The organism is Geodermatophilus sp. TF02-6 (genome assembly GCF_003319115.1).
Lineage (GTDB): Bacteria > Actinomycetota > Actinomycetes > Mycobacteriales > Geodermatophilaceae > Geodermatophilus.
The window spans coordinates 1-52,834 of record NZ_QOHF01000029.1 but is presented as its reverse complement, the minus strand read 5'-3'; the positions used below and the strand labels follow the sequence as shown (position 1 = coordinate 52,834).

51 protein-coding genes and 1 pseudogene are annotated in these 52,834 nt (G+C 75.7%); 27 read left to right on the top strand and 25 right to left on the bottom strand.

Translation table 11 applies throughout. The features are described 5' to 3' along the window. Nucleotides 1-119 precede the first annotated feature (119 nt). The gene (locus tag DQ238_RS20290) at nt 120-1,040 is read right to left on the bottom strand and encodes an ABC transporter ATP-binding protein (RefSeq protein WP_113783060.1); all 921 of its coding nucleotides are present in this window, start codon (nt 1,038-1,040) and stop codon (nt 120-122) included. A gap of 91 nt (nt 1,041-1,131) precedes the next feature. Between DQ238_RS20290 and DQ238_RS20285 the strand changes: the two genes are divergently transcribed. Both DQ238_RS20285 and DQ238_RS20280 read left to right on the top strand, forming a co-directional pair. After that, on the top strand, nt 1,132-1,812 hold the full coding sequence (locus DQ238_RS20285) for a UdgX family uracil-DNA binding protein (RefSeq protein WP_113783059.1): 681 nt from the start codon (nt 1,132-1,134) through the stop codon (nt 1,810-1,812). An 86-nt stretch (nt 1,813-1,898) separates the two neighbouring features. Next, entirely contained in the window at nt 1,899-2,342 is a 444-nt protein-coding gene (locus DQ238_RS20280; protein WP_113783058.1) for an organic hydroperoxide resistance protein, read from the top strand. A 2-nt stretch (nt 2,343-2,344) separates the two neighbouring features. Here the strand turns inward: DQ238_RS20280 and DQ238_RS20275 are convergent, their stop codons facing one another. Beyond that, nucleotides 2,345-3,691, bottom strand: coding sequence for an MFS transporter (locus DQ238_RS20275; RefSeq protein WP_113783057.1), 1,347 nt, complete (start codon nt 3,689-3,691; stop codon nt 2,345-2,347). Between the two features lie 55 nt (nt 3,692-3,746). Beyond that, entirely contained in the window at nt 3,747-4,403 is a 657-nt protein-coding gene (gene pdxH, locus DQ238_RS20270; RefSeq protein ID WP_113783056.1) for a pyridoxamine 5'-phosphate oxidase, read from the bottom strand. Nucleotides 4,404-4,586: 183 nt separating this feature from the next. On the opposite strand from pdxH, the gene DQ238_RS20265 reads away from it, so the two are divergent. The 5 genes from DQ238_RS20265 (at nt 4,587) to DQ238_RS20245 (ending at nt 10,337) form a co-directional block, all read left to right on the top strand. Then, the gene (locus tag DQ238_RS20265; RefSeq protein ID WP_113783055.1) at nt 4,587-5,714 is read left to right on the top strand and encodes a citrate synthase 2; all 1,128 of its coding nucleotides are present in this window, start codon (nt 4,587-4,589) and stop codon (nt 5,712-5,714) included. 122 nt (nt 5,715-5,836) lie between these two features. Then, nucleotides 5,837-6,949, top strand: coding sequence for a phosphoserine transaminase (serC, locus tag DQ238_RS20260; RefSeq protein WP_113783054.1), 1,113 nt, complete (start codon nt 5,837-5,839; stop codon nt 6,947-6,949). A 250-nt stretch (nt 6,950-7,199) separates the two neighbouring features. Beyond that, nucleotides 7,200-8,651, top strand: coding sequence for a family 14 glycosylhydrolase (locus tag DQ238_RS20255; protein ID WP_113783053.1), 1,452 nt, complete (start codon nt 7,200-7,202; stop codon nt 8,649-8,651). A 190-nt stretch (nt 8,652-8,841) separates the two neighbouring features. Then, nucleotides 8,842-9,807, top strand: a complete 966-nt coding sequence (sepH, locus tag DQ238_RS20250) for a septation protein SepH (protein ID WP_113783052.1) — start codon at nt 8,842-8,844, stop codon at nt 9,805-9,807. Between the two features lie 56 nt (nt 9,808-9,863). Next, nucleotides 9,864-10,337 carry a general stress protein gene (locus tag DQ238_RS20245; RefSeq protein ID WP_113783051.1) on the top strand — a complete coding sequence of 158 codons (474 nt, stop codon included), beginning with the start codon at nt 9,864-9,866 and terminating at the stop codon, nt 10,335-10,337. 56 nt (nt 10,338-10,393) lie between these two features. Here DQ238_RS20245 and DQ238_RS20240 read toward each other — a convergent pair whose 3' ends face one another. After that, nucleotides 10,394-11,203, bottom strand: a complete 810-nt coding sequence (locus tag DQ238_RS20240) for an RNA methyltransferase (protein ID WP_233496135.1) — start codon at nt 11,201-11,203, stop codon at nt 10,394-10,396. 144 nt (nt 11,204-11,347) lie between these two features. Between DQ238_RS20240 and DQ238_RS20235 the strand changes: the two genes are divergently transcribed. Further along, nucleotides 11,348-12,745 carry an MFS transporter gene (locus DQ238_RS20235; protein ID WP_113783049.1) on the top strand — a complete coding sequence of 466 codons (1,398 nt, stop codon included), beginning with the start codon at nt 11,348-11,350 and terminating at the stop codon, nt 12,743-12,745. A 91-nt stretch (nt 12,746-12,836) separates the two neighbouring features. On the opposite strand, the gene DQ238_RS20230 is transcribed toward DQ238_RS20235, so the two are convergent. Further along, nucleotides 12,837-13,655, bottom strand: coding sequence for a thioesterase family protein (locus DQ238_RS20230; RefSeq protein WP_113783048.1), 819 nt, complete (start codon nt 13,653-13,655; stop codon nt 12,837-12,839). 28 nt (nt 13,656-13,683) lie between these two features. On the opposite strand from DQ238_RS20230, the gene DQ238_RS20225 reads away from it, so the two are divergent. Further along, nucleotides 13,684-14,646: an aldo/keto reductase gene (locus tag DQ238_RS20225; protein ID WP_113783047.1), complete on the top strand. Its 963-nt coding sequence runs from the start codon at nt 13,684-13,686 to the stop codon at nt 14,644-14,646. A 15-nt stretch (nt 14,647-14,661) separates the two neighbouring features. Here the strand turns inward: DQ238_RS20225 and thpR are convergent, their stop codons facing one another. From thpR to DQ238_RS20200, 5 genes are all read right to left on the bottom strand, one after another. Further along, nucleotides 14,662-15,252, bottom strand: a complete 591-nt coding sequence (gene thpR / locus DQ238_RS20220; protein WP_305037579.1) for an RNA 2',3'-cyclic phosphodiesterase — start codon at nt 15,250-15,252, stop codon at nt 14,662-14,664. A gap of 20 nt (nt 15,253-15,272) precedes the next feature. After that, nucleotides 15,273-15,674, bottom strand: coding sequence for a hypothetical protein (locus DQ238_RS20215; protein WP_113783045.1), 402 nt, complete (start codon nt 15,672-15,674; stop codon nt 15,273-15,275). Nucleotides 15,675-15,772: 98 nt separating this feature from the next. Continuing rightward, nucleotides 15,773-17,122: an MFS transporter gene (locus DQ238_RS20210; protein ID WP_233496133.1), complete on the bottom strand. Its 1,350-nt coding sequence runs from the start codon at nt 17,120-17,122 to the stop codon at nt 15,773-15,775. Next, on the bottom strand, nt 17,119-17,553 hold the full coding sequence (locus DQ238_RS20205; RefSeq protein WP_113783044.1) for a MarR family winged helix-turn-helix transcriptional regulator: 435 nt from the start codon (nt 17,551-17,553) through the stop codon (nt 17,119-17,121). Before DQ238_RS20205 ends, DQ238_RS20210 begins: the two co-directional genes overlap by 4 nt. Before the next feature lie 35 nt (nt 17,554-17,588). After that, nucleotides 17,589-19,112: an NCS2 family permease gene (locus tag DQ238_RS20200; RefSeq protein WP_113783043.1), complete on the bottom strand. Its 1,524-nt coding sequence runs from the start codon at nt 19,110-19,112 to the stop codon at nt 17,589-17,591. A gap of 151 nt (nt 19,113-19,263) precedes the next feature. On the opposite strand from DQ238_RS20200, the gene DQ238_RS20195 reads away from it, so the two are divergent. Next, the gene (locus DQ238_RS20195) at nt 19,264-19,488 is read left to right on the top strand and encodes a DUF2530 domain-containing protein (protein WP_113783042.1); all 225 of its coding nucleotides are present in this window, start codon (nt 19,264-19,266) and stop codon (nt 19,486-19,488) included. A 253-nt stretch (nt 19,489-19,741) separates the two neighbouring features. Here DQ238_RS20195 and DQ238_RS20190 read toward each other — a convergent pair whose 3' ends face one another. Next, nucleotides 19,742-20,524 carry a DUF3027 domain-containing protein gene (locus DQ238_RS20190; RefSeq protein WP_113783041.1) on the bottom strand — a complete coding sequence of 261 codons (783 nt, stop codon included), beginning with the start codon at nt 20,522-20,524 and terminating at the stop codon, nt 19,742-19,744. 107 nt (nt 20,525-20,631) lie between these two features. Here DQ238_RS20190 and DQ238_RS20185 point away from each other — a divergent pair, with 107 nt between their 5' ends. Together DQ238_RS20185 and DQ238_RS20180 are read left to right on the top strand one after the other, a co-directional pair. After that, complete coding sequence (locus tag DQ238_RS20185; protein ID WP_113783040.1) at nt 20,632-22,170, top strand: MFS transporter; 1,539 nt, start codon at nt 20,632-20,634, stop codon at nt 22,168-22,170. Further along, nucleotides 22,167-22,652: a DUF2771 family protein gene (locus DQ238_RS20180; RefSeq protein ID WP_113783039.1), complete on the top strand. Its 486-nt coding sequence runs from the start codon at nt 22,167-22,169 to the stop codon at nt 22,650-22,652. The genes DQ238_RS20185 and DQ238_RS20180 overlap by 4 nt, the downstream gene beginning before the upstream one ends. Before the next feature lie 315 nt (nt 22,653-22,967). Here the strand turns inward: DQ238_RS20180 and DQ238_RS23960 are convergent. After that, a pseudogene (locus DQ238_RS23960) lies at nt 22,968-23,153 on the bottom strand (cold-shock protein); the annotation flags it as partial. Nucleotides 23,154-23,303: 150 nt separating this feature from the next. Here DQ238_RS23960 and DQ238_RS20170 point away from each other — a divergent pair. Continuing rightward, nucleotides 23,304-23,663 (top strand): YidH family protein, encoded by a 360-nt coding sequence (locus DQ238_RS20170; protein WP_113783037.1) that lies wholly within the window; start codon nt 23,304-23,306, stop codon nt 23,661-23,663. Continuing rightward, complete coding sequence (locus tag DQ238_RS20165) at nt 23,660-24,013, top strand: DUF202 domain-containing protein (RefSeq protein WP_113783036.1); 354 nt, start codon at nt 23,660-23,662, stop codon at nt 24,011-24,013. The genes DQ238_RS20170 and DQ238_RS20165 overlap by 4 nt, the downstream gene beginning before the upstream one ends. Here the strand turns inward: DQ238_RS20165 and DQ238_RS20160 are convergent. After that, a complete protein-coding gene (locus tag DQ238_RS20160; RefSeq protein WP_113783035.1) occupies nt 24,003-24,569 on the bottom strand; it encodes a hypothetical protein in 567 nt (188 codons plus the stop codon). The genes DQ238_RS20165 and DQ238_RS20160 overlap by 11 nt on opposite strands. Before the next feature lie 76 nt (nt 24,570-24,645). On the opposite strand from DQ238_RS20160, the gene DQ238_RS20155 reads away from it, so the two are divergent. After that, nucleotides 24,646-25,413, top strand: a complete 768-nt coding sequence (locus DQ238_RS20155; RefSeq protein WP_113783034.1) for an endonuclease/exonuclease/phosphatase family protein — start codon at nt 24,646-24,648, stop codon at nt 25,411-25,413. A 102-nt stretch (nt 25,414-25,515) separates the two neighbouring features. On the opposite strand, the gene DQ238_RS20150 is transcribed toward DQ238_RS20155, so the two are convergent. The 3 genes from DQ238_RS20150 to DQ238_RS20140 form a co-directional block, all read right to left on the bottom strand. Then, nucleotides 25,516-27,171 carry an AMP-binding protein gene (locus tag DQ238_RS20150; protein WP_113783033.1) on the bottom strand — a complete coding sequence of 552 codons (1,656 nt, stop codon included), beginning with the start codon at nt 27,169-27,171 and terminating at the stop codon, nt 25,516-25,518. Between the two features lie 2 nt (nt 27,172-27,173). Then, entirely contained in the window at nt 27,174-27,389 is a 216-nt protein-coding gene (locus tag DQ238_RS20145) for a hypothetical protein (RefSeq protein ID WP_113783032.1), read from the bottom strand. 113 nt (nt 27,390-27,502) lie between these two features. After that, nucleotides 27,503-28,030: a hypothetical protein gene (locus DQ238_RS20140; RefSeq protein WP_113783064.1), complete on the bottom strand. Its 528-nt coding sequence runs from the start codon at nt 28,028-28,030 to the stop codon at nt 27,503-27,505. Nucleotides 28,031-28,155: 125 nt separating this feature from the next. On the opposite strand from DQ238_RS20140, the gene DQ238_RS20135 reads away from it, so the two are divergent. From DQ238_RS20135 to DQ238_RS20115, 5 genes are all read left to right on the top strand, one after another. Then, a complete protein-coding gene (locus DQ238_RS20135) occupies nt 28,156-30,474 on the top strand; it encodes a helicase C-terminal domain-containing protein (protein WP_113783031.1) in 2,319 nt (772 codons plus the stop codon). A gap of 80 nt (nt 30,475-30,554) precedes the next feature. Then, nucleotides 30,555-31,838: a cyclopropane-fatty-acyl-phospholipid synthase family protein gene (locus tag DQ238_RS20130; protein WP_113783030.1), complete on the top strand. Its 1,284-nt coding sequence runs from the start codon at nt 30,555-30,557 to the stop codon at nt 31,836-31,838. A gap of 103 nt (nt 31,839-31,941) precedes the next feature. Further along, nucleotides 31,942-33,624, top strand: coding sequence for a DNA repair helicase XPB (locus DQ238_RS20125; RefSeq protein WP_113783029.1), 1,683 nt, complete (start codon nt 31,942-31,944; stop codon nt 33,622-33,624). Nucleotides 33,625-33,719: 95 nt separating this feature from the next. Continuing rightward, nucleotides 33,720-33,995: a type II toxin-antitoxin system Phd/YefM family antitoxin gene (locus DQ238_RS20120; protein ID WP_113783063.1), complete on the top strand. Its 276-nt coding sequence runs from the start codon at nt 33,720-33,722 to the stop codon at nt 33,993-33,995. After that, complete coding sequence (locus DQ238_RS20115; RefSeq protein ID WP_113783028.1) at nt 33,992-34,384, top strand: type II toxin-antitoxin system VapC family toxin; 393 nt, start codon at nt 33,992-33,994, stop codon at nt 34,382-34,384. The genes DQ238_RS20120 and DQ238_RS20115 overlap by 4 nt, the downstream gene beginning before the upstream one ends. Nucleotides 34,385-34,718: 334 nt before the next feature. On the opposite strand, the gene DQ238_RS20110 is transcribed toward DQ238_RS20115, so the two are convergent. The 3 genes from DQ238_RS20110 to DQ238_RS20100 form a co-directional block, all read right to left on the bottom strand. Further along, nucleotides 34,719-35,363 carry a response regulator transcription factor gene (locus DQ238_RS20110; protein WP_113783061.1) on the bottom strand — a complete coding sequence of 215 codons (645 nt, stop codon included), beginning with the start codon at nt 35,361-35,363 and terminating at the stop codon, nt 34,719-34,721. A gap of 14 nt (nt 35,364-35,377) precedes the next feature. Then, nucleotides 35,378-36,694 carry a sensor histidine kinase gene (locus tag DQ238_RS20105; RefSeq protein WP_233496131.1) on the bottom strand — a complete coding sequence of 439 codons (1,317 nt, stop codon included), beginning with the start codon at nt 36,692-36,694 and terminating at the stop codon, nt 35,378-35,380. Nucleotides 36,695-36,880: 186 nt separating this feature from the next. Then, nucleotides 36,881-37,564, bottom strand: coding sequence for a VC0807 family protein (locus tag DQ238_RS20100; RefSeq protein WP_147263164.1), 684 nt, complete (start codon nt 37,562-37,564; stop codon nt 36,881-36,883). A gap of 130 nt (nt 37,565-37,694) precedes the next feature. Between DQ238_RS20100 and DQ238_RS20095 the strand changes: the two genes are divergently transcribed. From DQ238_RS20095 to DQ238_RS20085, 3 genes are all read left to right on the top strand, one after another. Beyond that, nucleotides 37,695-38,876 (top strand): sensor histidine kinase, encoded by a 1,182-nt coding sequence (locus DQ238_RS20095; RefSeq protein ID WP_113783026.1) that lies wholly within the window; start codon nt 37,695-37,697, stop codon nt 38,874-38,876. Continuing rightward, nucleotides 38,873-39,547: a response regulator transcription factor gene (locus DQ238_RS20090; RefSeq protein WP_233496130.1), complete on the top strand. Its 675-nt coding sequence runs from the start codon at nt 38,873-38,875 to the stop codon at nt 39,545-39,547. The genes DQ238_RS20095 and DQ238_RS20090 overlap by 4 nt, the downstream gene beginning before the upstream one ends. A 180-nt stretch (nt 39,548-39,727) precedes the next feature. Beyond that, nucleotides 39,728-41,521, top strand: coding sequence for a DEAD/DEAH box helicase (locus tag DQ238_RS20085; RefSeq protein WP_113783024.1), 1,794 nt, complete (start codon nt 39,728-39,730; stop codon nt 41,519-41,521). A 113-nt stretch (nt 41,522-41,634) separates the two neighbouring features. Here DQ238_RS20085 and DQ238_RS20080 read toward each other — a convergent pair whose 3' ends face one another. The 3 genes from DQ238_RS20080 to DQ238_RS20075 all read right to left on the bottom strand — a co-directional run bounded on the left by DQ238_RS20080 (nt 41,635) and on the right by DQ238_RS20075 (nt 45,955). Continuing rightward, nucleotides 41,635-44,628: a LuxR family transcriptional regulator gene (locus tag DQ238_RS20080; RefSeq protein WP_113783023.1), complete on the bottom strand. Its 2,994-nt coding sequence runs from the start codon at nt 44,626-44,628 to the stop codon at nt 41,635-41,637. Nucleotides 44,629-44,765: 137 nt separating this feature from the next. Continuing rightward, nucleotides 44,766-44,897 (bottom strand): hypothetical protein, encoded by a 132-nt coding sequence (locus DQ238_RS24175; RefSeq protein WP_255418084.1) that lies wholly within the window; start codon nt 44,895-44,897, stop codon nt 44,766-44,768. Nucleotides 44,898-45,208: 311 nt separating this feature from the next. After that, nucleotides 45,209-45,955: a phospholipid scramblase-related protein gene (locus DQ238_RS20075; protein WP_199506480.1), complete on the bottom strand. Its 747-nt coding sequence runs from the start codon at nt 45,953-45,955 to the stop codon at nt 45,209-45,211. 130 nt (nt 45,956-46,085) lie between these two features. On the opposite strand from DQ238_RS20075, the gene DQ238_RS20070 reads away from it, so the two are divergent. Next, nucleotides 46,086-46,721 carry a metal-dependent phosphohydrolase gene (locus DQ238_RS20070; protein ID WP_113783021.1) on the top strand — a complete coding sequence of 212 codons (636 nt, stop codon included), beginning with the start codon at nt 46,086-46,088 and terminating at the stop codon, nt 46,719-46,721. On the opposite strand, the gene DQ238_RS20065 is transcribed toward DQ238_RS20070, so the two are convergent. Then, the gene (locus tag DQ238_RS20065; RefSeq protein ID WP_113783020.1) at nt 46,684-46,971 is read right to left on the bottom strand and encodes a DUF4031 domain-containing protein; all 288 of its coding nucleotides are present in this window, start codon (nt 46,969-46,971) and stop codon (nt 46,684-46,686) included. The genes DQ238_RS20070 and DQ238_RS20065 overlap by 38 nt on opposite strands. Before the next feature lie 17 nt (nt 46,972-46,988). Here DQ238_RS20065 and DQ238_RS20060 point away from each other — a divergent pair, with 17 nt between their 5' ends. Both DQ238_RS20060 and DQ238_RS20055 read left to right on the top strand, forming a co-directional pair. After that, on the top strand, nt 46,989-47,351 hold the full coding sequence (locus DQ238_RS20060) for a VOC family protein (RefSeq protein WP_113783019.1): 363 nt from the start codon (nt 46,989-46,991) through the stop codon (nt 47,349-47,351). Continuing rightward, nucleotides 47,348-48,349: a Gfo/Idh/MocA family protein gene (locus tag DQ238_RS20055; protein WP_113783018.1), complete on the top strand. Its 1,002-nt coding sequence runs from the start codon at nt 47,348-47,350 to the stop codon at nt 48,347-48,349. Before DQ238_RS20060 ends, DQ238_RS20055 begins: the two co-directional genes overlap by 4 nt. On the opposite strand, the gene DQ238_RS20050 is transcribed toward DQ238_RS20055, so the two are convergent. Then, entirely contained in the window at nt 48,346-49,131 is a 786-nt protein-coding gene (locus tag DQ238_RS20050) for a DUF72 domain-containing protein (RefSeq protein WP_113783017.1), read from the bottom strand. The two genes, DQ238_RS20055 and DQ238_RS20050, sit on opposite strands and share 4 nt — an antisense overlap. Before the next feature lie 111 nt (nt 49,132-49,242). On the opposite strand from DQ238_RS20050, the gene DQ238_RS20045 reads away from it, so the two are divergent. Further along, the gene (locus DQ238_RS20045) at nt 49,243-50,679 is read left to right on the top strand and encodes a glucose-6-phosphate dehydrogenase (NADP(+)) (protein WP_113783016.1); all 1,437 of its coding nucleotides are present in this window, start codon (nt 49,243-49,245) and stop codon (nt 50,677-50,679) included. Between the two features lie 188 nt (nt 50,680-50,867). Here the strand turns inward: DQ238_RS20045 and groL are convergent, their stop codons facing one another. Beyond that, the gene (gene groL / locus DQ238_RS20040; protein ID WP_113783015.1) at nt 50,868-52,499 is read right to left on the bottom strand and encodes a chaperonin GroEL; all 1,632 of its coding nucleotides are present in this window, start codon (nt 52,497-52,499) and stop codon (nt 50,868-50,870) included. Between the last annotated feature and the right edge of the window lie 335 nt (nt 52,500-52,834).

Genomic DNA, 52,834 nt, shown 5'->3' with positions numbered 1-52,834 from the left:
TGGCTCTACGTGATCTGGCACTGCTGGCAAGCCGGCGAAGCCTACGACCCCGCCCGACACAACGCCCTGCAACGCATCCTCAACCAAGATCAACGGCAGGCGGCTTGACACAGGGCTTCTCACGCGGCCACCTCCTCGGTCCCGGGATCCGGGTCGGCGACCGCCTCGCGGAACAGCTCGACGAGGGTCGGCTCGCGCCAGGCGAAGTGGGCGACCCGGCCGGTGCGCAGCGCGGCGGCGAGCACCGCCTGGTCGTCGGTGCCGGCGTCCAGCTCGAGCAGGGTGTCGCCGGCCCGCTGGGACACCACCCGCACGCCGGGCAGCGCGGCCGCCCACCCCGGCGGGGCGTCGGGGACGACCACCCGCAGCACCCGGCCGGCCTCGCGTCGGCGCAGCTCGGCGACGGGGCCGGCGGCCACCATGTGTCCGCGGGCGAGGATGCCGACCGAGTCGCACAGCCGCTCGACCAGGTCGAGCTGGTGGCTGGAGAACACCACCGGGACGCCGCCGCGCACCTGCTCCAGCAGCGCCTCGGCCAGCGTGTCGACGCCGACCGGATCCAGGCCGGAGAACGGCTCGTCGAGGATGAGCACCTCCGGCCGGCTGACCAGCGCGGCGGCCAGCTGGACCCGCTGCTGGTTGCCCAGCGACAGCTTCTCCACCCGGTCGCCCCGGCGGGCGGCCAGGCCCAGCCGGTCGGCCCAGTGCTCGGCCGCGTGGGCGGCCGCGGCGGCGTCCAGGCCGTGCAGCCGGGCGAAGTAGGTCAGCTGCTCGCCGACCCGCATCTTCGGGTAGAGGCCCCGCTCCTCGGGCATGTAGCCGACCCGGCGCCGCACGGCGGCGTCCAGCGGGCTGCCCCGCCAGCGGACCTCGCCGGCGTCGGCGCGGGCCAGCCCCATCGCGATGCGCATCGTCGTGGTCTTCCCGGCGCCGTTGGCCCCGCAGAAGCCGAACATCGAGCTGGGGGCGACGGCGAACGAGACGCCGTCGAGCACCCGGCGTTCCCCGTAGGTCTTGTAGAGCCCGTCGAACTCCAGCACCGCTGTCGGTCCTCCTCCGTCGGGCTTCGTCGGGCCGACCGTATCGGCTGCCCGTGTCGCGCCCGGGCCGGGACTGCGGTGTCATCAGCACATGAGCCAGGAGAACGTCCCGGCGCAGCCGCCGACCGGGGTGGGGCTGGACGGCCTGCGCGCGGCCGCCGCCGGGTGCCGGGCGTGCGAGCTGTGGGAGCCGGCCACCCAGACCGTCTTCGGCGAGGGCCCGGAGACCGCACGGATCGTCTTCGTCGGCGAGCAGCCCGGCGACCAGGAGGACCGCAAGGGCGAGCCGTTCGTCGGCCCGGCCGGGCGGCTGCTCGACCGGGCGCTGGCCGACGCCGGCATCGACCGCCGCGACGCCTACATCACCAACGCGGTCAAGCACTTCCGGTTCACGCCCACGCCCAAGCGGCGGCTGCACAAGACCCCGGGGCCGGAGCACCTGCGCGCCTGCCGGCCGTGGCTGGAGGCGGAGTTCGCCGTCCTGCAGCCGGAGGTGGTCGTCTGCCTGGGCGCGACCGCGGCCAAGGCGCTCATCTCGCCGTCCTTCCGGATCACCCAGGAGCGGGGTCGGCTGATGCCCTGGACCCCGCCGGGCACCGACGACCTGTTCGCCGCCGCGGCCGCCGACGACGACGAGGACGCCCCCCACCAGACGTGGGTGCTGGCCACCACCCACCCCTCGGCGATCCTGCGCACGCCGGACGACGCCCGCGAGGCGGCCTACGACGCGCTGGTGGCCGACCTGCGGGTGGTCGCGCACGCCCTGGCCTGAAAGCGGACCCCGGCCCCCCTGGCACGCTCGGGGACGCCGAGGAGAGGGCCTGGCGCACGCCGCTCCCGGGCGGTAGGACGGTCCCCATGGACCGCATCTACACCGCCGAGGCGACGGCGACCGGCGCCCGCACCGGGGAGGTGGCCTCCTCCGACGGGCGGCTGGCCGCACAGCTGTCCCGCCCGGCCGAGCTGGGCGGGGACGGCGGCCCCGGTACCAACCCCGAGCAGCTGTTCGCCGCCGGCTACGCGGCCTGCTTCCAGAGCGCCATGCGGTTCGCGCTCAAGGACCTGGGGCTGACCCCGAAGGCCCTGGAGGACTCCTCGGTCACCTGCCAGGTGCACTTCCTGCGCGGCGAGCCCGGCGACTTCGGGCTCGCCGTCGACCTGTCGGCCCGGCTGCCGCAGCTGGACGAGGAGACGGCCCGGAAGGTGCTGGAGAAGACGCACACCATCTGCCCGTACTCGCGGGCCACCGCGGGCAACGTCGAGGTCGGGCTGCACGTCGTCCCCCCGACGTCGGCGGACTGAGCTCAGCCGCGCGCGGACGGGTACGCGGTCCGCGAGGCGCGGAACGTCCGGAACGACGGCACGGCCAGCGCCACGACCGCCATCGCGGCGACGACGACCACTCCGCCGGAGACCATCGCGGCGGTCACCCCGGCCGCGCTGGCGATCGCCCCGGCCCGCAGGTCGCCCAGCCGCGGCCCACCGGCGACGACGACGAGGAAGACGCCCTGCATGCGGCCGCGCATCTGCTCCGGAGCGGCCAGCTGCAGCATCGAGGAGCGCAGGACGGCGCTGACCATGTCGCCGGCCCCGGCCACGGCCAGGCAGAGCACGGCCACCCACAGCGTCGGGGCGAACCCGAAGCCGATGATCGCCAGGCCCCACACCACGATCGCGGCGAGGACGACGGCGCCCTGCCGGTCCACCCGGGACACCCACCCCGAGGTCAGCCCCATGACCAGCGCGCCGATGGAGATGCCGGCGAACAGCCAGCCCAGGCTGTTGGGCGAGCCGGCGTAGCGCCCCTCCGCCAGCTCGGGGAAGACCGCCTGCGGCCAGGCGAACAGCATCGCGACGACGTCCACGACGAAGGTCATCAGCAGCACCGGCTGGGTGCGCAGGAAGGCGAACCCCTCCCCCACCCCGCGCACCGCGGCGCCCAGCCGCAGCGGCCCGGCCTCCCGGCCCGGCGGCAGTGCCGGCAGACCGCGCAGCAGCAGCACGGCCACCGCGAAGCCGAGGGCGTCGACGGCGTAGGTGAGGAACAGGTCGCCGAGGCCGATGAGGACGCCGGCCAGCAGGGGGCCGACGATGACCCCGACCTGGCGCACGGTCATGGCCAGGGCGTTCGCCGCCGGCACGCCCTCGGCCCCCACCAGGGCGGGGATGACCGCGCTGCGGGTCGGCTGGTTCACCGCGCTGAACGCGGACACGCAGGCGGTGAGCACCCACAGCACCGCCAGGTTCCCGCCGCCGGGCAGCAGCGCCTGGACCGCCAGCAGCGCGCTGGTCCCCGCCGACCCGGCCCCGGTGACCAGCAGCAGCCGCCGCCGGTCCATCGCGTCGGCGATCGCCCCGCCGAGCAGGCCGAACACGATCAGCGGCACCAGCGCCACGACCGACGTGACGCCGACCAGCAGAGAGGAGCCGGTGATCTCGTACACCTGGTACGGGACGGCGACCAGGGTCATCTGCTGGCCGAGCGTCGTGGCCGCGACGCCCCAGAACAGCCGTCGGTAGTGCGGGTTGCGCAGCGGGCCGGTGTCGATGGCCAGGTGTCGGGAGACCCGGGCGCGCCGGGCTCTCGGCGGCACCGGCACGGGCTCCTCGACCGGTCCGGCCCCCTCGACCGGGTCGACCGGCGCGCTCACCGGAGCATCCCCGGGGGGCCGAAGTGGCCACTTCGGCCCCTGACGGCGGGCGCGCTCACGGCGCCAGCCGCTGGACGACCCAGCCGCCGCCCTCCTCGTCGTCCCGGACGAACCGCAGCCGGTCGTGCAGCCGGTCGGCTCCGCCCTGCCAGAACTCCACCCGGTCGGGCACGACCCGGTACCCGCCCCAGGTCGGCGGCCGCGGCACCCCGCCGTCGGAGCTCTCGGTCTCCAGCCGGCGCAGCCGCTGCACCAGCTCCTCGCGCGAGTCGACCAGCGTCGACTGGATCGACGCGGCGGCGGCCAGCTGCGCGCCGCGGGGCCGCGGGTCCCACAGGTCGTCGCTGGCGGCGTCGCCGATGCGCTCCACCCGGCCGGCCACCCGCACCTGGCGCTGCAGCGCGTGCCAGGGGAAGACCAGCGCCGCCCGCGGGTTGACCGCCAGCTGGGCGCCCTTGGCCGAGGCGTAGCTGGTGCCGAAGACGAAGCCGAACTCGTCGTAGCCCTTGACCAGCACGACGCGGGCGTCGGGGGCGCCGTCGGCGTCGGCGGTGGCGACCACGACCGCGTTGGGCTCGGGCAGCTCGGCGGCGACGGCGTCGGCGAACCAGCGGTCGAACTGCTCGACCCAGGTGGGGGCCAGGTCGGGCTCCCGGAGTCCACGGGTCTGGTAGTCCCTGCGCATGCGGGAGAGGTCGGGCACGCACCCCATGCTGTCACCCTCCCGGCGCGCCGGACCTGCACCGAGCGGGTCCCGCGGGCGAGGGCGTCCGGGGGCGCCCGCGGCTCCGGACCCGCCCGTTCCCCGGCCCGTGCCCACGGCCTACTGTTCCGTCGCAGCCGTGCGCGGGGTCCCGGGCGCGCACGGGACAGCGCGCGCAGAGGAGCATGCGACATGGCCGACGACTTCGTCCCCGGTCTCGAGGGCGTCATCGCCTTCGAGACCGAGATCGCCGAACCGGACAAGGACGGCGGGGCGCTGCGCTACCGCGGGGTCGACATCGAGGACCTGGTCGGCAAGGTCACCTTCGGCAACGTGTGGGCGCTGCTGGTCGACGGCAGGTTCGGCCCGGGCCTGCCGCCGGCCGAGCCGTTCCCGATCCCGGTGCACACCGGGGACGTGCGCGTCGACGTGCAGGCCGCGCTGGCGATGCTCACCCCGATCTGGGGCTACCAGCCGCTGCTGGACATCGACGCCGTCGAGGCCCGCGACGAGTTGGCTCGCGCCGCGGTCATGGCGCTGTCCTACGTGGCGCAGTCCGCCCGCGGCATCGGGATCCCGGCGGTCCCGCAGCGGCGGGTCGACGAGGCCTCGACCATCGTCGAGCGGTTCATGGTGCGCTGGCGCGGCGAGCCCGACCCCCGCCACGTCGCCGCCGTCGACGCCTACTGGACGTCGGCCGCCGAGCACGGCATGAACGCCTCCACCTTCACCGCCCGCGTCATCGCCTCCACCGGCGCCGACGTCGCGGCCGCGCTCTCCGGGGCGATCGGCGCGATGTCCGGCCCGCTGCACGGCGGCGCCCCCTCCCGCGTGCTGCACATGCTCGACGGCGTGGAGGAGGCCGGCGACGCGGAGAAGTACGTCAAGGGCCTCCTCGACCGCCACGAGCGGCTGATGGGCTTCGGCCACCGCGTCTACCGCGCCGAGGACCCCCGCGCCCGGGTGCTGCGCCGCGCCGCGCAGGAGCTGGGCGCCCCGCGCTTCGAGGCGGCCCTCGCCCTGGAGCAGGCCGCGCTGAAGGAGCTGCGGGAGCGCCGTCCCGACCGGCCGATCGAGACCAACGTGGAGTTCTGGGCGGCGATCGTCCTGGACTTCGCCGAGGTGCCCAGCCACATGTTCACCTCGATGTTCACCTGCGCCCGCACCGCCGGCTGGTGCGCGCACATCCTGGAGCAGAAGAACACCGGCCGGCTGGTGCGCCCGTCGGCGCGCTACACCGGCCCCGGGCCGCGCCGGCCCGAGGAGGTCGAGGGCTTCGACACCATCAGGACCACGACCACCCTGTCCACGCCGGCCTGAAAGAGGACCCCACTGCCCCCGCCACCTGCGAGCTCGCGGCGGGACCCTGCAGGGGCCGGCGGGACGGGGCCGCCCTGGTCCTCTGCACCGGCCCGCCCCCGACCCCGAGAGGCAGTCCCCGGATGAGCATCACCCTCCCCGCCGACCTCCTGCCCGCCGACGGCCGCTTCGGGTGCGGCCCGTCGAAGGTGCGCCCCGAGGCGCTGGCCGCGCTGGCCGACAGCGGCGCCTCGCTGATGGGGACCTCCCACCGCCAGGCCCCGGTCAAGGGGCTGGTCCGGCACGTGCGCGAGGGGCTGACCCAGCTGTTCGACCTGCCCGACGGCTACCAGGTCGTCCTCGGCAACGGCGGGACGACGGCGTTCTGGGACGCCGCGACCTTCACCCTGATCCGGGAGCGCAGCGCGCACGGCAGCTACGGCGAGTTCTCCTCGAAGTTCGCCTCCGGGGTGGCCGAGGCCCCCTTCCTCGCCGACCCGGTGATCGCCCGGGCCGACCCGGGCTCGCTGGCGCTGCCGACCGCGACCGAGGGCGTGGACGCCTACGCCTGGGCGCACAACGAGACCTCCACCGGCGTCATGGCCCCCGTGCAGCGGCCGTCCGGCACCGACGACGCGCTGGTGCTCATCGACGCCACCAGCGCCGCGGGCGGGCTGCCGGTCGACGTCTCGCAGACCGACGTCTACTACTTCGCGCCGCAGAAGAACTTCGCCAGCGACGGCGGCCTGTGGATCGCGCTCATGTCCGGTGACGCCCTGGAGCGGGTGGCCGAGATCAAGGGTTCGGGCCGCTGGGTCCCCGGCTTCCTGGACCTGTCCATCGCCATCGACAACTCGGGCAAGGACCAGACGTACAACACCCCGGCGGTGGCGACGCTGTTCCTGCTGGCCGACCAGATCCGCTGGCTGCTCGACCTGGGCGGCCTGTCCGGCGCCGTGGCCCGCACCCGGGAGTCCTCGACCCGGCTGTACGGCTGGGCGGAGCAGTCGGAGTACGCGACACCGTTCGTCGCCGACCCCTCCCTGCGCTCCTACGTCGTCGGCACGGTCGACTTCGACGCCTCGGTGGACGCCGCCGAGGTGGCCCGGGTGCTGCGGGCCAACGGCGTGGTCGACGTCGAGCCCTACCGCAAGCTGGGCCGCAACCAGCTGCGGGTGGGCATGTTCCCCGCCGTGGACCCCGACGACGTCAGCGCGCTGACCGCCTGCATCGACTTCGTCGTCGGGAAGATCTAGGAGGGCCCCCCTGCCCCCCACCAGAGAAGGACCCCGCCCTCCCCACCCTTCGCAAGCTCAGGGTGGGACCCGAGACGGGGCCGGCGGCGGGACCCTGCAGGGGGGCCGTTCCCTCACGTCACCAGGCTCGGGGCCGGACCCGGGGTGGGGCCGCCGCTGACCGCGTGTCGGTCGGGACACACCGGGGTGGGCGCCCGGCGTCCGGTACCGGCCGTGACCCCGTGGCGACGAGCTGACAGCATCGGCGGGTGTGAAGCGCGCCACAGTCACCCTCGCCGTCCTCGGTCTCGTCCTCGCCGGCGCGGGCACCGCCCAGGCCGCGCCACCCGACGGTCCGGTGCCGCCGGGTCCGGTGGCGCTGGACGACCCGGAGTTCACCGCCAACGTGATGGCGCCGCTGCACGTGACCGACTGGGCCGACTTCGAGGCCGACCTGGACAGCGTGGCCGGCTACGGCGTGGACGCGGTGAGCGTCGACGTGTGGTGGGGCGACGTCGAGGGTCGGGCGGACAACCGGTTCGACTGGAGCTACTACGACCGCGTCTTCGACGTGATCACGTCGCACGGGCTGGACATCGTGCCGATCCTGTCCTTCCACCAGGCCGGCGGGAACGTCGGGGACGAGTACACCAGCCTGCTGCCGTCCTGGCTGTGGCAGAAGTACGCCGAGGTCACCTACCGCGGCGTCGAGCTCGGCCCGACCGGGCTGCAGCACCGCAGCGAGCAGGGCAACTACTCGGCCGAGAGCGTGCAGGGTTGGGCCGACGGCGTGGTGATGGACGAGTACCGGGACTTCACCCGGGCCTTCGCCCAGCAGTACGGCGACACCTACGCCGACGACGTCATCGAGGTCAACGTCTCCCTCGGCCCCTCCGGCGAGCTGCGCTACCCCTCCTACAACCAGCACGACCAGGGCACCGGCTACCCGACCCGCGGCGCGCTGCAGTCGTACTCCCCGCTGGCCGTCCGCGACCTCCAGCAGTGGGCGCTGCGCCGCTACGGCTCCCTCGAGGCGGTCAACGCGGCCTGGGGCACCGCCTACACGTCGGTGGACCAGATCTGCCCGCCCCAGGACGCCGACGCCTTCTTCGCCGGCCTGGACTACCTCGACACGCAGTACGGCCGCGACTTCGTCGACTGGTACAACGGCTCCCTCGTCGACCACGGCGAGCGGGTGCTGCGCACGGTCGTCCGCACCCTGGGCGAGGACTTCCCGGAGGCCGACATCGGCTACAAGGTGCCGGGCATCCACTGGTCGATGACCAACCCGGCCCACCCGCGGGCCGCCGAGGTCACCACCGGCCTGGTCCAGACCAGCGTCGACCTCGACTCGTGGGCGACCGGGCACGGCTACCAGCGGATCATCGAGCTGGCCGACCGGTTCGACGGCGGCCCGCGCGAGGTGGTCGTGCACTTCACCGCCCTGGAGATGGACGACCAGGATGCCCCGCCCGCGTACTCGCTGGCCCAGACGCTGGTCGGCTGGATCGGCGACTACGCCTTCCGGGCCGGCGTCGAGCTCAAGGGCGAGAACGCGCTGGCCGGCGGCGTGCGGTCCGACGAGGGCTGGGACGACATCGAGGAGGCCTTCGAGCAGTGGGGCTACCTCGGCCTGACGGTGCTCCGGATCGGCGACGTGTCCTCGGGCACCGGTGCCGACCGGTACGCACGGTTCATCAAGACGTACAGCCCCGACGTGTGACCGCACCGAGCGCGGCGTCGGGTGGTCGCGTCGTCACGCCCCGTGAGGACCTCGGCCGCGGTCGCGCCACGCCGGGCGAGCCTGCCGACCAGCTCCCGCGGGCACGGATAGCCTCGCCCCACGGGACTGTCTCGAACCGAGCCGGCCCGACCACCGTCGTCCCGCCACGAGCACCACCCGGAGGTCGCCCATGCGCACTCTGCGTCTCGTGGCGCTCTCCGAGGACGGGGAGAACCTGGTCCTCGTCCTGGACGGCGCCGAGGCCGGCGAGGAGCCCGAGCGCTTCCTGCTGCCCATCGACGAGCGGGTCCGCGCCGCCGCCCGCGGGGACGCCCGCCGCCTCGGCCAGATCGACGTCGAGATCGGCGTCACCATGCCGCCGCGGGTGATCCAGGCCCGCATCCGCGCCGGGGAGACCCCCGAGCAGGTCGCCGCGGCCTCCGGCATCCGGGTGGAGCGGATCATGCGGTTCGCCCACCCGGTCCTGCAGGAGCGCGAGCGGGTCGCCGAACAGGCCCGCGAGGCCCGGGTGCGGCTGTCCGAGGGGACGCCCGCGGTGCCCCTGCAGCAGTTCATGGCCGAGCGGCTGCGGCTGCTCGGCGCCGACCTCGACGCGGTCCGCTGGGACGCCGCCCGGTCCAGCGACGGCGTCTGGCAGGTCACCGCCGCGTGGCAGGCCGGGTCGAAGTCCGGCGTCACGCGCTGGGCCTACGACGTCCCGGCCCGGACGGTCACCCCGGTCGACGCCGCGACCACCGACTTCGCCGAGGGCACCCGCCTGGTCCGGGTCGTTCCGCACGTGCCGAACGAGCGGCCGGTGCCGGTGCACCGCAGCCGCCCGGTCTCGGTCGTCCCCGACGACGAGGTCGCCGCGCCGGCGTCGTCGGCCCGGCTGGCCGCCGACGAGGACGGCGGCGACCCCGGCCGGGACGGCGGCGACCCCGGCGAGGCCGACCACGTGCGCCCGGTACTGCCGGTCGACGGCACCCCGCGCGGCGAGCGCCGCACCGATCCCCTGCTCGACGACGACGTCGCCGAGCACGACACCGTCGTCCTCGGCCGACCCGGCGGGGAGGGCGAGGGCGAGGACGAGGACCCCCGCGCCCGCATCCCGGCCTGGGAGGACATCGTCTTCGGGGTCCGCCGCCACCGCTGACCCACGGTGGGGCCGCCCGGAGGTGTCCGGTGTCCGTGCGGGGGTAGGACCGACTCATGTCAGCCTCGGTGTCCATGCCCCTCGGCGGCGTGCAGGTCGGTTCCTACGACAGCTACGAGCAGGCCCAGGCCGCCGTCGACTACCTCTCGGACGAGAAGTTCCCGGTCGAGAACGTGACGATCATCGGGTCGGACCTCAGGCAAGTCGAACGGGTCACCGGTCGGCTCACCTGGGGCCGGGTGCTGGCCGCCGGTGCGGCCGGCGGGGCCTGGTGGGGACTGTTCGTCGGCCTGCTGCTCGGCATCTTCGCCGTCAGCGGCACCGCCTGGTTCGGCTCGATCCTGACCGGCCTGCTCATCGGTCTGGCGTTCGGTGCGCTCTTCGCCGCGATCGGCTACGCCGCCACCCGGGGACGGCGGGACTTCACCAGCGCCAGCGCGATCGTCGCCGCCCGCTACGACGTCATGTGCAACCCGGCCCGCGCCGAGGACGCCCGGGCCCTGCTGGCCCGCTTCTCCCTCCGCGGGTAAGGACCCCCTGCCCCCCACCACTCGCAGGCTCGCGGCGGGGCCCTGCAGGGGCCGCATCAGCGGAGGGTCGCGAAGGCAATCGCGGCGGCCGCGGCGACGCCCAATGAGTCCACCCCGGCGCGCATGGGGATGCGCGCCCTGATCCGCGCGGCCCGCTGCGCCTGCGGGGTCAGCCCCGGCCCCTCGGCGCCGAGCAGCACCGCGGTGCGCGGGTGGGCGCGCGGGTCCACCTCGACCAGGTCGACCGCGTCGGAGGCCGGGGTGAGCGCGACCGTCAGGTAGCCGGCGTCGTGCAGCCGCGCCAGCCCGGCCGGCCAGTCGGGCAGGACGGCGAACGGCAACGCCAGCACGTGCCCCATCGAGACCCGCACCGAGCGCCGGTAGAGCGGGTCGGCGCAGCGCGGGTCCAGCAGCAACCCGTGGACGCCGAGCGCGACCGCCGAGCGGGTGATCGACCCCAGGTTCTCCGCGTCGTTGAGCGCCTCGAGCACCGCCAGCCGCCGCGGCGCGGCCGGGTCCGGGCCGGCCAGCAGCGCGTCGAGGTCGGCCGGGCGACGGCGGTCGGCGGAGGCGAGCACGCCGCGGGTCAGCCGGAAGCCGATCACCTCCGAGAGCACCCACTTGTCCGCCTCGTAGGCCGGCACCCCCTCGGGCAGGTCCAGCGCCGCCACCCGCCCGGGCACGCCGAACACCGCCCGCACCCGGTACGGCGAGACCAGCAGCCGCTCGACCGCCGGCACGCCTTCGACGATCACCGGGCCGGTCCCCCGCTCGGTGCCGGGCCGCCGGTCGCCGGCCTTGAGGTCGCGGAAGTCGGCCACCCGCACGTCGTCCGGGTCGGTGATCGGCACAGGAGCCGTCGGCACGGCGCTGATCATGCCCGCCGCCGGACGGCCGGAGCGCGGGGTCGCGGTTCTGTTCGGAACGGAGCCGAATTGCTCGCGGCGCGGTGTGCCCATAGCCTCGTTCCCGGGTCAGTTCCGCCCGACACACTGACGACAGGAACGGCGATGGCGACCCCTGCGCAGGACACCCCCGCCCTCGACCGCAGCTCCCTGCGCCGGCTCATGGCCGCCGGGCTGATCGGGAGCTCGATCGAGTGGTACGACTTCTTCATCTACGCCACCGCGGCAGCGCTGGTGTTCGGGGACCTGTTCTTCCCCAACGCCTCTCCGCTCATCGGCACCCTGCTGGCCTTCAGCACCTTCTGGGCGGGCTTCATCGCGCGCCCCATCGGCGGTCTGATCTTCGGCCACTTCGGGGACAGGGTCGGTCGCAAGCCGGCCCTCGTCACCTGCCTGGTGCTGATGGGGTCGGCCACCTTCCTCATCGGCCTGCTGCCCACGGCCGGCACGATCGGCGTGCTCGCCCCGGTCGCGCTCGTCGTCCTGCGCTTCCTGCAGGGCATCGCGGTCGGCGGGCAGTGGGGCGGGGTCATCCTCCTGCTCACCGAGAACGCCGGGCGCGACCACCAGGGGCGCGCGGGCACCTTCGGGCAGATGGGCGTGCCCATCGGCGTCATCCTGGGCAACGTCGTCTTCCTGCTGGTGAGTGCCCTCGTGAGCCCCGACGCCTTCGTCTCCTGGGGCTGGCGCATCCCGTTCCTGTGCAGCGCCGTACTGCTGCCCGTCGTGCTGTTCATCCAGCTGCGCGTCGAGGACACGCCCGTCTTCCGGCAGCTGCAGGAACGCCATGCGCACAATCCCGAGGCCCAGGTGGCGCAGGCCCCGCTCACGGAGGTCCTGCGCAGGCACCGCCGGCCGGTCCTGCTCGGCGCGGGCCTGCTCTTCGGCACCAACGCGATCTTCTACATCAGCATCGCCGGAGTGCTCAACTACGCCACCCAGGAGCTCGGCATCGACCGCGACGCCCTGCTCAGCGTCACGCTCATCACCTCCTTCATCTCCATCTTCATCATCTACTTCAGCGGGTCGGTGTCGGACCGGATCGGCCGCCGGCCACCGATCCTGGTGGGCGCGGCGATCATCACGCTGTGGGCCTTCCCGTTCTTCTTGCTCATCGACACCGCGTCGCTGGCGCTGATCTTCGTCGCCCTCACCGTGGGACTGATCGGGTCCTCGCTCACCTACGGCCCCCTGGCGGCCTACCTGGCCGAGCTGTTCGAGCCGCGGATCCGCTACTCGGGCGCCTCGATGGCCTACCAGCTGGCCGCCATCCTGGTCAGCGGAGGCACCCCGTTCATCATGACCGCGCTGCTGGCCGCGACGGGCACCTCCATGTCGGTGGCGGCCTACCTCGTCCTCATGGGCGCGATCACGTTCGCTGCGGCGCTGGCCCTGCGCGAGACCCGTCCCAGGGGTGAGAGCCGCAGAGGTGGCCTTCGCGGCAGCACGGGGACGGACTCGACGACCGGGATCCGCACGACCGACCTGCAGCCCGGCCACTGACCGGAGCCGTTCCCGGCCGTCGCGAGGACGGCGGCCGTTGACCCCCGGGGGCAACTCATCGGGTACCGAGAGTCCCCTCCCACCGGAGAGGTCAGCGGGGCAGGCGGGCCAGCTGGCGGCTCTGCGCGACCAGCCGGCCGGTGGCGTCCCAGATCCGGTAGTCCTCGTCCAGCCAGCCGCCGGCGAGCTCGTTCGCCCGGGCCTCCACCAGGCACCAGCCCGGCGCCGGCAGGGCCCGGACCAGCACCTGCAGCTGCACCGTCGGCGCCCAGCCGAACCGGCCGATCGCCCAGCTGGTCGGCGGGAGGACGTCGGCGAACAGCAGCAGCGCCAGCGGGTCGGGCTCGCGGCCGTCGGCCAGCCGCACCCACCCGCGCACCACCGGCTCCTCCCCGGGTCGGCCCAGCGCCCAGCCCGCGGTCGCCGGGTCCAGCCGGGTGTGCACCCGCGTGCGCAGCCCCACCTCCGGTAGCGGGTGCGGCAGCGTGCCGTCGTCCACCGCGGGCAGGCAGCGCTCCACGGGGGTGACCTCCGGCGGCGGGGCCGCGGAGTACGCGGGCGGCTCGTCGGTCAGCGTCGCCGTCGTCACCTGGACCGCCAGGGACGGTCCGCCGGCGCCGGTGAGGACGACGGAGCTGTGCGCCAGCGTGCGCCCGGCCGGGCCGGGGGTGACCGCGAGCGTGACCGGCCCGGGTCCGGTGGCCCGCAGGAAGCTCGCCGACAGCGCCACCGGGTGCGGGTGCCGGCTCTCCGCCAGGGCCGCCCGGGCGACCACCGCGAGCAGGTAGCCGCCGTTGAGCACCCCCGGGCCGACGTCCCAGCCGGGGTCGAGGTCGGCGACCAGGCCGCCGCCCTCGGTGCGGGTCACGGCGGTGGCGGCGTCGAAGAGGGAGGCGTCGGTCTGCGGCACGGCCCCGAGCCTGCCAGGGTGGGGACCCGTGGAGTACACGCACCTGGGGCGCAGCGGCCTGTCGGTCTCCCGCCTGTGCCTGGGCACGATGAACTTCGGCTGGAAGACCGAGGAGGCCGACGCCCACGAGATCATGGACCGCGCCCTGGCCGAGGGCGTGAACTTGTTCGACACCGCCAACGTCTACGGCTTCGACGCCGGCAAGGGCCGCACCGAGGAGGTCCTCGGCTCCTGGTTCGCCCGGGGTGGCGAGCGCCGGGAGAAGACCGTGCTGGCCACCAAGGTGTACGGCTCGATGTCCGACTGGCCGAACGACACCTTCCTGTCCGCGCGGAACCTGGTGCGCTCCTGCGAGGCCTCGCTGCGCCGGATGCGCACCGATTGGGTCGACCTCTACCAGTTCCACCACGTCGACCCGTCCACGCCGTGGGACGAGATCTGGCAGGCCTGCGAGACGCTGGTCGCCCAGGGCAAGGTCCTCTACGTCGGCTCCTCCAACCACGCCGCCTGGCAGATCGCCGCCGCCAACGAGGCCGCCGCCCGCCGGCACTTCCTGGGCCTGGTCAGCGAGCAGTCGCACTACAACCTGCTCACCCGGCACGTGGAGCTGGAGGTGCTGCCCGCGGCGGCGCACTACGGGGTCGGCGTCATCCCGTGGAGCCCGCTGGCGCAGGGGCTGCTGGCCGGCGTCCTGGCGGGACAGGAGGGCAGTCGGCGCCACGCCTACGAGGAGCGGATCGAGCAGCACCGGCCCGCGCTGCAGGCCTACGAGGACGCCTGCCGGGAGTGGGGGCTGGCGCCGGCGGACGTCGGCCTGGCCTGGCTGCTGCACCAGCCGGCGGTGACCGCGCCCATCGTCGGCCCGCGCACCACGGCGCAGTTGGAGGGGTCGCTTCGGGCCCTCGACGTCCGGCTCGACGAGGCCCAGCTGGCCCGGCTCGACGAGATCTTCCCCGGCTACGAGCCGGCGCCGGTGGAGTACGCCTGGTGAAGGACCCCGTCCTCCTCACCCCTCGCAGGCTCGGGGCGAGCCTCGGGACGGGGCCGGGGCGGACGTCCCGAGGGGCCAGGCGGCGACGCGGTCGTAGCGGGGCGTGGGGCCGAGGTGGCTCTCCAGCAGCTCCACCTCGGTCACCGGCCAGCTCGGGCCGCAGTAGCCGGCCAGCCGGTCGGGCAGGTCGCCGTCACCGGGGCGCCCGGGCCGCCAGCGGCCGAGGGTGAGGTGCGCGCGGAACGGCCGGTCCTCCACCGGCAGGCCCCGCCGGCGGGCGGCGCGGGCCAGCCGACCGGCGAGCGCGCCGAGACCGTCGCCGTCCCCCGTAACGCCGGCCCAGAACACCTGCGGACGGCGGCGGGAGCCGAACCGCCCACCGCCGGCCAGGCGCAGCTGCAGCGGCGGGGTGGCCGCCACGGCCGGCCCGGCCGCCGCCACGAGCGGCGCGACCTGCGCCGCGGGCACGTCCCCGAGGAAGAGCAGGGTGAGGTGCCAGCGGCCGGAGGCGGTCCACCGGGGTGCGCCGGGCGCGTTCCGCAGCGGCGCCAGCGCGCGGTCGAGGTCGGCCAGCGCCTCCGGCGGCGGGGTCACCGCGAAGAACAGCCGGCGCGGCGTCGGCTCGCTCAGTCGTGCACCACCAGCCCGGCGTCGGCCAGCGCGGCCTGCAGCCGCAACCGCTCCACCTCGCGGGCCGTCCCGGGCGGCGTGCCGGTGAGCGTGTGCGGCACCTCCAGCAGCTCCGCCGCCTCGACGAGCACGTCGTCGTAGGCCGCCTGCAGCCCCCGACGTCGGGCCATCGGCACGCCGGCGGGCACCCGGGCGAGCTGCCGGGTCAGCCGGCGCAGGTCGGCGGCGACGACCTCCAGCGGACGGCGGGACGGCTGCGCCGGCTGGGCCGCGCGGCGGCGCACGGGGGCCGGCAGCCGCGCCGACCCGAAGACGAGGCGGGCCAGCCAGCCGAGGGCGCCGACCGACCCGACCACACCGGCGACGATCGCCCCGAGGGTCACCAGCGCAGGGGCCATGCCGCCTCCCCGGACGTCTCGCATGTCGCCTCCACGGACGACTCGACTGTGGTGGCGGTCACGGTACGTCCGCGAGCCGGCGTCCGGCACCGGTACGCTCACCCGCCCGCGGCCGGCCGGCCCGGCGCCGGCCCGGCCGCGGCCTCCGCGGCGGCTCGCACGCCCGCCGGCGGGTCCACGTGCAGCTGCAGCCGGAGCGGGGCCACGGAGGCCTCCAGCCGCACCCGCCGGCCCCGGGCCAGCACCGTGGCGGCGACCACGCCGGCCGCGACCGCGACCGCTCCGCCCAGGATGAGACCCCACGGGGCGCCGAGGGTCTCGCCGACCCAGCCGATCAGCGGCGCGCCCAGCGGCGTCCCACCCATGAAGCAGGTGAAGTACAGCGCCATGACCCGCCCGCGCACCTGCGGGTCGACGCCCAGCTGCACGAAGCTGTTGTTGGCGACGCTGAACACCAGGCCCGCCGCGCCGGTGGGCACGAGCAGTGCGGCGAACGCCCAGTAGCCGGGCACCAGCCCGCAGGTGATGGTGAGCACCCCGAAGACGACGGCCGAGCCCACGAGGAAGCGCTGCCGCGGCCGGGTGGCGCGCCGGGTCGACAGCAGGGCCCCCGACAGCGACCCGACCGCGAAGCAGGTCGAGAGCAGCCCGAAGGCCTCGGCACCGAGGTCGAAGACCTGGCGGGCCATCAGCGCGATGGTCACCTGGTAGTTGAACGCGAAGGTGCCCAGCACGAGGGCCAGGCTCATGGCCAGCACCAGGTCCGGGTGCGCCCAGGTGTAGCGCAGGCCCTCCCGCAGCTGCCCCTTCGCCCGGGCGACCGGCGGGCTGGGGTGCAGCTCCCCGGGCCGCATGGCGAGCAGCGCGGCGATGGTGCAGGCGAAGCTCGCCGCGTTGACGAGGAACGCCGGCGCGGTGTCCCCGGAGGCGGCGCCGATCACCAGACCGGCGATCGACGGGCCCACCAGCCGGGCGCCGTTGAAGATCGTGGAGTTGAGGCCGACCGCGTTGGGCAGCAGCTCCGGGCCGACCATCTCGGAGACGAACGCCTGCCGCACCGGCGCGTCGATCGCGGCGACCGCCCCGGTCGCACCGGCGAGGACGAACACGTGCCACAGCGCGACGACGTCGACGGCGACGAGCAGGCCCAGCACCAGCGCGGCCAGCCCGGTGAGCGTCTGCGTGGCCACCAGCATCCGGCGCTTGTCGTAGCGGTCGGCCAGCACCCCGCCGTACATGCTCAGCAGCAGGCTGGGGCCGAACTGCAGCGCGGTGATCAGGCCGAGGGCGACGCCGCTGTCGTGCGACAGCTGCAGCACCAGCCAGTCCTGGCCGATGCGCTGCATCCAGGTGCCGGTGAGGCTGACCAGGTTGGCCGAGGCGTAGATCCGGTAGTTGCGGACGCGCAGCGAGCGGAACACGCCGGCGTCGTCAGCCGTGCCCGTCACCCACTCGCCAGCCCGCCCATGATCGTCGCCGCCTCGCGCAGCACGGCGCGCTCCTCGGGGGTGAGGTCCTGCAGCCGCCCGGCCAGCCAGGCCTCGCGGGCCCGCGCCTCGGCGGTCAGCAGCTCCGCGGCCGCCGGCGTCAGGTCGATGACCACCTGACGCCCGTCGGTGGGGTGCGGGTTGCGGGTGACCAGCCCCATGCCCTCCAGCGCGACGACGACGCGGGTCATCGACGGCGGCTGCACCCGCTCGTGCGCCGCCAGCTCCCCCGGGCTCATCGCCCCGTGCCGCTGCAGGGTGGACAGCGCCGCCAGGTGCGTCAGCGTCACCGACTGGTCGACGCGCTGGTTGCGCAGCCGCCGGGAGAGCCGCACGACGGCCAGCCGCAGGTCGTGGGCCAGCGCCGCGGTGTCCAGCGTCGTCCGGCGCACGATCCTGAGCCTAGCGAAGGACCTCGTCCGCCGCCCTAGAACAGCTGCTGCAGCGGCTCCAGGGCGAAGTAGACGACGAACAGCGCGGCGATCACCCACATCAGCGGGTGCACGTCGCGGCCCCGGCCGGTCGCCGTCCGCAGCAGCGCGTAGGTGACCACGCCGGCGCCGATGCCGTTGGTGATCGAGTAGGTGAAGGGCATGAGCGCGATGGTGAGGAAGGCGGGGATGACCAGGGACATGTCGTCCCACGCGAGGTTGCGGATCTGGCTGATCATCAGCGCACCCACGATCACCAGCGCCGGGGCGGCCGCCTCCGACGGCACGACCTGCACCAGCGGGGTGAACAGCATCGCCAGCAGGAACAGCACGCCGGTGGCGACGCTGGCCAGCCCGGTGCGGGCACCGTCGGCCACGCCCGAGGCGCTCTCGATGTAGGTGGTGTTCGACGACACGCTGCCCGCGCCACCGGCGGCGGCGGCGAGCGAGTCCACCAGGAGCACCGGCTGCGAGCGGGGCAGGTTGCGGTCCTCGTCGAGCAGGTCGCCCTCGGCGCCGACCGCGGTCACCGTGCCCACGGTGTCGAAGAAGTCGGCGATCATGATGGAGAAGACGATGAGCAGGGCCGCGATGACGCCGATCCGCTCGAAGCCGCCGAACAGGGAGAAGTGGCCGACCAGCGACAGGTCCGGTGCGCCGACGACGTCGCTGGGCAGCGTCGGCACCTGCAGCGCCCAGCCGTGCGGGTCGACCTCGCTGCCGTCGGCGCCGGTGCGCGGGCCGATGTCGGCGACGGTCTCGACGACGATGGCCAGCACGGTCGAGACGACGATCCCGATGAGCAGCGCGCCCTTGACCCGGCGGACGACGAGCACCCCGGTGAGCAGCAGGCCCACGACGAAGACCAGCAGCGGCCAACCGGCCAGCTGCCCGTTGACGCCGAAGCTGATCAGCGGAGAGCCCGGGCGGACGACGCCGGCGTCGGCCAGGCCGATGATCGTGAGGAAGAAGCCGATGCCGACCGCGATCGCCGTCTTCAGCTGCGGCGGGATCGCCTCGAACACCGCCTTCCGGAAGCCGGTGAGCACGAGCACCGTGATGAGCAGGCCCTCGAGCACCACCAGGCCCATGATCTCCGACCAGGACAGCTGCGTGGCCGCGTACACGGCGACGATCGCGTTGATGCCCAGACCGGTCGCCAGGGCGAAGGGGTACCGGCCGACGACGCCCATGAGGATGGTCATCACGCCGGCGACCAGCGCGGTGACCGCGGCGACCGAGGCGAACGGCAGCGTCCTGCCGGTGACGTCCGCGCCGGACAGGATGATCGGGTTGAGCACCACGATGTAGGCCATCGTGAAGAACGTCGTCAGGCCGCCGCGCAGCTCGCGGGCCACCGTGGAGCGGCGGGCGCTGATGCCGAAGTAGCGGTCCAGCCCGTTGCGCGGTCGCACCCGCGGCCCCTCGCTGCGGCGCGGTGGCCGCGCCCCGACCGCGACGTCGGCCGGCGTGCCGCCGTCGCTGCTGGCGCCCGTGGACGGGCGGTACCTCTGTGCCATGACGACTCCCCGTCGGGTGGCCGGACGGGTGGCGGCGGGGGAGCGCGCGCCGGCCGACCGGTGCGGACTGCAACGAGCGGCGCCAGCGTGCCACACGCGTGTGTCGGCCTCGTGACGCCGGTCGCGCCGCCCAGGACCTAGGGTTCCGGGTGTGCCCGCCCCGACCAAGCAGGCCCCTCCCCCGCTGCGCGTGGACACCGTCCGGGTCGTGCTCGCCGGGACGGCGCTGTGGACCGTCGCCCTCGTCGTCCTGCTGCTGCTCGGCGACCGCGTCGACCGGGTGTGGACCTGGACCTGCGTCGCGGGCATCGCCCTGGCGGCGGTCGGCCTGGGGATCATGCACCGGCAGGGTCAGCTGGACCGTCACGAGGACTGACCGCTCCCACCGCCGCGACCTCCCGAGTCCGCGACCTCCCGGAGTCGATCACCCCTCCCCGAGTCGGCCGCCCGTTCCCCGAGTTGGCCGCCCGTTCCCCCCAGTTGATCATGGGGTTCTTGCCGGGAGACACGCTTGCGACGGTGTGTCACGCGGCGAGAAGTCCATGATCGACTCGGAGGCGGGGGCTGGACGCGGGTCGGGGGACGGCGCGTGGTGCGGTGTCACCGGGTAGGGCGACGGTGTCACGGTGTCACAGCACGTCGAAGGAGCCGGTGTCGTAGTGCGCCGACGCGACCACCTCGGCCGCGTCGTCGGCGACCATCGTGGCCTGGCTGTGCGCGCCGCAGCCGTAGTCGACGGCGACCACGTGCCCGTCGGCGGGGGCGTAGACGTTGCCGCAGGCGCCGAAGCCGTGCCGCAGCGAGCCGGCCAGCGGGAGGAAGAAGCCGCAGGTGCCGCAGGGGCCGGGGGCGTGCCGGGCCATCGCCGAGCGGGGACCGAACTCGCCGGCGTTCCACCGGGCGGCGGCCTCGCCGCGCCCCTCCCGCGACATGACCCGCTCCCGGCCCAGCCCGATCTCGCGGGCCACCACCGATCCCTCGGGGTCGTCGGCGGAGTCGTCGTCGGTGGTGTAGGCCGGCACCAGGCGGGGGTCGTCCTCGGTGGAGGGCAGCACGTCGCCCACCGACAGGTCGCCGGGGCGCAACCGCTCGTGCCACGGCACCCACGCGGGGGCCAGCAGCGCGTGCTCACCGGGCAGGAGCACCACCTCGTCGACGGTGACGTGCACCTCGCCGGGCACGCGGGCGAGGGTGACCGCCCAGTACCACCCGACGTAGCCGGGGAGCCGGCTGGCGAAGGAGTGGGTGACCACCTCGCCGAGGACGGCGGCGTCACCCGGCTGCTCGGGCGTGATGCCCAGGTGTTCTCCGACCACGTCCGGCGAGCCGGCGGTCTCGACCGCGGCGGCCCGCGCCTGCTCGACCGCTGCGAACGACGCGTCGCCCGGAGGAGGGGTGGAGGAGTCGGCCACGGCGCCATTGTCCCCGACGCGGGTGGGCGCCGGTCGGCGCGGGGCGGGCCGACCGTCCACCCAGCTGGCCCGCCGGTGCTCCCAGGTGGGTGCGGCACCATGGGCCCGTGCCCACCTCCCGACCGCCCGGCGCCCGCCGCGGTGCCCTGCGCCGGCGCGCCCAGCCGCCGGTGGACCGGGTGGACCGGGTGGACACCACCCCCCTCGACGTCCCGCGGCCGGCCACCCGGCCCCGGCCGGCGGTGCCCCCGCCGTCGGACGCCCCCCCGTCCCCGCCGCGCAGGCCGACGGTCACCCGGGTCGCCGCCGCCCGCACCCGGGAGCTGACCGGCGCCACCGTCGGCCGGGTGCGCACCGCCGGCCGGGCCGACGGGGCGGCCGAGAGCGGGTTGACCCAGCTGCTGTGGGTCAACGCCGTGCACGCGGCCGGCGACGCGATGGTGGCGGTCGCCCTGGCCGGCACCCTGTTCTTCGCCGCGCCCACCGACGCCCAGCGCGGCAACGTGGCCCTGTACCTGCTGGTGACGATGGCGCCGTTCGCGCTGCTGGCCCCGGTGGTGGGCCCGTTGCTCGACCGGCTGCAGCGCGGCCGTCGCTGGGCGCTGGCCGTCAGCCAGCTCGGCCGGGCGGCGCTGGCCGTGGTCGTGGCCGCCCACGTCGGCGACCTGTGGCTCTACCCGGCCGCGCTGGGCGTGCTGGTCCTGTCCAAGGCGCACACCGTGCTGCGCGCCGCGGTGGTCCCGCGGGTGCTGCCCGCGGCGATGTCGCTGACCTCGGCCAACGCACGGACGTCGGTCTTCGGTCTGGTCACCGCGGCGGGAGCGGGAGCGGTCGGCGCCGGGCTGGCGTGGGCGCTGGGCCCTCCCTGGCTGCTGGGCGCCACCGCGGCGGTCTTCGGCTGCGGCGCGGTGCTGGCCGTGCGGCTGCCGCGCTGCGTCGACGTCCCGGGCGGGCAGCTGTCCGCGGGGGTTCTCGGCGCCGTCCCCCACCCGGCGGCGCCGGGCCGCCGGCGCCCACCGGCCGGCCCCCGGGTGGCCGTGGCGCTGCGGGCCAACGCCGCGCTGCGCGCGCTCGGTGGGTTCCTCACGATCTTCTCCGCGTTCCTGGTGCAGGCCACGGTCGAGGGCGGCTGGCGGGCCGGCCTCGCCCTCGGCGCCCTCGCTGCGGCGGCCGGGACGGGCAGCGTGGTCGGCACCGCCGTCGGATCCCGGCTGCACCGGGCCGACCCCGACCGGCTGGTGCTGTGGTCGGCCGCCGGCGCCGCGGCCGTCACCGTCGCCGCGGCGGCGTTCTACAGCTTCGCGATGGCCGTCCTGGTGGCCGGAGTGGCGGCGGTGGCCAACGCGCTGGGCAAGGTCGCCCTCGACGCGATCGTCCAGCGGGAGGTGCCCGAGCGGCTGCGCGCCTCGGCGTTCGCCCGCTCGGAGACGCTGCTGCAGCTGACCTGGGTCGTCGGCGGGGCGCTGGGCATCGCCCTGCCGCCCATCGGCTGGCTGGGGTCCACGGTCGCGGCCGCGCTGCTCGTGCTGGCCGTGGGGCTGGCGCTGTGGCGGCCCCGGCAGACGGCGCCCACCGCGCCGCTGCCGGTTCCCGGGGCGGCCACCGACCCGCTGGGTGGGCTCCCGGCGCAGCGGTGGACGGGGTGAGGCCGGCCGCGGCGCTGGCCGCGGCCCTGCTGCTGGCCGGGTGCGGCGCGAACCAGCCGTCCGGTGCACCGGACGTCGTCGTGGAGGCCGGATCGCAGCGGGTGGAGGTCTCGCCGAGCCAGTACTGCCTCGACGGCGACGGCCAGCGCTACACCGTCACCCCGCCGATCATCGAGGTCTCCCCGGACACCACCATCCGGCTCACCGTGCCCGACGCGGTGGCCGAGCAGGGGTGGAGCGTGCAGGTCTACGACGAGCGGCTCGAGGGGAAGCTCGGCAACGTGGAGGTCGACGAGGGCGCGAACCGGTTCGAGGTCAACTCCGACGACGTCGTCCCCCCGGCGTTCTACCTGGTCGTCGTCGAGGACTCCGGCGGCTCGTGCCAGGGGTTGAGCGGGGGGTGGCCGGTCGGGTTCCTGCGCGCCGGTGGCACGCTGAGCGGTCCGACGGCGTCGGCGACGCCAGCGCCGTCCCAAGGCTGACCCGGCCTGGTGAGGCACTGGAACGGCCTCGTCCAGAGGCTCGCCGCCGGCCCGTTCGGAGGCTCGCCCCGAGCTTGCGAGGGGTGAGGGGAACGGGGCCCTTGCTCAGTGCTCCAGGTCGGTGGCGACCGCGCGCAGCACCGAACCGACCTTGCGGGCCACCGGCCGGTCGGGGTAGCGGCCGCGGCGCAGGCCGGTGGAGACGTCGTCGAGCAGCTTGATGAGGTCCTCGATGATCGGCACCAGCTCGTCGGGCGTCTTGCGGGTGGCCGCCGCGTGCGCCGCGGTCACCGACGGCAACGGGTCGAGCACCCGCACCTGCAGCGCCTGGTCACCGCGGCGGCCGGCGACGATGCCGAACTCCACCCGCTGGCCGGGCTTGAGCTCGCTGGTGCCGGCCGGGAGGGCGTCCTTGTGCACGAAGACGTCGGGACCGTCCTCGCGGGAGAGGAAGCCGAACCCCTTCTCCGGGTTGAACCACTTGACTCTGCCGGTGGGCACGTTGATCCCTCAGTCGGTCGCGGACGGCCCGGCACCGAGCCGGGAGGGCGGGGCGGCTCGAGCGGCCGCCGTCTCCAGGTTAGTCGCCGCGGCCCGGGTCACGGGCGGTCGCGAGGGGAGCCGGCAGCGGTCCGCGCCTAGCCTGGCCCGGTGCCGCCCGCCGACCAGCCGCCCCCCCATCCGGACTACCGGTTCACGCTGGCCAACGAACGGACGCTGCTGGCCTGGCTGCGCACCGGGCTGGCGCTGGTGGCCGGCGGGGTCGCGGTGGCGCAGTTCGCGCCCGACCTCGGCGTGCGCTGGGGCAGCTCGGCGGTCGCGGTCGCGCTGGTCCTCGCCGGGCTGGGCACGGCGCTGGGCGGGTATCGGCGGTGGCGGGTCAACGAGCAGGCGATCGTCGCCGACCGGCCGCTGCCCCCGAGCCGGGTCCTCCCCGCCGTGGTGACCGCGGTGGCCGCCGTCCTCGTCGTGGTGGCGGTGCTGGTCGGCCTGCAGGTACTGGGCCGGTGAGCCGAGCGCCCCGCGGCAGCGGACGGGGGACGTCGGGCGCGGCCCGGGAGACCCAGCCGGAGCGGACGGCGCTGTCCTGGCAGCGCACCGGCCTCGGCGTGCTCGGCGTGGCCGCCCTGCTGGCCCACTCCGCGGTGGCCGGCGACGCGCCGGCGCGGCTGGCCGCAGCCGGCGCGGTCGCCCTGCTGGGGCTCGGCGTGCTCGGCTGGCTCGCTCCGCTGCGGGCGCGGGCGGTGCACCGCGCGGTCGGCCGCGGCGGCGGGGTGGCCGCCCCGCGGCTGGCGCTGCTGGCCGCCGCCCTCGTGGCGGCGGTGGCCGGCGCGACGCTGGTCGCGGTGCTCAGTCGCTGACCGGCTGCGCCACGATCCCGAGCCGGTCGAGCAGCACGAGGAAGACCACCGCGAAGTCGTTGCCCGCCACGTCCCGGCGCACCCGGTCCCAGTCGACCTGCTCCCGCAGCGCGCGGGCGACCGGCAGCAGCCGCGAGTAGTCGCAGTAGTGCTCGTCGAGGGCCATGAGCTTGGTGACGACGATGTCGGTCGCCTGCAGCACCGGCATGTGCACCGACAGCACCGGCAGCTGCTCGGCCCGGTCGATGAGGTCGGTCTCGACCGGGATGCCGCAGGTGCGCCAGAGGACGTCGACGAAGGAGGCGCCCTGGACGACCTTGGTCAGCCAGTCCTCGGCGGGGTCGACGACGTCCAGCCCGGCCTCGGCCAGCACCTTGGTCGCCCGCTCGGACTCCGCATGGGGGACGAGGAAGTCGGCGTCGTGGTCGGGCTCGGGGGCCCCGCGCACCCAGGCCGCGTAGCCGCCGCAGAGCGCGAAGGGGACGCCGCCCTGCTTCAGCGCGACGGCGGTGCGCTTGAGGAGGTCGTGGATCTCGTCTCGGTCCGAGGGCTGCACGCGTCCCCTGCTACCCGGGGCGCGGTCGGCGGAACGTGCCCGTGTGGACGGCGGCGACGCGGGCACAGGAGCCTGCGTGCGGATCGCGACCTTCAACATCCTCCACGGGCGCTCACCCGCCGACGACCGGGTCGACGTCGAGCGCCTCGCCGCGGCGGTGAAGGCCCTCGACGCCGACGTCCTCGGCCTGCAGGAGGTCGACCGGGACCAGCCGCGGTCCCTGGGCGCGGACCTCACCGCGGTCGCCGCGGAGGCGATGGGCGCGGTGGACTCCCAGTTCGTGGCGGCGCTGGCCGGCACCCCGGGCGGCACCTGGATGGCGGCCACCGGCGACGAGCAGCCGGGGTCGGCCAGCTACGGGATCGCGCTGCTGTCGCGCTGTCCGGTGGTGTCCTGGCGCGTCGTGCGGCTGCCGGCGCTGCGCAGCCGGGTGCCGGTGTGGTTCCGCGGCGCGCCGCGGCCGGTGCTGGCCGGCGACGAGCCCCGGGTCGCCGTCGCCGCCGTCCTCGAGGGGCCGGCGGGCCACTTCACCGTCGCCAACACCCACCTGTCGTTCGTCCCGGGGTGGAACAGGCTGCAGCTGTCCAGGCTGGTGCGGTCGCTGGAGGGCACCCGGGAGCCGCTGGTGCTCATGGGCGACCTGAACATGGAACGCCGCCAGGCCGTCCGGGGCAGCGGGCTGGCGTCGCTGGCCGCCGCCCCCACCTTCCCCGCCGACGCGCCGAGCCGGCAGCTCGACCACGTGCTCGCCCGCGGCGGGATGACCGCGACCGGGCCGGCCGAGGCGGTGCGGCTGCAGTTGTCGGACCACCGCGCCCTCGTCGTCCCCGTCGGGTTCGGCTGACCGTCCGGTACACCCGGGCATGGGAAGCGATACCTGCGTCTCGGGGTCGCAGACGCAGGTATCGCTTCCCATGCCCGGGGGGCTGTCGGGGGCCGAGGCGCGTCAGGCGTTGCGGATCGCCGCGGCGTCCTGCAGGCCCAGTTCCTGCACCGAGACCTGGCGCATCTCGACCTTGCGGACCTTGCCGGTCACCGTCATCGGGAACGCGTCGACGACCTTGACGTAGCGCGGGACCTTGTAGTGGGCCAGCTTGCCGGCGCAGAACGCGCGCAGCGCCTCGGGTGTGAGCGGCTCGGCACCCGGGCGCAGCCGCACCCAGGCCATCAGCTCCTCGCCGAAGCGCTCGTCGGGCACCCCGATGACCTGGGCGTCGACGACGTCGGGGTGGGTGTAGAGGAACTCCTCGACCTCCCGCGGGTAGACGTTCTCCCCGCCGCGGATGACCATGTCCTTGATCCGGCCGACGATGTTGAGGTAGCCCTCGGTGTCCATGACCGCCAGGTCGCCGGTGTGCATCCACCGGGCGGCGTCGATGACCTCGGCGGTCTTGGCCGGCTCGTCCCAGTAGCCGAGCATCACCGAGTAGCCGCGGGTGCAGAACTCCCCCGGCGTGCCGCGCGGCACGGTCAGCCCGGTGGCCGGGTCGACGACCTTGACCTCCAGGTGCGGGTGCACCCGCCCGACGGTGGAGGTGCGGCGGTCGAGGTCGTCGTCGGCGCCGGTCTGGGTGGACACCGGGGAGGTCTCGGTCATGCCGTAGCAGATGGTCACCTCGGTCATGCCCATCTCGGCGACCACCCGCTTCATCACCTCCACCGGGCACGGCGAACCGGCCATGATCCCGGTGCGCAGGCTGGAGAGGTCGTAGGAGGCGAAGTCGGGCAGCGCCAGCTCGGCGATGAACATCGTCGGGACGCCGTACAGCGAGGTGCACCGCTCGTCGGCCACCGCCTGCAGGGTCGCCGCCGGGTCGAAGCCGGGCGCCGGGATGACCATGGTCGCCCCGTGCGAGGTGGCCGCCAGGTTGCCCATGCCCATGCCGAAGCAGTGGTAGTAGGGCACCGGGATGCAGATCCGGTCGGCCTCGGTGTAGCCGCACCCCTCGCCCACGAAGAACCCGTTGTTGAGCAGGTTGTGGTGGGTCAACGTGGCGCCCTTGGGGAAGCCCGTCGTCCCCGAGGTGTACTGGATGTTGATCGGGTCGTCGGCCGACAGCTGCCTCTCCCGCTCGGCCAGCAGGCCGCGGTCGCCGGCCCGCCCGGTGGCCACCAGCTGCTCCCACTCGGGGTCGCCGAGGAAGACGACCTCGCGCAGGGCCGGGCACCCGCCGCGGACGTCGGCGACCATGGCCCGGTAGTCGCTGGTCTTGAACGACGGCGCGGCCACCAGCACCGAGATCCCGGCCTGCTCGAGCACGTAGGCCAGCTCGTGGGTGCGGTAGGCCGGGTTGATGGTGACCAGGATCGCGCCGAGCTTCGCGGTCGCGTACTGCACGAAGGCCCACTCGGCGCAGTTGGGCGCCCAGATGCCGACCCGGTCGCCCTTGGCCACACCGAGCGCGTCGAGGCCCAGGGCGATCGCGTCGACCTCGGCGACGAACTCCGGGTAGGTGAAGCGGCGGCCGGTGGCGCACTCGACCAGCGCCTCGTGCTCACCCACCCGCGCCGCCGTCCGGTCCAGGTCGGCCCCGATGGTGTCGCCGAGCAGGGGGACGGTCGAGGTGCCACTGCTGTAGGACGGCAACGCGGGTGCGCTCACCGCTACTCGCCCGCCTGGACGCCGGCCCGGTTGGGCTTGTCGGTCGGGTGCGCGTACCGCAGGCGGTCCGGCGGCAGCGGGAAGTCGTGGTCCTCCCCGAACGGCGACAGCGGACCGGCCGCCTCGGCGGTGAACTCGGTGACCGGCGCGCCGCCGTCCTCCGACTGGCCCCAGGTGGGCTCCACCAGGTGCTCGTTCTTGGGGTTGCGTTTGGCCATCTCCGTCGCTTCCTCCGTGTGCCGTGTCCCGCGGCGCACCGCACGGTGCCCGCACCGGTGTGCATCTTCGCGGACCGGATACCCGGAACGCACGCACTCCTCCCCTGCGCCGGTCAGCGGCAGCGCACCGCCCGGGCGCCGTAGACGGTGGGCAGGCCGTCCGCGGTGAACACCCACTCGCGCGGCCCGACGGGCGCGGCCCGCACCACCGCGTCGTGCAGCTGCTGGACGGCGCGGGTCCGCCACACCGCGGTGCTCTCCAGCCGCAGCCGCACCGGGGCGGCCAGCGGGTCGGTCTCGTCGTAGCCCTCGGGTTCGAAGGCCAGCACCGCCGGGCCGGCGATGCGCAGCACCCCGGTCTGCCAGGGCACGGCCCGCAGCGCCCGCCGCCAGCGCAGGTGGCGCACCAGGGCACCGGCGCCGGCGACGGCGGCGACCGTCCCGGCGACCACCAGCACGACCACCACCAGCCCGACGCCGGGCAGCGGGCGGCCGGTGTCGGCGGCGATGCTGACCGCCGCGGCCCCGAGCAGCACCCCGAGGACGACGGCGATGGCGCCGCCGGCCAGCCAGCGCAGCGCCCCGGCCTGGTAGCCGGGGAGAGCGCTGCTGGTCTGCGGGTCGTCGGCGGCCGGGTGCACGGGCCCCATGCTGGCGCACGGCAGACCGGTCTCTGCGGCGGCAGGGGCGACGTCGGCCGGACGGTCCCGGACCCGGTCGAGACGTCGTCGGCGGCACCCGGCCGGACCGTCGTAGCGTGGATCGGATGTCTGCCGAACGCCGCGCCGGAGGCGCCCCGCCGGGACGCGAGGGGGAGACGGCACCCGCCACCCCCCGTCCTGCCCCGGCGACGATCGCCGCCTGGCTGCGCACCCGCGGCGACGAGCAGCTCGGCGCCCTGCTGGCCGCCCGTCCCGACGTCGCCCGGCCGGCTCCCTCCGACGTCGTGGCCCTCACCAGCCGCCTGGCCGTGCCCCTGTCCGTGGACCGCGCGCTCGACGAGCTGGACGCCGCGACGCTGCAGGTGCTCGACGTCGTGCTGCTCTCCTCCGACGGGGTGGGCGCCGCCGACCTGCCCACCGCGCTGCCCGAGGTGCCCGACGCGGTGCTGGGGACGGCGGTGGACCGGCTGACCACCCGGGCGCTGCTGTGGGGCGACGAGGTGCTGCACGCCCCCGACCCGGTGCGCCGGGCGGTCCGGTACCCCGCGGGGCTGGGCCGGCGGGCGGTCGAGCTGCGGCTGGCGCTGCCGGCGGACCTGCCGGCGGCGCTGGCCGAGCTGCCCGCCGCGGAGCGGGAGGTGCTGGAGCGGCTGGCCGGCGACCGGCCGGTGGGCCACCTGCCCGACACCGACGGCAGCTCCGCCTCGCCGGCCCGCCGGTTGCTGCAGCGGGGCCTGCTGGCCCGCGTCGACGCGCTGAACGTGGAGCTGCCCCGGGAGATCGGGCTGCTGCTGCGGGGCGGCCGGCCCTACGGCCCGCCGCGGCTGCGCCCCGAGCCGGCTCCGGTCGAGCGCGACCCGGCGGCCGTCGACCGGCAGGCCGCGGGCGCCGCCCTGGAGACGATCGGCCGGGTCGGGGAGCTGCTCACGCTGCTCGAGGAGGAGCCGGCCGGGCTGTTGCGCAGCGGCGGGGTCGGCGTCCGCGACCAGAAGCGGCTGGCCCGCGCGCTGCACGTGACCGAGCCCGAGGCCGGCTGGTTGCTGGAGCTGGCGCACGTCGCGGGCCTGCTCGACGTGGGCGGGCCGCACCGCGACGAGTGGCTGCCCACCCGGGCCTTCGACCTGTGGCGCGAGCAGGACCTCCCCGACCGCTGGGCCACCCTGGCCGCCGGCTGGCTGGACGCCGTGCGGCTGCCGTCGCTGGCCGGGCAGCGCGACGTCGCCGGCAGGGCGGTCAACGCGCTGTCCCCCGACCTGGTCCGGCACACCGCGCCGGCGATCCGCCGCGCCGCACTGGGCGCGCTGGCCGAGTACCCGCCCGGCTGCGGCCTGGCGCCCGACGACCTGGTCGCGCTGCTGCGCTGGCGCACGCCGCGCCGGGTGGACCGGCTGGCCCCGGTCCCCGACCTGCTGGCCGAGGCCGCCCGGCTGGGCGTGCTGGTCGGCGGGGCGCTCCCCTCGGGCGGGCGCGGGCTGCTGGTCGCCGGGGAGGACGGCGCCGCCGACGGGGTGCGCCGGCTGCTGCCCGAGCCGGTCGACTCCGTGCTGGCCCAGCCCGACCTGTCGCTGGTCGCGCCCGGCCCGCTGGTCGCCGAGCTCGCCGACGCCCTCGCCGTCGTCGCCGACGTGGAGTCCTCCGGCGGGGCCACGGTGTTCCGGGTGACCGAGGCGACCGTGCGGCGGGCGCTCGACGCGGGCTGGTCGGCTACCGACCTGCACGAGTTCTTCGCCCGCGCGTCGCGCACCCCGGTGCCGCAGGCGCTGGACTACCTGGTCGACGACGTCGCCCGCCAGCACGGCCGGCTGCGGGTGGGCGCGGTCGAGAGCTACGTGCGCTCCGACGACTCCGGGCTGCTCTCGCAGGTGCTGGGCGACCGGCGGACGGCGACGGCCGAGCTGCGCCGCCTCGCGCCCGGGGTGCTGGTCAGCGGCCTGGGCGCCGACGAGGTGCTCACCGTGCTGCGGGAGGCCGGCTACGCCCCGGCCGGTGAGTCCCCGGGTGGCGCCGTCCTCACCCGCCCGCCGGCCCGCCCGCGCGCCGCTGGACGCCGGCCCGGGGCCGCCGCCGCGCAGGCGGCGCGGCCGCTCGCGCCCGACGAGGTCGCCGCGATCGTGCGGGAGATCCGGGCCGGGGACGCCGCGCTGGCCGCCCGCCGCAGCGAGCCGGTGCGCCAGGTGCCCGGCGGAACCACGGCCGGCACCCTCGAGCTGCTGTCCCGGGCCGTCCGCGAGGGCGTGCCGGTGTGGCTGGGCTACGTCGACGCCCAGGGCAGCGGCAGCCAGCGCGTCGTCCAGCCGGTGTCGCTGGGAGGCGGGTTCCTGCAGGGGTACGACGAGCGGCGCCGGGAGAGCCGCACCTTCGCCGTGCACCGGATCACCTCGGTGGCGCTGGTCGAGGACGACGAGCCGGCCGCGTCGTCCTGACGCCGCGCCGGAACCGCTTGCCGCGACCCGGGTGACGGGCCACCCTCCGGGGCTCCTGCAGAGCCGAGAGGAGGACCGCGATGGCGAGCGAGCAGGACGCGGCCACCCGGCTGGCGGCGGTGGTGCGCCAGGTGCTGGGGGTCGACGAGCTCCCCGTCCGGCTGCGCGCCTGGGACGGCTCGGTGGCCGGGCCGCCGGGGGCGCCGCTGGTCGCCGTCCGCGACCGGCGGGCGCTGCGCCGGCTGGTGTGGGCCCCCGGTGAGCTGGGGTTCGGCCGCGCGTACGTGGCCGGGGAGGTCGACCTCGAGGACGACCTGTTCGCCACCCTGGCCGCGCTCACCTCGACCGGGCGGCTGTCCGCCGCCGACGGCGCACCGGCCCCCGGCCTGCGGGAGCGGGCCGGCCTGGTCGCCACGGCGGCCCGGCTCGGCGCGCTGGGGCCCGAACCCGCACCCCCGCCGGAGGAGGTGCGGCTGCGCCGGTTCGGCCGCCGGCACTCCCGCGTCCGGGACGCCGCCGTCGTCGCCCACCACTACGACGTGGGCAACGACTTCTACCGGCTGGTGCTCGGCCCCTCGCTGGTCTACTCGTGCGCCGTCTGGGAGTCGCCGGCCACCGGCCTGGACGCCGCCCAGGAGGCCAAGCTCGACCTGGTCTGCCGCAAGCTGGGCGTGGGTCCGGGGGCGCGGCTGCTCGACGTCGGCTGCGGCTGGGGAAGCCTGGCGCTGCACGCCGCGCAGCGGTACGGGGCCGACGTCGTCGGCGTGACCCTCTCCCGCGCGCAGGCCGACCTCGCCCGGGAGCGGGCGGCCGACGCCGGGCTGGCCGGCCGGGTGGAGATCCGGGTGCAGGACTACCGGGACGTCGCCGACGGGCCGTTCGACGCGATCGCCTCGGTCGGCATGGCCGAGCACGTCGGCGCCCGCAGGATGCCCGGGTACGTCCGTGCCCTGCACGACCTGCTCCGCCCGGGCGGCCGGCTGCTCAACCACGCCATCGCCTGGAACGCGGGGCCGACCGGCTGGGACGGCGACACCTTCATCGCCCGGTTCGTCTTCCCCGACGGGGAGCTGCTCAGCCTGGCCGACACCGTCGCCGCGCTGGAGGACGGCGGCCTGGAGGCGCTCGACGTCGAGGCGCTGCGCCGGCACTACGGGCTCACGCTGCGCGCCTGGGTGGAGCGGCTGGAGAAGCACTGGGACGCCGCGGTCGCGGTTGCCGGCGCGGGCCGGGCCCGGGTGTGGCGGCTGTACATGGCGGCCAGCGCGCTGGCGTTCGAGCGCGGGGTCATGGGCGTCAACCAGGTCCTGGTGCGGCGGCCCGGCGGCGAGGAGCCGCCGCTGCGGCTGCGTTCCTGGCCCTGACCCGGACCACCGCGCCGGACGGGAAGGGCCCGTCGGTGCCCGTGGTTACCGTGGCAGAGGTCCTGCGCGACCCCGCTCCCCCACGCCTGCCGAGAGGTCCTTGGTGAACGACGGCCCCCTCATCGTCCAGTCGGACAAGACCCTGCTGTTGGAGGTCGACCACCCGGCCGCCCGCGAGTGCCGGGCGGCGATCGCCCCGTTCGCCGAGCTGGAGCGCTCGCCGGAGCACGTGCACACCTACCGGGTGACCCCGCTGGCGCTGTGGAACGCCCGCGCCGCCGGGCACGACGCCGAGCAGGTCGTCGACGCGCTGGTGCGCTACTCCCGCTACCCGGTGCCGCACGCCCTGCTGGTCGACGTCGCCGACACCATGGACCGCTTCGGCCGGCTCGCCCTGACCAACCACCCGGTGCACGGGCTGGTCCTCACCACGTCCGACCGGGCGGTGCTCGAGGAGGTCGTCCGCGCCAAGCGGGTCGCGCCCATGCTCGGCGCCCGCATCGACGAGGACACCGTCGTCGTCCACCCCTCGGAGCGCGGCCGGCTCAAGCAGGCGCTGCTCAAGCTCGGCTGGCCGGCCGAGGACCGCGCTGGATACGTCGACGGCCAGGCCCACCCGATCGAGCTCGACCAGACCGGCTGGCACCTGCGCGACTACCAGGTCGAGGCGGTCGAGGGCTTCTGGTCCGGCGGCTCCGGGGTCGTCGTCCTGCCCTGTGGTGCGGGCAAGACGCTGGTCGGCGCCGCGGCGATGGCCGAGGCCAAGGCGACCACGCTGATCCTGGTCACCAACACCGTCGCCGGGCGGCAGTGGAAGCGCGAGCTGCTGGCCCGCACGTCGCTGACCGAGGAGGAGATCGGCGAGTACTCCGGCGAGCGCAAGGAGATCCGCCCGGTCACCATCGCCACCTACCAGGTGATGACCACCCGACGGAAGGGCGAGTACCGGCACCTGGACCTGTTCGACGCGCAGGACTGGGGGCTGATCGTCTACGACGAAGTGCACCTGCTGCCCGCGCCGATCTTCCGGCTGACCGCCGACCTGCAGTCCCGCCGCCGGCTGGGGCTGACCGCCACGCTGGTGCGCGAGGACGGCCGGGAGGACGACGTCTTCTCCCTCATCGGGCCCAAGCGCTACGACGCCCCGTGGAAGGACATCGAGGCGCAGGGCCACATCGCGCCGGCCGAGTGCACCGAGGTGCGGGTGTCGCTCGACGACGAGGAGCGGATGACCTACGCCGTCGCCGAGCCCGACGAGCGGTACCGGATCGCCGCGACCGCGTCGTCCAAGCTGCCGGTGATCCGGCGGGTGCTCGAGCGGCACCCCGGGGAGCAGAAGCTGGTCATCGGCGCCTACCTCGACCAGCTCGACGAGCTCGGCCGGGCGCTCTCCGCCCCGGTGATCCAGGGTTCGACCCGCACCAGGGAGCGGGAGGAGCTCTTCGACGCCTTCCGCGCCGGCGAGATCGGCACGCTGGTCGTGTCGAAGGTGGCCAACTTCTCCATCGACCTGCCCGAGGCTGCGGTCGCCGTCCAGGTGTCGGGGACGTTCGGCTCCCGCCAGGAGGAGGCGCAGCGGCTGGGCCGGGTGCTGCGACCCAAGGCCGACGGCCGGCAGGCGCACTTCTACACGATCGTCAGCCGGGACACCCTCGACGCCGAGTACGCCGCGCACCGGCAGCGGTTCCTCGCCGAGCAGGGCTACGCGTACACCATCGTCGACGCCGCCGACCTGGCCGGCCCGGGTGAGGTGGGCGGCCCGGACCGGGTCGACGAGGGCGCCTGAGCAGCTGATGATCGGGGCTCCCGCACAACAGTGCGTCTCTGATGCAGCCCGCGGGCATGACATCTGGTAGCACATGGAGTGCTACCGTGGTCGGCGTGACCCGGATCGGCGTGCGTGAACTGCGCCAGAACGCCAGCAGGTACCTGGCGCTGGTGAAGGCTGGCGAGACGGTCGAGGTGACCGAGCGCGGTGAACTCGTGGCCGTCCTGGCCCCGCCCTCGCCTGCGGCCACAGCGCGCGAGCGGCTGATCGCCGAGGGCCGCCTGGTCCCGGCAGCCGGGCCACGGTTCCTCCCGGAGCCCGTGACGCCGCCTCCCGGAGCACCGAGCGCCTCCGAGGCCCTGGCCCAGCAGCGCGCCGAGCGACTGTGATCGCCTTCGACAGTTCAGCCCTCACGAAGCTCGTCGTCCGCGAACGCGAGACCGCTCCCCTGCGCGCCTGGCTGGCAGAGCACGAGGAAGCCGCCTGGTCAGCGAGCTCACTGACCCGCGTCGAGGTCGTCCGCGCCGTCGCCCGGGTGGACGCCGCCGCCGTGCCGGATGCTCGTAGACTCCTGGCGGGGATGGACCTCGTCCCCATGGGCCCCGATCTCCTCGAGGCGGCCGCGGACCTCGGCCCGCCATCCCTGCGCAGTCCGGACGCGATCCACCTGGCGACAGCCCGGAGCCTCGGCTCGGCCCTCGAGGTGTTCGTCGTCTACGACGAGCGGCTGGCGGAGGCCGCCGTCGACGCCGGGCTGCCGGTCGTCGCGCCGTCCTGACCCTGAGGCGTCTGGGACGCGGGACGGAGCGGCTCATCCGCGACCCGGGACGAACCCCACACGTCCGGCCGGCTGTGCGCATCGACGCCGGGCGGCGACCTGCACCCGGCCCTGCACGGCGCCGGGCGGCGGGCGCACGGGAGGTGGCCGGTCGGGCGTGCCGCCCCGACCGCAGGCGGGATGGCTCTTGACGTAGAAGGGCAGCACGCGCCGAGGCGGTCGCCCCGCAGAGGACCGGCCGACCTGAGTCCCACGGCGCGGTCCGCGCGCCCGTGGCACCCCACTCGGTCCAGCAGCCGGACAGCCGAACCGCCCGTCCGCTGTGGGACGCAGGTCAGGCGCGCAGGTAGGCCAGGGTGGCCAGTACCCGGCTGTTGCGGTCCTCGTCCGGGGTCAGGCCGAGCTTGGCGAAGATCCGCTGGGTGTGCTTCTCCACGGCGCCGGGGGTGACGACGAGCCGGCGGGCGATCGCGGCGTTGGAGTGTCCCTCGGCGATCAGCGCGAGCACCTCGCGCTCGCGGGGGGTCAGCCGCCGCACCGGGTCGTCGGCCCGCCGGCGGGCGAACAGCTGGCCGACCACCTGCGGGTCGAGCACGGTACCGCCGGCCACCACCCCGGACAGCGCGTCCAGCAGCTGGTCGAGGTCGGCCACCCGGTCCTTGAGCAGGTAGCCCACGCCGCCGCGGCCGTCGGCGAGCAGCTCGTCGGCGTAGGCGACCTCGACGTACTGGGAGAGCACCAGCACCGCCGTCCCCGGCTCCTGCCGGCGCGCGTCCACCGCCGCGCGCAGCCCCTCGTCGGTGTGCGTGGGGGGCATGCGCACGTCGACCACGGCGACGTCCGGCCGCAGGTCGACCACCGCCCGCACCAGCGAGGGGCCGTCGCCGACGGCCGCGACCACCTCCGTGCCGGCCTCCTCCAGCAGGCGGACCAGCCCCTCCCGCAGGAGCACCGAGTCCTCGGCGAGCACCACCCGCACCGGGCGGCCGCCGGTCAGGCCCACGCCAGCTGCGCGGTCAGCCGGGTCGGCCCACCGCTCGGGCTGTCCACGGTCAGGACGCCGTCCACGGCGCGCAGCCGGTCGGCCAGCCCCGCCAGGCCGTGGCCGGGGGCGGCGACCGCCCCACCGGCGCCGTCGTCCTCGACCACGACCCGTACCACGCCGTCGGCCCGGCCGACCTCGACCCGGCACACCCGTGCCCGGCTGTGCTTGGCCGCGTTGGCCAGCGCCTCGCTGACCACGAAGTACAGGGTGTTCTCCACCGCCGGAGCCGGCCGCTGCGGCGGCAGGTCGACGGCGAGCTCCACCGGCACCGGCGAGCGGGCGGCCAGCGCCGCCAGCGCGGCGGGCAGGCCGCGGTCGGCGAGCACCGGCGGAGCGATGCCGCGGGAGAGGGCGCGCAGCTCCTCGAGCGCCTCCCGGGCCAGGCCGGCCGCCTCGCCGAGGGTCGTCCGGGCGGCCGCGGGGTCGCGGTCGAGCTGGCGCTGCGCCCGGGAGAGGTCCATGCCCAGCCGCACCAGGTGCTGCTGCGGGCCGTCGTGGATGTCGCGCTCGAGCCGGCGCAGCGCGACCGCCTCGGCGGCCACCGCGGCGTCCCGGCCGCCGGCCAGCCGGTCCATCTCGGCCTGGGTCGCCGCGCGGGAGGTGAGCAGCACCCGCCCCAGCTGCGCCTGCAGCAGCGCCACACCGCGCACGACGAACGGCAGGAGCAGCGCGAAGACCACCCCGATCGCGGTGTAGAGCAGGATCCGCCGCCAGGGGCTGCTGTCGAAGCCGAGCAGCTCCAGCAGGTCGGTGTTCTCCGGGTCGCGGGAGGCGTCGGGCAGCGTCCAGTCCCAGGCCGCGTAGGTCAGGCCGCCGAGCGCCGCCGACCAGAACGCCACGGTGACGGCGAACGCCAGGATCGACAGCGGGAAGCGGATCAGCGCGTGCAGCGCGTCGAGCCAGGCCTGCGGATCGCGCAGCGGCGTCAGCAGCCGCCGGACCGTTCCGCCCTCCGCCCGCCGGTGAACCGGCGCAGGCAGCGGGGTCCCGAGGACGGCGGGCAGCCAGGCGCGCTCCACGCCGGCCAGGCCGCGCGCCGCGAGCAGGGTCCCCGCGAGGACGGGGAGGCCGACCCACACCACGAGCAGCCCGGCGCCGGCCGCGAGGCCGACCACGACCAGGACGAAGCCGGTGGTCGCCACCGGGAAGGTGACCAGGCTGTAGGCGGTGTCCACGCCGAGGCGTCGCAGCGCGTCGCGGGGACGGGGTGGGGCGGGGGTGCCCGGGGCGGTCATCGGCGGCGGGACGGCGGTGTCGGCGGTCATGCGGTCGAGCCTGGTCGGGGCGGGTGCCCCACCCCATCCCGCCAACCGGCCGATCCCGTGTCGGGCTGGCCCGACAGCCGTCCGCGCTCCATCTCGGACGTCGATGCTCCCGGCGTCCGGCGGCCGTGTCGAGAGCCCCGAGCCCGGCGGCACGGGCCGCCGACGGCGGGAGAGCAGCCCGGCTCCTCACCGGGGCAGCGGGTGCACCGCGTCGTCCTCCGCGCGGCGCAGCGGCGAACGGGGGTCGTGGACGCCGCAGACCGCGTAGTAGGCGTGCGTGACCGCGTTGAGGACGACGAGGGTGACCGCGTACAGGGCCGTGCCGAGCACGGGGACGCGGTCGGGCGGCACGGTGTAGGCGAGCAGCACCCGCACCGCGGCGTCGGCGAGCAGGCCGATCCCCCACAGGACGCCGGCAGTCCGCCACATGCGCCGGAACCGCGGGGAGGCCGCCCACAGCCGCTCCCAGTCCGCGGGCCAGTGCAGGCGGCCCTCGAGCAGCGGCCGGGACAGCAGGTAGACCAACGGACGGCGGGTCCGCACGCCGGCGAGGAACCAGACGCCGGTGACCCCGGTCAGCACCGCCTCCCGGGCCAGCAGGAACCGCGTGTCGCCGGGCAGCAGCGAGACGACCAGGGCGCCGAGCGTCATCGCCGTGACGTACGCGGAGAACCCGTCGACGCGCCGGTCGCGGACCAGGGAGACCAGCGCCGGCAGCGCCGAGACCAGCGCCGAGGCCACCAGCGCCGGGTACACCCCCACCCCGGACCAGCGCAGGACGTAGAAGGCGAGAGTGGGGACGGCGAACCCGACCGCCGCGCCCACCGCGACGCGGACGGCGGGTCGGTGCCGGGAGGACGGAGTGGCCACGGCCGCCACGCTGCCCGGGCGGAGCCCGGCCGGGCAGCGTCCGGAGAGCTGTCGGCCGGTCACCCGGCGGCGGTCGACGAGCCGACTTTGGTCGGTACCCGCGCAGCCGGCGGACCCCTACCGTCCAGGCATGCAGGACTGTGCCGACCGTCCGCCCGCACGGGCGGTGGTCGTCAGCACCGCCGCCGTGGGGTCGGTGGTCGCCGCCACGCTCGTCGGCCGCTGGGCGAGCCTGGGGCTCAGCGGGCGGTTCCTGCTGGACCTGGCGGCGGGGATCGCCGCGTGCGCCCTGGTCCCGCCGCTGCTGCGCCGTCCGGTGACCGGTGGCGTCGCGCTGGTGCTGCTCAGCGCGCTGTCCCCGGCCGCCACCCCGTGCGCGACCCTCGCCGTCGCCCTCGTCGCGCGCACCCGCCCGCTGCGCACCGCCCTGCTGCTGGCGGCAGCCGGCTTCTCGGCACTCCTGGTGCAGCGGGCGCTGGTCCCTGCGCAGAGCATCCCGCTGCTGTGGTGGGTCGTCCTCGACGCGGTGACCCAGGCGGCGCTGGTGGCCACGGGCGCGTTCCTGCAGGCGCGGGCGTCGCTGCTCGCCTCGCTGCGGGAACGCGCGCGGCGGGCCGAGGCGGAGCAGGAGCGGCGCGTCGCCGAGGCGCGTGCGGCCGAACGGACCGCCATCGCGCGGGAGATGCACGACGTGCTCGCCCACCGGCTCTCCCTGCTGGCCACCTACGCCGGGGCGCTGGAGTTCCGCCCGGACGCGGCACCGGAACGCCTCGCCGAGGCCGCCGGCCTCGTCCGCCGCGGCGTGCAGGAGGCGCTCAACGACCTCCGCGACGTGATCGGCGTCCTGCGCAGCGACGAGGAGTCGCCGCCGGCCGAGCGGCTGCACCCCCCGCCCGGCGCCGGCGACCTGGCACGGCTGGTCGACGACGCCCGCCGCTCCGGCACCCCGGTCGAGCTGCACGGCTCGCTGGACGCCCTGCGGAGCCTGCCCGACGGGGCCGGGCGGACCCTGTACCGGGTCCTGCAGGAGGCGCTGACCAACGCCCGCCGGCACGCGCCCGGTTCTCCGGTGCACGTCACCGTCGGCGCGCAGCCGGGCGGCTCCGCCGAACTGGTGGTGAGCAACCCGCTGCCTCCGGCCGGCCGCGCTCCGCTGACCCGCGGCAGCGGCACCGGTCTGCTGGGCGTGGACGAGCGGGTCCGGCTCGCCGGCGGACACAGTGCCCACGGCGTCGAGGGCGGGCGGTTCGTGCTGCGGGTCCGGGTGCCGTGGCCGGTCGCCGGCCGCAGCCTCGCGGCGGCCACCCGGTGAGCACGCCCCCGGCAGCCGGCCCCGCCGACCGGGTGTCGATCCTGCTCGTCGACGACGACCCGCTGGTGCGGGCCGGACTGCGGCTGATGCTCGACGGCGTCGCCGGGATCACCGTCGTCGCCGAGGCCGCCGACGGCGACGAGGTCCTCCGCGCCCTGCGCGGTCAGCGCGCCGACGTCGTCCTCATGGACCTGCGCATGCCCCGCGTCGACGGGGTCGAGGCCACCCGGCAGGTGCGCCGGCGCCCCGACGCCCCCCAGGTCGTGGTGCTGACCACCTTCGACAGCGACGAGGACATCGCCCGGGCGCTGCGGGCCGGCGCCGCCGGCTTCCTGCTCAAGGACGCCGCCCCGGCCACCATCGTCGACGCCGTCCTGCGCGTGGCCCGCGGGGAGCCCGCCGTGTCCCCCTCGGTGCTGCGCCGGTTGATGGACCGCGTCGCCGACACCGCCGGCGAGGACCGGGCGCGTGCCAGCCTGCGGGCGCTCAGCCCGCGCGAGCTGGACGTCACCCTCGCCGTGGCGCGCGGGGCCACCAACGCCGAGATCGGCGGCGAGCTCTACCTGAGCACCGCCACGGTCAAGGCCCACCTCACCCGCATCCTCGCCAAGCTCGACCTCGCCAACCGCACCCAGCTGGCCCTGCTCGTCCACGACGCCCGCCTGGACTGAGCACGTGGTGGGTGCCGCGGCGGGGTCGACCCGGTGAGCAGCACCCGGCGGGCGGTCAGCCCGCGGCGTCGCCGCAGGTCAGGTCCTCGTCGCCGAGCCCCATACGCCGAGGGCGGGGACGCGCGCGGCAGGCGGCCGGTTGGGCGTGTCGCCCTCGCCGCAGGCAGGATGGCCGGCGACATGGGAAGTGCAGCACGCGCGGAGGCGGTCGCCCCGCAGAGGACCGGCCGACCGCTCCGGGCCTGGCAGCAGGCCGCCCTGGAGCAGTACGAGCAGGAGTCGCCCAGGGACTTCCTGGTCACCGCGACCCCGGGCGCGGGCAAGACGACCTTCGCGCTCACCCTGGCCGCGCGGCTGCTGCAGCGCCGCGAGGTCGCCCGGGTGGTCGTCGTCTGCCCGACCGACCACCTGCGGCTACAGTGGGCCGACGCCGCCGACCGGATGGGCATCGTCCTGGACCCGGGGCTGACCAACGCCGTCGGGCCGGTGCGCGCCGGCACCCAGGGCTACGTGACCACCTACGCGCAGGTCGCCGGCAAGCCGATGCTGCACGCCGCCCGCGCCACCGCGGTCAAGACGCTGGTGATCCTCGACGAGGTGCACCACGCCGGCGACGGGCTGTCCTGGGGCGAGGCGGTCGAGGAGGCCCACGGCCGCGCCGCGCGCCGGCTGTGCCTGACCGGGACGCCGTTCCGCACCAAGCCCGACGAGCGCATCCCCTTCGTCCGCTACGAGGAGGACGGCTTCGAGGGCGACGACGGCGAGGGCGGGCTGGGCCTGGTCAGCCGCGCCGACTACACCTACGGGTACCGGGAGGCGCTGGCCGACGACGTGGTGCGGCCGGTGGTGTTCGCCGCCTACACCGGGACGTCGCGCTGGCGGAACTCCGCCGGCGAGGTGGTCGCCGCCTCGCTGTCCGAGGCCGGCACGCGATCGGTGGAGATGCAGGCCTGGCGGACGGCGCTGGACCCCAAGGGCCAGTGGGTGCCGCACGTGATCGCCGCGATGGACGACCGGATCACCCACCTGCGCGAGAACGGCATGCCCGACGCCGCGGGGCTGGTGCTGGCCAGCGACCAGGACGACGCCCGCGCCTACGCCCGCATCGTCAAGCGGGTCACCGGCAAGGCGCCGGAGCTGATCCTCTCCGACGACCCCAGGGCGTCGAAGAAGATCGAGCGCTTCGCGGCCGGCTCCGCGCGCATCGCGGTCTGCGTGCGGATGATCTCCGAGGGCGTCGACGTCCCGCGGGCCGCCGTCCTGGCGTGGATGACCTCCTACCGGACGCCGCTGTTCTTCGCCCAGGCGGTCGGCCGGGTCGTCCGCGCCCGGGCGCCGCACGAGTCGGCGACGGTGTTCCTGCCCGCCGTCCGGCCGCTGCTGACCCTCGCCGCCTCGATGGAGGAGCAACGCAACCACGTTCTTCCGCCGCCCAAGGCGGCCGACCCCGAGGCGCTCGACCTCGAGCCGCCGCCGCGCAGGGACCCGCCGGTCGACGGGGTCCGGCAGTTCGAGGCGCTCGAGGCCGACGCCCGCTTCGCGCACGTGCTGCACGGCGGCACCGCGCACACCGGGTCGGGGTCACCGGCGGAGGTCGCCCCCGAGGACGAAGACTTCCTCGGCATCCCCGGCCTGCTCACCGCCGAGCAGACCGCCGAGCTGCTGGCCCGGCGGGACGACGAGCTGCGGGCCCGGATCGCCGAGCGCCACCACGACGACACTGGCGAGCTGCCGCTCGTCGAGGACCACCCCGACGAGGACCTCGCCGATGGTGCTGCCGGCCGCTCCTGGCGCGACGCGGCCGAGCTGCGCCGGGAGATCAACCGCCTGGTCAGCCGGGTGTCGGCGAAGACGTCGACGCCGCACGCGGTGGTGCACACCCAGTTGCGCAAGTCGGTGCCCGGGCCACCCTCGGCGTCCGCGTCGATCGAGGTGCTGCGCGCCCGCCGCGAACGCCTGGGCACCATGCTGTGACACCCCGCCCGTCGATCATCGGCGGGTGGCTGTCCACGTCGGGCGTGTCGGCCAGCCATCCGCCGATGATCATCCCGGGCCCTGGGTCGGGCGACGGCAGGCGGGGTGAGCACTCAGCTCGCCGGCGCGCCCACCGACGGCAGCAGCCCGCGGGCGGCGGCCAGCGCCACCGCCTCCGCGCGGCCGCCGGCGCCGAGCTTGGCGAGGATGTTGCTGACGTGCACGCTGGCCGTCTTCTCGCTGATGTAGAGCTCCGCGCCGATCTGCCGGTTGGTCCGCCCCCGCGCCAGCAACCCGAGCACCTCGCTCTCGCGCGGCGTGAACACCGCCGCGGGGTCGACGACCCGCCCGGCCCCGGGCAGGTCCAGGGGCAGGCGTCCGCGCCGGGCCAGCGCCACCAGGGCAGCGCGCAGCGGCGCGGCCCCCAACCGGTCCGCGACCGAGGCGGCGGCGCGCAGCTCCTCGGCGGCGCCGGCCCGGTCGTCGGTCGCGAGCAGCGCCTCGGCCAGCCGCCACCGCGACCGGGCCTGCTCGTAGACGTGCCCGTAGCCGAACGCGTCGACGGCGGCCCGCCACAGGTCGGGTTCGACCCGGCCGGCCAGCCGGGCCTGCTCGGCCTCCACCCGGGTCAGCCACGCCACTCCCTCGGCGCCGTACCCGCCCACCGACCGCAGGTGGTCCTCGACCGCTGCGTGCGCCAGCCCGGCGAGCTCCTCCCCCGTCTCCACCCAGCGCCGCGCACCGGCGTCGTCGCCGAGCAACCGAGCCGTGACCGCGGCGTCGCCGACCGGTGCCAGCGCCATGGCGCTCAGCCGGACCACCGCCAACCGATCGGCGCCCCACAGGGTGCGCACCCGCTCCGCCGCCGCGCGGGCCCGCTCGGCCGCCGTGCCGGCGTCCCCGGCCCAGGCGGCCAGGTCGATCTCGGCGCTCGCGGTGGCGAGGAGCAGCAGCACGTGCGCGTCCAGCCGGCGGACGAGCCCGCGCGCCCACGCGACCCGGTCGGCGGCGGCCGGGTCGCCCCGGCCGACCTGCACGAGCAGCCCGGCCGCGCGCACGTGCGCCGCCATGACCGGTACCCGCGCCAGCTGGTCGGCGAGCTGCAGGCTGCCCTCCCAGTTCCCGGTGACGTACCGGGCGACGACCCCCAGGTGGCGCAGCTCGGCGGGGTAGAACGCCCACTCCACGCCCAGCTCACGGGCACGCTCGAGCCCGGCGTCGATCCAGGTCAGCGCCTCGGCCACGTCCCCGGCGTCCTGGGGGACGACGGCCAGGTTGAACAGCACCCGCATCTCGACGTCGGTGTCCCGCGAACGGCGGGCCCGCACCAGCGCCTCCTCCAGGCGGGCCCGCACCACCGCCCGGTCCCCGGACCCGCGCATCCGGACCAGGGACACCGCCGTGTCGGCCCAGGCGCTGTCCAGGCCCAGCGTGTCGGCGGCGGCCAGCGCCTCGTCGGCGGCCGCATCCCCCTCCGCGCGCAGCCCCCGGTCGTAGCTGGTACGCGCGTGCGTCGCCGCGGCCCAGGTGCGCACCACCGACGGCGGCTGCGCCGGGACCAGCGCCATCGCCCGGCTGGTCTCCCGGTGGGCCGCGGCCTGGTCCTCGATCCGGCCCAGCGCCTGGGCCAGGGTGGAGTGCACCCGGGCCCGGGCGATCGGGTCGCCGTCCTCCCCGAGCAGCTCCAGGGCCGAGCGCAGCAGCGCCACCGCCCGGTGCAGCTCGCCACCCCGGCGGGCCGCCGCGGCGGTGTCGAGCAGGAGCTCGACCTGGTCCCGGCCGGCGCGCCCGGCCGCGTCCGGGACCGCCGACCACAGCGCCAGGGCCGCCTCCAGGTGCTGCAGCTGCTCGGCGGGTGCGCCGACCCGGCCGGCCTCGGCCGCCGCCTCCAGCGACGCGGAGAGAGCCCCGGCGAGGTCGTTGCTGCCCCGCGCGTGGAGGGCCAGCTCCGCGGCGGTGCCCCCGCCCGGCGTGGCGAGCAGATGGGCGGCGATCGCCGCGTGCAGCCGCACCCGCTCCCCGGGCAGCAGGTCGGCGAGCACCGCCTCGCGCAGCAGGGCGTGCCGGAAGCGGTAGCGACCGTCGTCCGAGACGACCAGCAGGTGCCGGTGGACCGCCTCGGCCAGCGCGGCCTCGAGCTCCGTCGGATCGAGCCCGCCGACGGCGGCGACCAACTCGTGGCGCACCCGCCGGCCGGCGACCGCGGCCACGCGCACCACCCGCTGGGCGGCCTCCCCGAGCTGCTCCACCCGTGCCAGCAGCACGTCGGTCAGCGCCAGCGGCAGCGTCTCCCCCGCCAGCCCCGCGGCGAGCAGCTCCTCGGCGTAGAAGGCGTTGCCCTCGGCGCGGGCCACGACGTCCTCGACCGTGCTGTCGGGCACCTCGGGGGTCAGCCCGCGGACCAGCTCGCCGACGGCGGCGTCCGGCAGCGGCGCCAGCTCCAGCCGCTCGACCCCCGGCAGCCGCACCAGCTCGGCCAGCAGCGGGCGCAGCGGGTGGCGACGGTGCAGGTCGTCGGAGCGGTACGAGACGACCAGTGCCACCGGCACGTCGGCCAGCCGGGCGAGCAGGTAGCGCAGCAGGTCGCGGCTGGACCGGTCGGCCCAGTGCGCGTCCTCGAACACGACCAGCAGCGGAGTCACCGCGGCGAGCTCGCCCAGCAGCGCGGCGACCGCCTCGAACAGCTGCAGCCGGCCGTCGTCGAGGAGGGGCCTGGGGGTCAGGGGGCGGCCGAGGTCGGCGGCCTCCCCGGCCGGCAGCTCGGGCGCGCCCGCGACGGCCCGGCCGGCGAGCAGGCCGGCCAGGGCCGGCTGCGCCGCGGCGGAGGCGGCCGCGGGCTCGCCGGCCACCGGGCGCAGCAGGTCGACGAACGGCAGGTACGGCAACCCGACGTCGCCGAGGTCCACGCAGTGGCCGGTCAGCACGCGGACGCCGCGCCCGGCCGCCCGGGCGGCCAGCTCGTCGAGCAGCCGGGTCTTGCCGACGCCGGCGTCACCGGCCAGGAGCACCGCGCAGCCGCGGCCGTCGATGGCACGGTCGACCGCGGCCAGCAGGCGGGCGAGCTCGGCGTCCCGGCCCACCATCGGTCGGTCGTCCCACTGCGGCACGAGGTCGATCGTGGCACGGGCCCCCGACCGGACCGGTGGGGCAAGGACCCCCCTGCCCCCGCCACTCGGGAGGAGGAGGTCCTTCGACGGGGGGCTCGGGAAGGGGGTCCTCCTGCCTGCAAGGGGGCCGGGGTCCTTCAGCCCGCCCGCCGGGTGCGCCGGCGGAACCAGGGGCCGCGTCGGGTGCGCGTCCCGCGGCCGATGGCGCGCAGCACCTCGCGCCGGTAGGCCAGCTCGGCCTCGAGGCCGGGGTTGGGGTAGGTGGCCATGACCGCCTCCTGTCGTCGGGTCCATTGCGACGACGTCGACGGTGGTGCTGAGGGGTGCCCCGGGGCATCGGTCGGTCGGGCGGTCCCGGGCGCCCGGCCAGCGACTGAGTCCCCTCAGGGCACCTCACGGCGGTGCGGACGGCGAGCGCCGCGGCCGGGGAGAGGAGGGTCCGGACCGGGCGACGGCCGCCTCGCGGCGAGAGGCACGACGCGGCTCCAGACCCCCGACCGGAGTCGGGGCGGTGGTCCGCGAAGGCGGTGACCAATTGGCACCCGGGGGCACGATGCGCCCGGCCCGGACACCGTCCACGCTACCCCCGGTCCGGGCGGCTCGCACGGGCCCGGGACCGATCGCCCCCGCGGTCGTCCTGCTCCAGCGCGGTGTCGACGGTCAGCGCACAGGCGATGACCATGCTCGCCAGCGGGTCCTCCAGCCGGGAGTGCACCCGGACGACGTACCGGTCGGCCGTGCTGAGCAGCGCCCGGGCCAGCCCCTCCCACCGCTTGGTGATCCTGGCCACCTCGGTGCCGCCGGCATCGGTGACCGGGAAGTCCCACGCCGCCCGGTCCTCCGCCCGGATCGCCCCGACCACCCGGCCGCCGGCGACGAGGTCGAACCGGGACCGGCCGCGGATGCTGGCCTGCACGATCTCCCCGACCGGCTGCCCGTCCGGCCGCTCCACGACCAGGCGCGCGCGCAGGAGCGTGGCCGGGCGGGTCAGCACCAGCACCACACCCGAGGCGTCGCGGACCTCGAGCCGGTGGTCGAGGAACCGGTCGACGCTGGAGACGAAGCGCGCGGCCTTCTTCAGCGTGGTCTGCCCGACCTCGACGACCGCACCGATCCGTCGCCCCTGACCGTCGAGGACGGTGAACTCCTGGGTCAGCCCGATCAGCTTCGTCCGCTGGCTGACCACCAGCACCGGCTGGTCGTACACCGAGGCCCCGCTCGGCGCCTGCTGCACGTGCCGGGTCCAGACCCGGCCGTCCCACCAGCGGATGCCGCCGCTGCCCCCGGGGTCGGGGTACCAGCCGGGCGGCGGGAGCCGTGAGGTCACGACGCCGAAGCTAACCCGCCGGGTCCGGCCCCGGGGTCGGCCGAGCGTGCCAGACTCCGCCCGTGGCCGACCTGACCGACGTCGAGGCCCGCGCGTCGACCCTGCTTGCCGTGCGCACCTGCGGGGCGGCATGAGCCTGGTCGGCTTCGAGGCGTGGGCGCGGCTGGCCGGCGACTCCTCCACCTCCCGCACCGAGTGGGCCGCCGTGGTGGCCGCGTGGGGCGAACCGCACCGCCGCTACCACGACCTGGCGCACCTGGCCGCCGTCCTCGGGCTGGTCGGCGAGCTGGCCGCTGCCGCGACCGACCCCGACGCCGTCCGGCTGGCCGCCTGGTACCACGACGTCGTCTACGACCCCCAGCGCGGCGACAACGAGCAGGTCAGCGCCGAGCGGGCGCGCGCCGGCCTGCGCGGCCTCGTGGCCGCCGAGCGGGTGCAGGAGGTGGCCCGGCTGGTGCTGCTCACCGCCGGGCACGACCCGGCTCCGGACGACGCGGACGGCGCGGTCCTGTGCGACGCCGACCTCGCGGTGCTCGCCGGCCCGCCCGAGGTCTACGCCGCCTACGCCTCGGCGGTCCGGGAGGAGTACGGGCACCTCTCCGACGCGCAGTTCACCGCCGGGCGCACCGCCGTCCTGGAGCAGCTGCTGGCGCTGCCGGCGCTGTACCGGCTGCCCGCCCTCGCCGCGGGGTGGACGCCGCGGGCCCGGGCCAACCTCGCCGCGGAGCTCAGCCTGCTGGGGCAGCGGGCCGGGAGGGCCTCCTGAGCCGCAGCCCGGCCGCCGTCAGCCGGGCCAGCAGCTCCCGGGCGCCCACCGGCTCGGCGCCGGCGGCCACCGCCACGTCGTAGAGGTCCTCGGGGACGTCGTAGTGGTCGCCCTGGAACGCCCGCCGCGGGATGCCCAGCTCGGCGGCGACGACGAAGGCGTGCAGCTCGTCGTAGGAGACGTCGCTGACCAGGTGGGACCACCGCCGCCCGCGCCAGGGCCACGCGGGGGTGTCGATCAGCACGGCCACGGGTGCAGTCTGCTCCGGTGACCGACTCCCCCGCCGAGGTGCGGGCCTCCCCGGTGCTGCCGGTGGCCGACCTCGACCGCTCCCTCGACCACTACCGCGCCCTCGGCTTCCTCGTCAGCCGGCACGACGACAGGTACGGCTTCGCTGCCTGGGCGGGGCTGGAGCTGCACCTGGCCGTGGTCCCCGGCCACGACCCGGAGCGGACGGCGGCCACGGTGTTCCTGCACGTGCCGGACGCCGACGCGGTGGCGACCGCCTGGGCGGACGTGGACCGCACCAGCGCGCCCGAGGACCGGCCGTGGGGCATCCGGGAGGGCCGGCACGTCGACCTGGACGGCAACCTGCTGCGGTTCGGCTCCCCGGTAACGTCCCCGGGGTGAGCCGGGAGATCCGCTGGGGCATCGTCGGGCCGGGCCGCATCGCCGAGAACGTGGTGGGCGACTTCGCGCTCGTGCCGGGCGCGCGACCGGTCGCGGTCGCCTCCCGGTCGGCCGACCGCGCGGCCGCCTTCGCGCGGCGGCACGGGCTGGAGCGGGCGCACGGCTCCTACGCCGACATCCTCGCCGACCCCGAGGTCGACGTCCTGTACATCGCCACGCCGCACCCCCAGCACGCCGCGATCGCGCTCGCCGCGATCGACGCCGGCAAGGCGCTGCTGGTGGAGAAGGCGTTCACCGCCACCCCCGCCGGCGCGGCCGAGGTGGTCGAGCGGGCGCGGGCGCGCGGGGTCTTCGTCATGGAGGCGATGTGGACCCGCTTCCAGCCGGTCGTCGTCCGGCTGCGGGAGCTGGTCGCCGACGGCGCCGTCGGCGAGGTGCGCTCGGTGCAGGCCGACCTCGGCGTGGCCCGCGAGTACGACCCCGCCGACCGGCTGTTCGCGCTGGAGCTGGGCGGCGGCGCGCTGCTGGACCTCGGCGTCTACGTCGTCTCCTTCGCCCAGATGCTGCTCGGGGCCCCGGACACCGTCACCGCGGTGGGCTCGCGCTTCCCGACCGGTGCCGACGCCGAGGCCGCGCTGCTGCTGGGGTACGCCGACGGCCGCTCGGCCACCCTCACCACCTCGCTGCGCTACCCGACGCCCGGTCAGGCGCGCGTGTTCGGCACGGCCGGCTGGGTCGACGTCCTCCCCCGCTTCCACCACCCGGACACGATCGTGCTGCACCGCACCGGCGCCGAGCCCGAGACGATCACCCTCCCGCCGACCGGCCGCGGCTACACGCACGAGCTGGCCGAGGTGACCGAGTGCCTGCAGGCCGGGCGGACGGAGAGCGCGGTCGTGCCGCTCGCCGACACCCTCGCCGTCCAGGCGGTGCTGGGGCAGGCGGCCGACCAGCTCGGCGTCCGCCACGCCGAGGACCCGCACGCCATCGTCGGCTAGGCCGCGGGCCAGGCGCGCCCGGTGGCTTCGTCGGGGGTGGGCACGCGGGTCGGCGTCCGGCCGGTGCGGCGGACCTCCTCGGCGAGGGCCACCGCGTCGACGACGGCCGCACCGCCCGGGTCGTTGTTGAGGTAGACGTACACGTCGGCGTTCGGCTCCCAGGTGGCCGCCAGCCGCTCGGCCCACAGCTGCAGCGTCTGCCGGCGGTAGCCCCAGGCCTCGACGCCGTGGTGCAGCCGCAGGTAGCCCCAGCCGGCGGTGCGCCACAGCGGCGCGACCGGCTGCTCGTCGCGGTCGGCCCAGCACAGCGCGGCGCCGGAGCGCTCCAGCAGGGCGCGGACCTCGTCGGTCCACCAGCTGTCGTGCCGCGGCTCCACGGCGACCCGGGTGACGGGTGGGAACTGCACCAGGCAGTCCCGGAGCAGCCCGGCGTCCGCCCGGAGGGTGGGCGGCAGCTGCAGCAGGACGACGTCCAGCTTGTCGCCGAGGCCGGCAGCTCGCTCGACCAGGCGGGCGACCGGCTCCTCCGGTTCGCGCAGCCGCTTGACGTGGGTGAGGAACCGGCTGGCCTTGACCGCCCACCGGAAGTCCGGCGGGGTGCGCGCCCGCCACGCCTCGAACGTGGCCAGCTCGGGCAGCCGGTAGAAGGCGTTGTTGCTCTCCACCGTGGCGAAGTGACCGGCGTAGTGCTCCAGCCACAGCCGCTGCGGCAGCCCCGGCGGGTAGAAGCGGCCGCGCCAGTCGCGGTACTGCCAGCCCGACGTCCCGATCAGCACCGCCACGGGCCGCGCGTACCCGGCGCGGCCGGTCCCGACGCCGACGACCCGCGCACGAGTGACCGCCGCGCCGCCCGGGCACAGCAGTGCTGCCCGTCCCCGGCCGAGAGGAGCGCCGTGACCGACCTGCCGCCCACCGTGTTCGTGCTCTTCGGCGCCACCGGTGACCTGTCCCGCCGGATGGTGCTGCCCGCCTTCTTCCAGCTCGCCCGCGACGGCCTGCTGCCCGACGACTGGCGCCTCGTCGGCAACGGCCGCGGTGACGTCTCCCACGAGGACTTCGCCGGCCGGGTGCACGACGCGCTCGTCGAGTTCGGCCCGGTGGGCGAGGCGGGCGACGACGCGCAGGGGCCGTGGGAGGAGTTCTCCCGCCGGCTGCGCTTCGCCGGCGGCGGCTTCGACGAGTCCTCCCCCGGCAGCCTGCTCGACGTCCTCACCGAGACCCGCGAGGAGCTGGGTGCCGACGCCCAGCTGGTCCACTACCTCGCCGTGCCGCCGTCGGCGTTCGAGACGCTGACCCGGGGCCTGCAGCAGCACGGGCTGGCCGAGGGCTCGCGGGTGGTCTACGAGAAGCCCTACGGCACCTCTCCGGCGACCTTCCGCGAGCTCGACGAGCTGGTGCTGTCCGTGCTCGAGGAGGACCAGGTCTTCCGCATCGACCACTTCCTGGGCAAGGAGGGCACGCAGGACCTGCACGTGCTGCGCTTGGCCAACGGGCTGTTCGAGCACACCTGGAGCCGCGAGTACGTGACCCAGGTGCAGATCGACGTCCCGGAGACCCTGGACGTCGCCCAGCGCGCGACCTTCTACGACGCCACCGGCGCCGCCCTCGACATGCTGGTCACCCACCTGTTCCAGCTCGCCGCCGAGGTGGCCATGGAGCCCCCGGCCAGCTTCTCGCCGGCGGACCTGCAGCAGGCCCGGGAGGCGGTGCTGGCGGCCTTCCGGCCCCTCGACCCGGACGAGGTGGTGCTCGGCCAGTTCGACGGCTACACCGACATCGAGGGCGTGGCCGACGACTCGAGGACCGACACCTTCGTGGCCGCCCGGCTGTGGGTGGACACCGACCGCTGGCGCGGGGTGCCGTTCCTGCTGCGGACCGGCAAGCGGATGGCCGCCAGCGAGCAGCGGGTCAGCCTGCTGCTGCGCAGGCCCGAGGGGCCGGTGACCGGCGTCCCCGGCCACGACGACGTCGGGCACGGCAACGTGCTGTCGCTGTCGCTGTCCGGGTCGGGCCAGGTGGACCTGCGGGTGGTCGTCAAGGAGCCCGGCCCCGACCTGGCCCTCGCCCGCGCGACCGCCACGCTCGAGATCGCCGACGTCCCGGGCGGGACGCCGCTGCCGCCCTACGCCTCCCTGCTGCACGACGTCCTCGTCGGCGACCGGTCGCTGTTCACCAGCAGCGCCGGCCTGGCCAGCGCCTGGACGGCGTTCGCCCCGCTGCAGGAGCACCCGCCGCGGGTGCACCGGTACGCACCCGGCTCGTGGGGTCCGGCCGAGGCCGACGCGCTGGCCGAGCCCTGCGGGTGGCTGCTGGGCGGGCCCCGGGGCTGAAAGAGGGCCCCCTGCCCCCACCGCTCGCACGCTCGCGGCGGGACCCTGCAGGGAGGCCGAAGGCCACATGACGCCGACAGGGGCGGCCCCGCGTGCTGCGGGACCGCCCCTGCTGGTGACGGACTGGAACGGCCCCGCTGCAGGGACCCGCCGTGAGCTTGCGAACGGTGGGGGGCAGCGGGGTCCTTCTAGAAGTCCATGCCGCCCATGCCGCCGTCACCGGCGCCGGCCATGGCCGGAGCGGCCTTCTCGGGCTTGTCGGCGACGACGGCCTCGGTGGTGAGGAACAGACCCGCGATGGACGCGGCGTTCTGCAGCGCCGAGCGGGTCACCTTGGCCGGGTCGATGATGCCCGCGGAGACCATGTCCACGTACTCCCCGGTGGCGGCGTCGAGGCCGTGGCCGGTGTCGGAGTTGCGGACCTTCTCCACCACGACGCCGCCCTCGAGGCCGGCGTTGACGGCGATCTGCTTCAGCGGCGCCTCGAGCGCGACGCGCACGATGTTGGCACCGGTGGCCTCGTCACCCTCGAGCTCGAGCTTGTCGAACGCGACGCCGGTGGCCTGCGCCAGGGCGACGCCACCACCGGCGACGATGCCCTCCTCGACGGCGGCCTTGGCGTTGCGCACCGCGTCCTCGATGCGGTGCTTGCGCTCCTTGAGCTCGACCTCGGTCGCGGCGCCGGCCTTGATGACGGCGACGCCGCCGGCCAGCTTGGCCAGCCGCTCCTGCAGCTTCTCGCGGTCGTAGTCGGAGTCCGACTTCTCGATCTCGGCGCGGATCTGGTTCACCCGGCCGGCGATCTGGTCGGGGTCACCGGCACCCTCGATGATCGTCGTCTCGTCCTTGGTGGTGACGAACTTGCGGGCGCGGCCCAGCAGCGACAGGTCGGCGTTCTCCAGCTTCAGCCCGACCTCCTCGCTGATGACCTGGCCACCGGTGAGGATGGCGATGTCGTTCAGCATGGCCTTGCGGCGGTCGCCGAAGCCGGGGGCCTTGACGGCGACCGACCTGAAGGTGCCGCGGATCTTGTTGACCACCAGGGTGGCCAGGGCCTCGCCCTCGACGTCCTCGGCGATGATGGCCAGCGGCTTGCCCGACTGCATGACCTTCTCCAGCAGCGGGAGCAGGTCCTTCACCGAGCTGATCTTGGAGTTGACGACCAGGATGTACGGGTCGTCGAGCACGGTCTCCATGCGCTCGGGGTCGGTGACGAAGTAGGCCGACAGGTGCCCCTTGTCGAAGCGCATGCCCTCGGTGAGCTCGAGCTCCAGGCCGAAGGTGTTGCTCTCCTCGACGGTGATGACACCTTCCTTGCCGACCTTGTCCATCGCCTCGGCGATGAGCTCGCCGATGGCGGTGTCGGCGGCGGAGATCGACGCGGTGGCGGCGATCTGCTCCTTGGTCTCGACGTCCTTGGCGGTCGAGAGCAGGTACTCGGTGACCGACTCGACGGCCTTCTCGATGCCCTTCTTCAGGGCCATCGGGTTGGCGCCGGCAGCGACGTTGCGCAGACCCTCGCGGACGAGCGCCTGGGCGAGCACGGTGGCGGTGGTGGTGCCGTCACCGGCGACGTCGTCGGTCTTCTTCGCGACCTCCTTGACCAGCTCGGCGCCGATCTTCTCCCACGGGTCCTCGAGCTCGATCTCCTTGGCGATGCTCACACCGTCGTTGGTGATCGTGGGGGCGCCCCACTTCTTCTCGAGGACGACGTTGCGGCCCTTGGGGCCGAGGGTCACCTTGACGGCGTCGGCGAGGGTGTTCATCCCCCGCTCGAGGCCGCGGCGAGCCTCTTCCTCGAAGGCGATCATCTTGGCCATGTGGTGATGTCCTCCATGCATGGATCGCTGCACGGCCGGGTCCGGCGCCCGCGACGGACGACACCGGCGACGCGGGCTCCCTGCGCCCGCACACCAGTGCCTCACCGTTCCGACCTGATTGGCACTCGGCACTGTCGAGTGCCAAACCCGAGTCTGGCACTCGACCCTGCCGAGTGCAACCACACTGTCGTCCTCCGGACGACGACCGCGGCCAGGTGCCGTACCCCACCTGCACCGAGCCCCGCCACGTCCCTCCTCGGGGACCCTCCGGGCCCCACTCGTCGGTCGTCCCCCCGGGACCCGCCCCGTCCGGCCAGGTGCCGTACCCCACCTGC

Bases quoted from the DNA above. Each gene is read 5' to 3' on its own strand.
- DQ238_RS20285 (WP_113783059.1), top strand. From the start codon at position 1,132: ATGAGCCAGGAGAACGTCCCGGCGCAGCCGCCGACCGGGGTGGGGCTG.
- DQ238_RS20280 (WP_113783058.1), top strand. From the start codon at position 1,899: ATGGACCGCATCTACACCGCCGAGGCGACGGCGACCGGCGCCCGCACC.
- pdxH (WP_113783056.1), bottom strand. From the start codon at position 4,403: ATGGGGTGCGTGCCCGACCTCTCCCGCATGCGCAGGGACTACCAGACC.
- DQ238_RS20265 (WP_113783055.1), top strand. From the start codon at position 4,587: ATGGCCGACGACTTCGTCCCCGGTCTCGAGGGCGTCATCGCCTTCGAG.
- serC (WP_113783054.1), top strand. From the start codon at position 5,837: ATGAGCATCACCCTCCCCGCCGACCTCCTGCCCGCCGACGGCCGCTTC.
- sepH (WP_113783052.1), top strand. From the start codon at position 8,842: ATGCGCACTCTGCGTCTCGTGGCGCTCTCCGAGGACGGGGAGAACCTG.
- DQ238_RS20245 (WP_113783051.1), top strand. From the start codon at position 9,864: ATGTCAGCCTCGGTGTCCATGCCCCTCGGCGGCGTGCAGGTCGGTTCC.
- DQ238_RS20235 (WP_113783049.1), top strand. From the start codon at position 11,348: ATGGCGACCCCTGCGCAGGACACCCCCGCCCTCGACCGCAGCTCCCTG.
- DQ238_RS20215 (WP_113783045.1), bottom strand. From the start codon at position 15,674: ATGGCCCCTGCGCTGGTGACCCTCGGGGCGATCGTCGCCGGTGTGGTC.
- DQ238_RS20200 (WP_113783043.1), bottom strand. From the start codon at position 19,112: ATGGCACAGAGGTACCGCCCGTCCACGGGCGCCAGCAGCGACGGCGGC.
- DQ238_RS20145 (WP_113783032.1), bottom strand. From the start codon at position 27,389: ATGGCCAAACGCAACCCCAAGAACGAGCACCTGGTGGAGCCCACCTGG.
- DQ238_RS20135 (WP_113783031.1), top strand. From the start codon at position 28,156: ATGTCTGCCGAACGCCGCGCCGGAGGCGCCCCGCCGGGACGCGAGGGG.
- DQ238_RS20130 (WP_113783030.1), top strand. From the start codon at position 30,555: ATGGCGAGCGAGCAGGACGCGGCCACCCGGCTGGCGGCGGTGGTGCGC.
- DQ238_RS20105 (WP_233496131.1), bottom strand. From the start codon at position 36,694: ATGACCGCCGACACCGCCGTCCCGCCGCCGATGACCGCCCCGGGCACC.
- DQ238_RS20095 (WP_113783026.1), top strand. From the start codon at position 37,695: ATGCAGGACTGTGCCGACCGTCCGCCCGCACGGGCGGTGGTCGTCAGC.
- DQ238_RS20085 (WP_113783024.1), top strand. From the start codon at position 39,728: ATGGGAAGTGCAGCACGCGCGGAGGCGGTCGCCCCGCAGAGGACCGGC.
- DQ238_RS24175 (WP_255418084.1), bottom strand. From the start codon at position 44,897: ATGGCCACCTACCCCAACCCCGGCCTCGAGGCCGAGCTGGCCTACCGG.
- DQ238_RS20070 (WP_113783021.1), top strand. From the start codon at position 46,086: ATGAGCCTGGTCGGCTTCGAGGCGTGGGCGCGGCTGGCCGGCGACTCC.
- groL (WP_113783015.1), bottom strand. From the start codon at position 52,499: ATGGCCAAGATGATCGCCTTCGAGGAAGAGGCTCGCCGCGGCCTCGAG.